General features: G+C 36.5%; 44 protein-coding genes (1 of these 44 only partly in view). 23 read left to right on the top strand and 21 right to left on the bottom strand.

The features are described from left to right. Together H0W64_10280 and H0W64_10275 are read right to left on the bottom strand one after the other, a co-directional pair. Positions 1–998 carry the start of a Fic family protein gene (locus H0W64_10280; protein MBA3662106.1) on the bottom strand. The gene continues 2,161 nt to the left of window position 1, outside the view, so only the first 998 of its 3,159 coding nucleotides appear in the window; its start codon is at positions 996–998; its stop codon lies off the left edge, out of view. Positions 999–1,497: 499 nt separating this feature from the next. Continuing rightward, positions 1,498–2,532, bottom strand: a complete 1,035-nt coding sequence (locus H0W64_10275) for a hypothetical protein (GenBank protein ID MBA3662105.1) — start codon at positions 2,530–2,532, stop codon at positions 1,498–1,500. Positions 2,533–2,859: 327 nt separating this feature from the next. Here H0W64_10275 and H0W64_10270 point away from each other — a divergent pair, with 327 nt between their 5' ends. From H0W64_10270 to H0W64_10260, 3 genes are all read left to right on the top strand, one after another. Beyond that, complete coding sequence (locus H0W64_10270) at positions 2,860–3,255, top strand: type II secretion system protein (protein ID MBA3662104.1); 396 nt, start codon at positions 2,860–2,862, stop codon at positions 3,253–3,255. A gap of 94 nt (positions 3,256–3,349) precedes the next feature. Then, positions 3,350–5,722, top strand: coding sequence for an ATP-dependent DNA helicase (locus H0W64_10265; protein MBA3662103.1), 2,373 nt, complete (start codon positions 3,350–3,352; stop codon positions 5,720–5,722). A gap of 340 nt (positions 5,723–6,062) precedes the next feature. Continuing rightward, positions 6,063–8,882: a hypothetical protein gene (locus tag H0W64_10260; GenBank protein ID MBA3662102.1), complete on the top strand. Its 2,820-nt coding sequence runs from the start codon at positions 6,063–6,065 to the stop codon at positions 8,880–8,882. Positions 8,883–8,900: 18 nt separating this feature from the next. Here H0W64_10260 and H0W64_10255 read toward each other — a convergent pair whose 3' ends face one another. After that, complete coding sequence (locus H0W64_10255) at positions 8,901–11,132, bottom strand: bifunctional SulP family inorganic anion transporter/carbonic anhydrase (protein ID MBA3662101.1); 2,232 nt, start codon at positions 11,130–11,132, stop codon at positions 8,901–8,903. Positions 11,133–11,681: 549 nt separating this feature from the next. Between H0W64_10255 and H0W64_10250 the strand changes: the two genes are divergently transcribed. Beyond that, entirely contained in the window at positions 11,682–12,707 is a 1,026-nt protein-coding gene (locus H0W64_10250; GenBank protein ID MBA3662100.1) for a succinylglutamate desuccinylase/aspartoacylase family protein, read from the top strand. 43 nt (positions 12,708–12,750) lie between these two features. Here the strand turns inward: H0W64_10250 and H0W64_10245 are convergent, their stop codons facing one another. Further along, positions 12,751–13,749 (bottom strand): hypothetical protein, encoded by a 999-nt coding sequence (locus H0W64_10245; GenBank protein ID MBA3662099.1) that lies wholly within the window; start codon positions 13,747–13,749, stop codon positions 12,751–12,753. A 285-nt stretch (positions 13,750–14,034) separates the two neighbouring features. Between H0W64_10245 and asnB the strand changes: the two genes are divergently transcribed. Beyond that, positions 14,035–15,978, top strand: a complete 1,944-nt coding sequence (asnB, locus tag H0W64_10240) for an asparagine synthase (glutamine-hydrolyzing) (protein MBA3662098.1) — start codon at positions 14,035–14,037, stop codon at positions 15,976–15,978. Between the two features lie 438 nt (positions 15,979–16,416). Next, positions 16,417–17,517: a PQQ-binding-like beta-propeller repeat protein gene (locus H0W64_10235; GenBank protein MBA3662097.1), complete on the top strand. Its 1,101-nt coding sequence runs from the start codon at positions 16,417–16,419 to the stop codon at positions 17,515–17,517. Positions 17,518–17,528: 11 nt separating this feature from the next. Here the strand turns inward: H0W64_10235 and H0W64_10230 are convergent, their stop codons facing one another. The 3 genes from H0W64_10230 to H0W64_10220 all read right to left on the bottom strand — a co-directional run bounded on the left by H0W64_10230 (position 17,529) and on the right by H0W64_10220 (position 20,251). Further along, positions 17,529–18,662 (bottom strand): hypothetical protein, encoded by a 1,134-nt coding sequence (locus tag H0W64_10230; protein MBA3662096.1) that lies wholly within the window; start codon positions 18,660–18,662, stop codon positions 17,529–17,531. A 59-nt stretch (positions 18,663–18,721) separates the two neighbouring features. After that, positions 18,722–19,039 (bottom strand): helix-turn-helix transcriptional regulator, encoded by a 318-nt coding sequence (locus H0W64_10225; protein MBA3662095.1) that lies wholly within the window; start codon positions 19,037–19,039, stop codon positions 18,722–18,724. Positions 19,040–19,126: 87 nt separating this feature from the next. Continuing rightward, entirely contained in the window at positions 19,127–20,251 is a 1,125-nt protein-coding gene (locus H0W64_10220) for a sulfotransferase domain-containing protein (GenBank protein ID MBA3662094.1), read from the bottom strand. Positions 20,252–20,514: 263 nt separating this feature from the next. On the opposite strand from H0W64_10220, the gene H0W64_10215 reads away from it, so the two are divergent. Continuing rightward, complete coding sequence (locus H0W64_10215) at positions 20,515–21,933, top strand: hypothetical protein (GenBank protein MBA3662093.1); 1,419 nt, start codon at positions 20,515–20,517, stop codon at positions 21,931–21,933. Between the two features lie 279 nt (positions 21,934–22,212). Continuing rightward, positions 22,213–23,136: a hypothetical protein gene (locus tag H0W64_10210; protein ID MBA3662092.1), complete on the top strand. Its 924-nt coding sequence runs from the start codon at positions 22,213–22,215 to the stop codon at positions 23,134–23,136. A gap of 10 nt (positions 23,137–23,146) precedes the next feature. Here the strand turns inward: H0W64_10210 and H0W64_10205 are convergent, their stop codons facing one another. Next, positions 23,147–24,433, bottom strand: a complete 1,287-nt coding sequence (locus H0W64_10205) for an erythromycin esterase family protein (protein MBA3662091.1) — start codon at positions 24,431–24,433, stop codon at positions 23,147–23,149. A gap of 169 nt (positions 24,434–24,602) precedes the next feature. Here H0W64_10205 and H0W64_10200 point away from each other — a divergent pair, with 169 nt between their 5' ends. The 5 genes from H0W64_10200 to hflC all read left to right on the top strand — a co-directional run bounded on the left by H0W64_10200 (position 24,603) and on the right by hflC (position 30,338). Further along, the gene (locus H0W64_10200) at positions 24,603–26,075 is read left to right on the top strand and encodes a hypothetical protein (GenBank protein ID MBA3662090.1); all 1,473 of its coding nucleotides are present in this window, start codon (positions 24,603–24,605) and stop codon (positions 26,073–26,075) included. Positions 26,076–26,492: 417 nt separating this feature from the next. After that, a complete protein-coding gene (locus H0W64_10195) occupies positions 26,493–27,287 on the top strand; it encodes a hypothetical protein (GenBank protein ID MBA3662089.1) in 795 nt (264 codons plus the stop codon). Positions 27,288–27,630: 343 nt separating this feature from the next. Continuing rightward, on the top strand, positions 27,631–28,038 hold the full coding sequence (locus tag H0W64_10190) for a hypothetical protein (GenBank protein MBA3662088.1): 408 nt from the start codon (positions 27,631–27,633) through the stop codon (positions 28,036–28,038). 169 nt (positions 28,039–28,207) lie between these two features. Next, positions 28,208–29,428 carry an FtsH protease activity modulator HflK gene (gene hflK / locus H0W64_10185; GenBank protein ID MBA3662087.1) on the top strand — a complete coding sequence of 407 codons (1,221 nt, stop codon included), beginning with the start codon at positions 28,208–28,210 and terminating at the stop codon, positions 29,426–29,428. Further along, complete coding sequence (gene hflC / locus H0W64_10180; GenBank protein MBA3662086.1) at positions 29,415–30,338, top strand: protease modulator HflC; 924 nt, start codon at positions 29,415–29,417, stop codon at positions 30,336–30,338. Before hflK ends, hflC begins: the two co-directional genes overlap by 14 nt. Positions 30,339–30,605: 267 nt before the next feature. Here hflC and H0W64_10175 read toward each other — a convergent pair whose 3' ends face one another. The 4 genes from H0W64_10175 to H0W64_10160 form a co-directional block, all read right to left on the bottom strand. Further along, entirely contained in the window at positions 30,606–31,661 is a 1,056-nt protein-coding gene (locus H0W64_10175; GenBank protein MBA3662085.1) for a protein kinase family protein, read from the bottom strand. A 115-nt stretch (positions 31,662–31,776) separates the two neighbouring features. Then, positions 31,777–32,229: a hypothetical protein gene (locus H0W64_10170; GenBank protein ID MBA3662084.1), complete on the bottom strand. Its 453-nt coding sequence runs from the start codon at positions 32,227–32,229 to the stop codon at positions 31,777–31,779. A gap of 314 nt (positions 32,230–32,543) precedes the next feature. Further along, entirely contained in the window at positions 32,544–33,602 is a 1,059-nt protein-coding gene (locus tag H0W64_10165; GenBank protein MBA3662083.1) for a hypothetical protein, read from the bottom strand. A gap of 514 nt (positions 33,603–34,116) precedes the next feature. Further along, entirely contained in the window at positions 34,117–35,784 is a 1,668-nt protein-coding gene (locus H0W64_10160) for a lytic polysaccharide monooxygenase (protein ID MBA3662082.1), read from the bottom strand. Positions 35,785–36,250: 466 nt separating this feature from the next. On the opposite strand from H0W64_10160, the gene H0W64_10155 reads away from it, so the two are divergent. The 4 genes from H0W64_10155 to H0W64_10140 all read left to right on the top strand — a co-directional run bounded on the left by H0W64_10155 (position 36,251) and on the right by H0W64_10140 (position 40,449). Further along, the gene (locus tag H0W64_10155) at positions 36,251–37,594 is read left to right on the top strand and encodes an FAD-dependent oxidoreductase (protein MBA3662081.1); all 1,344 of its coding nucleotides are present in this window, start codon (positions 36,251–36,253) and stop codon (positions 37,592–37,594) included. Positions 37,595–37,897: 303 nt separating this feature from the next. Continuing rightward, complete coding sequence (locus tag H0W64_10150; protein MBA3662080.1) at positions 37,898–38,326, top strand: DUF4949 domain-containing protein; 429 nt, start codon at positions 37,898–37,900, stop codon at positions 38,324–38,326. A gap of 195 nt (positions 38,327–38,521) precedes the next feature. Then, the gene (locus H0W64_10145; GenBank protein ID MBA3662079.1) at positions 38,522–38,803 is read left to right on the top strand and encodes a hypothetical protein; all 282 of its coding nucleotides are present in this window, start codon (positions 38,522–38,524) and stop codon (positions 38,801–38,803) included. Positions 38,804–39,369: 566 nt separating this feature from the next. Further along, entirely contained in the window at positions 39,370–40,449 is a 1,080-nt protein-coding gene (locus tag H0W64_10140) for a protein kinase (protein MBA3662078.1), read from the top strand. Positions 40,450–40,713: 264 nt separating this feature from the next. Here the strand turns inward: H0W64_10140 and H0W64_10135 are convergent, their stop codons facing one another. Next, on the bottom strand, positions 40,714–42,957 hold the full coding sequence (locus H0W64_10135; GenBank protein ID MBA3662077.1) for a response regulator: 2,244 nt from the start codon (positions 42,955–42,957) through the stop codon (positions 40,714–40,716). A gap of 280 nt (positions 42,958–43,237) precedes the next feature. Here H0W64_10135 and H0W64_10130 point away from each other — a divergent pair, with 280 nt between their 5' ends. Together H0W64_10130 and H0W64_10125 are read left to right on the top strand one after the other, a co-directional pair. After that, complete coding sequence (locus H0W64_10130) at positions 43,238–43,621, top strand: DUF423 domain-containing protein (protein ID MBA3662076.1); 384 nt, start codon at positions 43,238–43,240, stop codon at positions 43,619–43,621. A gap of 169 nt (positions 43,622–43,790) precedes the next feature. Continuing rightward, a complete protein-coding gene (locus H0W64_10125; GenBank protein MBA3662075.1) occupies positions 43,791–44,582 on the top strand; it encodes a porin family protein in 792 nt (263 codons plus the stop codon). Positions 44,583–44,712: 130 nt separating this feature from the next. Here the strand turns inward: H0W64_10125 and H0W64_10120 are convergent, their stop codons facing one another. From H0W64_10120 to H0W64_10110, 3 genes are all read right to left on the bottom strand, one after another. Next, positions 44,713–45,417, bottom strand: coding sequence for a hypothetical protein (locus H0W64_10120; GenBank protein MBA3662074.1), 705 nt, complete (start codon positions 45,415–45,417; stop codon positions 44,713–44,715). A gap of 112 nt (positions 45,418–45,529) precedes the next feature. Beyond that, on the bottom strand, positions 45,530–46,198 hold the full coding sequence (locus H0W64_10115; GenBank protein ID MBA3662073.1) for a hypothetical protein: 669 nt from the start codon (positions 46,196–46,198) through the stop codon (positions 45,530–45,532). A 316-nt stretch (positions 46,199–46,514) separates the two neighbouring features. Next, on the bottom strand, positions 46,515–46,895 hold the full coding sequence (locus H0W64_10110) for a hypothetical protein (protein ID MBA3662072.1): 381 nt from the start codon (positions 46,893–46,895) through the stop codon (positions 46,515–46,517). A gap of 348 nt (positions 46,896–47,243) precedes the next feature. On the opposite strand from H0W64_10110, the gene H0W64_10105 reads away from it, so the two are divergent. Next, the gene (locus H0W64_10105; GenBank protein MBA3662071.1) at positions 47,244–47,702 is read left to right on the top strand and encodes a hypothetical protein; all 459 of its coding nucleotides are present in this window, start codon (positions 47,244–47,246) and stop codon (positions 47,700–47,702) included. Positions 47,703–48,085: 383 nt separating this feature from the next. Here the strand turns inward: H0W64_10105 and H0W64_10100 are convergent, their stop codons facing one another. Together H0W64_10100 and H0W64_10095 are read right to left on the bottom strand one after the other, a co-directional pair. Then, positions 48,086–49,945 (bottom strand): hypothetical protein, encoded by a 1,860-nt coding sequence (locus tag H0W64_10100; protein MBA3662070.1) that lies wholly within the window; start codon positions 49,943–49,945, stop codon positions 48,086–48,088. Between the two features lie 76 nt (positions 49,946–50,021). Beyond that, positions 50,022–50,804, bottom strand: a complete 783-nt coding sequence (locus tag H0W64_10095) for a hypothetical protein (protein MBA3662069.1) — start codon at positions 50,802–50,804, stop codon at positions 50,022–50,024. Positions 50,805–51,479: 675 nt separating this feature from the next. Here H0W64_10095 and H0W64_10090 point away from each other — a divergent pair. The 3 genes from H0W64_10090 (at position 51,480) to H0W64_10080 (ending at position 54,509) form a co-directional block, all read left to right on the top strand. Next, on the top strand, positions 51,480–52,160 hold the full coding sequence (locus H0W64_10090; GenBank protein ID MBA3662068.1) for a ThuA domain-containing protein: 681 nt from the start codon (positions 51,480–51,482) through the stop codon (positions 52,158–52,160). A gap of 27 nt (positions 52,161–52,187) precedes the next feature. Continuing rightward, on the top strand, positions 52,188–53,348 hold the full coding sequence (locus H0W64_10085) for a Gfo/Idh/MocA family oxidoreductase (protein ID MBA3662067.1): 1,161 nt from the start codon (positions 52,188–52,190) through the stop codon (positions 53,346–53,348). Positions 53,349–53,450: 102 nt separating this feature from the next. After that, positions 53,451–54,509, top strand: coding sequence for a bifunctional transcriptional activator/DNA repair protein Ada (locus H0W64_10080; protein ID MBA3662066.1), 1,059 nt, complete (start codon positions 53,451–53,453; stop codon positions 54,507–54,509). 176 nt (positions 54,510–54,685) lie between these two features. On the opposite strand, the gene H0W64_10075 is transcribed toward H0W64_10080, so the two are convergent. From H0W64_10075 to H0W64_10065, 3 genes are all read right to left on the bottom strand, one after another. Further along, positions 54,686–55,252, bottom strand: a complete 567-nt coding sequence (locus H0W64_10075) for a manganese efflux pump (GenBank protein MBA3662065.1) — start codon at positions 55,250–55,252, stop codon at positions 54,686–54,688. Between the two features lie 238 nt (positions 55,253–55,490). Further along, positions 55,491–56,531, bottom strand: a complete 1,041-nt coding sequence (locus H0W64_10070) for an NAD(P)-dependent alcohol dehydrogenase (protein MBA3662064.1) — start codon at positions 56,529–56,531, stop codon at positions 55,491–55,493. A gap of 492 nt (positions 56,532–57,023) precedes the next feature. Next, the gene (locus H0W64_10065) at positions 57,024–57,494 is read right to left on the bottom strand and encodes a DUF962 domain-containing protein (GenBank protein ID MBA3662063.1); all 471 of its coding nucleotides are present in this window, start codon (positions 57,492–57,494) and stop codon (positions 57,024–57,026) included. Between the last annotated feature and the right edge of the window lie 177 nt (positions 57,495–57,671).

Genomic DNA, 57,671 nt, shown 5'->3' with positions numbered 1-57,671 from the left:
TCTAATAATCTTTTACCATCTCCTAAATAAAAATAGCCAAGTCTAATTTGCTTACTATCAAATAAATTAAACACATGATCCTCATTAGTTTCTCCAATCTTTTGTTGTAACCATGCTAGGAGTGGTTGGGCTTTCTGGTCTTTTTCACTGAGTAAACTTTTAAATAACTTCTGGCCTTCTAAAATTTCGTCAACAAGTTGAGCCACTGAGTGTGCAGAAAATTTTCCGGGTTTTTCAATGCATGTTGGTGATAAACCATTCGTAATCAGTAATTTATTTAAAATAAGAAATATAAAGGTACGACCATTCCCATCTCCAAAGGGGTGATACTGATGGATATTACGAATAAACTCAGCGATAATTTGTAACAGTGTACGTTCATCACCAGAGTTGGTGAAAGCTTGTTTTTGATGGTAAATGTCTATAAGGCGATTAATTTCTGCATTTACTTCAGCCAGGGTTGATTCACGTTTTAACTCCCAATGATGCCATTGAGTTTTTTTTAATTGATCATAAATTTCTAATGCAGATTCGTAAGCTGTTTTACTTGGATCAATTCGAAAGGGAAGATCTTCGAAAGTTATGTCATCGGGATCCTGACTATCAATGATTTTCTTTTGACCCACGATTTGAAAAGGTAAACGATTATCTTTTATGCGTTGGATAAGTTCTTCTAAACCTTCCACAGTCGTTGCCTCAAGACCAATACCAGAAGTTGCTTTATTATCGAGAGATAGCAGAATCAACTTATTATGGTAGGCGGATTTGTGCAATCCCACGATTAAATCTAATGTTAATGGCTCGTTGATGGTCAGTAAGTTGTAATACAGGGCTCTAGAGGCATTTTGCAAATAACCAGGCGAAAGCTGCTTATCAAAAAAGAGAGGATCATTGGCAGACCAATAACTGGCGTCCATGATTAACTTCCAATAAGAATCATTAGGTAAACTTGCAAGCACTTGATTTACATCATATTGATGGTGTTGATTCGATAACAAAGAGAATCCTTTTAATATAAAAACAGTTACATTTATTATAATCCATATAAATGAATTGGATGGCGTTTCCCTTTTAAATCTCCCTGACTTTTAACGTGGTTTAAGCTGCGCTTAAACCTTGTTACTCATCGTTAAATAATGACAAAATGATTTTATATATTTTATATAATGATACAGGCTTGAAATAATGAGTATTTACGCCATTCTGATAATCTTATTAATAAGCCCGGTGCTTGTTAAGCTTAGTTTAATTCAAAAATATAAAAACGAGAGAATATTAAAAAAGTCAAAGACTCGCATGAGGATTTAATCCTGCATACAGTAGAGAGGCAAATTGGGTCAAATATAAGATGAAGACTGAGAAAAATTTCACTTCAGCAAGATAAAGCAATGAATATTTACATTCGAAGAATAGTTAATCCATTTTATAGTTTTATTTACGGATAAATAATTTTGCTCTATCTTAGTTTATCTTAAACCATCTTCACTTTGCTTAAGTTTATGTACAAATACATCTATAAGGTTCAATAACCAGAAGTTTTAAAGTTGAATTTTTTTGCAAAGCTTTAATACCACGTGCATTAATTTGATTACAACTTAAAATTAAACGTTCAAGCGTCTTATTTTTTGCTAATGCTTCTGCACCGCCATCACTAATTTTATTGCAAGTAAGATGAAGTAACTTAATATTTTTATTTTTTGCTAACGCAATCGCACCTTGATCGCTGATATTATTGTGGCTAATTTCTAATTTCTGCAGCGATGAATGAGCGGCTAGTGCTTCGGCTGCTAAATTATCAATTTTGCACCCGCTAATAGTCAAATCTTTAAGCGTGTGATTTCTGTGCAAGGCATGCACGCCTATAAATGTAAAATTATTCTTGCCAACATCTAACATGGAAAGATTCTTACTTTCAGCAAATGAACTGATTCCACGATCAGTTAAACCAGAATTATATAAACGTAAGTGACGTAAATTTTCTTTTCCTGCTAGTGCAATCGCACCTTGATCATCAATCCAGTTGTGCGATAAATCGAGATGAGAAATATTTTTATTTTGAGCGAGTGCAAGGGCGCCATTGGTTTTTATTGCGTTACCTTCTAAGTTTAATTTGGTTAAATTTGTCATTTGACTCAAATAAGATGCTCCTTGATCAGTGATTTGATTATCGACCAAAGAAAGTTGAGTGATTGATTCATTCATTGCTAATGCTTTTGCACCAACATCACTTATGTGCTCAAAGTCGAGCTCAAGCGTTTTGAGATGGGATAATTGAGCGATAGATTGGGCTGATCGATCGGTAAGACCGCCAGACGCGATACTTAGTTTGATAATGTCGGTCTGTTGTTTTAAAAAATTAACAATTTCGTCAACATCGCTATCTTGAATTTGGCAAGTCGAGGGAAAAGATAGAGAATTTTCCTTCACATAATCAAGAATGTGTATTACACACTCATTTTGATATTTCAAACCTTCTTGAGCGAAAAGGTTTGAAGAAAAAATCGTCAATATCAAAATTAATATTTTATACATCTATTACCACTCATTTTAATTTTATAATTTGAACGATTTAACAATAAATGCTTCAAAAAGTGAAGCATCATTTATATTGAATTTAATCTCACAGAAACGTTATGGCCTAACAAGGCTCAACTTGTGAGGTGTGAGACGATTAAGCTTTAGTGACCACGAGGAAGACAAATCCGCAAATATCCTAATAAACAAAGTGTTATGGTATGGAAGCGGATCAGCTTAGACAGAAGCTGATACCGAATGAACGAAATTTGAAAGTATGATTTATGATCAGCTTATGGATATAATGGAAAATTATTAAGGACTAAATTAGGTTTGATGGACATGATGACCAATCTCTCTTACAGTTTTCCCCAACGGCTTAAGCATCACGGCTTCACATTGATTGAACTTGTCATTGTTATCGCCATTATTGGTATTCTAGCCGCCGTTGCTATCCCTAAGTTTATTAGCCTCAGCAGCAATGCACAAAGTGCAGCGACAATCGCCGTAGCAGGAGCCCTTTCTGCTGCAAATGGCAGCAATTATGCCGCAAGAAAAATTAGTAATACTATTGGAGTCCCGGTAACCAATTGTCAAAATGTAGCTAACGCGCTGCAAAGTGGCTTACCTAGCGGTTATACCATCGGTTCCTTGGGTGTTGCCGTTGATGCGAATGTAATTTGCACGCTAACCGGCCCGGGATCAACCACAGCGTCATTTACAGCAACAGGCATTGCTTAGAAATCGGGCAGGTTTTTGTTTGTTTAAGTTAAGCTAATTAGTGCAAAATCAACTATGATGCTTAACTTCTTCAAACTAACGCATTACGACCCCAATGAAAAAGAAAATTACGCTTGCGGTAGCCGATTTCGCGCTGCCTACGCCGCGTCAGGGCAGTATCGACGTTTATTCAGGCTTTGGTCCAGGCCAAGCATTTGGTTTGCAAACCCATCAGGAAATTCAACAGTTACGCGCAAAAGAGTATTCCACTTATGAAGCGGAAGTCTGGATACAACAGAAATTTACGAGTGGTCAATATATTTTTGACGTTAGTGGCCGGATAGACGGGATTTTTCAAGAAAAAAAAATAAAAATTGAAGAAATTAAAACTGCTTTTGATCTTAATAAATTATTAGATTATGTAACCAAAAATGAAGATCATCCTTATTGTTTACAACTCAAAACGTATGGCTATATTTTTTGGTTAAAAACTAAAATGATTCCTGCTTTAAATCTTCATTTAGTCTCGTCCCGAAATAAAAAAAGTATTGACCATATTGTCACACTCGACATTAAGCAATATGAACAATGGTTGTCACGCCGTCTAAAAGAATTAGTAAAAGAAATAAAAAGTGCTGAAAAAAATGTAAAGCGGCGAAAAGCATTATCAACATCGCTTTCATTTCCTTTTCATTCCCCTCGTCCTGGACAAAAAGAATTGATTGAACGCGTGAATGAAGGTATGAAAAAAAGTTTGCCCTTGTTAATTCAAGCGCCAACAGGATTAGGGAAAACCATGGGCATTCTCTTCCCGGCACTGAAAGAATCGTTACAGCGTGGACAAAAGGTCGTCTACCTTACTCCGAAGAATAGCCAACACCTTGTCGCTTTAGATGCGGTTAAAACGATTCAAGCAAGTGGTTCCGCGGTTAAATCGTTAGTCTTAACAGCCAAAAGAAAAATTTGCATGAAGCAAGAACCCTTATGCAATGCGCAATATTGTGAATTTGCAGAAAATCACTATACCAAAGTGGCTGAACATCATTTATTAGGTAAATTAAAGAAAGAAAAAAAATTAACTGCTTATTCATTTAAAAAGATGGCTGAACAGTATCAAGTGTGTCCGTATGAATTGCAAATGGATGCTATTTCGTTCGTTGAAACCGTCATTTGTGATTACAATTATGTTTTCTCTCCGAGTGCGACGGGTAACCGGGTATTAAAGTTAGGAATAGGGGAAACAGAAAAACCAAGTGTGATTATTGATGAACTGCATAATCTACCTACCCGCGCTATGGATTATTATTCGCCCTTTTTATCAGCGCTTTTTTTAGAAAAATTAGGAAGTGGGCTTGAAACAATCCCGGTTAATTTGCGTGACAATTTCCAAAGTCTTTTACAAAAAGGTATCTCTATCATTAAAGAATGTGGCCTAACAAACATTAAAATGCCACATATAATCATTCCTGCAATAACACTTTTTAAAGATCAAGAAGCTTTACTTCGAGAATTTCTGACACGCTATTTAGAATCAGATGTCGTGCTCGGTCCTAATGATCCTGTGTTAACACTTTTTAATGATTGGTCAGACTTTACTGCGGCTTTAGAATGGGTGACTGAAGGAAAAAAGGAATTTTTTATTGCTTACTATCCACACCTTCTTACGGTAAAGATAACTTGTTGTGATGCATCCGCAATGTTAAAAGGAAGTTATGAAAATTTTGCCCAAGTCGTGGGCTTTTCAGCTACCTTAAAACCATTTGATTTTTACAGTCAACTTACGGGTCTACAATCTAAGAAATTAATAACGGAAGAATTTTTTTCGCCCTTTCCTAAGGAAAAAAGAAAATTAATTATTATTCCTCAAATTTCCTCAAAATATGTGGATCGGATACGCAACTATCCGCGTATCGTCGAAGTGTTAATTAAAATAACGGCTTTAAAACAGGGAAATTATTTTGCTTTTTTCCCAAGCTTTCAGTTTTTAGAAAAAGTGTTAGAACAATTTCAGCCGCCCTTGGGTATGAAAGTAATAAGTCAAACTCGTGGAATGCGTCAAGATCAAGTTCAGCATGTTTTAAATCAGTTGAGTGAAAAAGATAGTGCTCATTTAATTTTTGCAGTGCAAGGTGGTGTATTTTCAGAAGGGATTGACTACCCCGGATCCCTTGCCATCGGCGCTTTTGTTATTGGCACGCCGCTTCCCCATTTTGATTGGGAGCGAGAAAAAATGAAGGAATATTATCAACGCCAATATTTGAAAGGTGAAGAATATGCCTATATTTATCCCGCTATGGCAAAGGCTATTCAAGCTGCAGGTCGAGTTATTCGCTCTGAGACTGATAAAGGTATTATCATCTTAATGGATGACCGATTCCTCCAATCTTCTTATTCTCAATGCATGCCGAAAGATTGGTTTAAAAACTCACCCCAGGAAATGATTTCGCAAGGCATCTTAAATGAAATAACACAGTTCTGGTGCAGCTAGGGTTCACCTTGGCTAGCACCTTCGATTCTCTACTATATTTCCAGATATTTAAAGTTACGTAGCCTACAAGCGTTTCAAAGCTTTTATAAACAATAATGAAGCTAGAAATATTTGAATTCGCATGGCAATCCTTTTTACTAAAAAAAACAATACTTTAAAGTAAGCAATTTATTTTGATTTACTAATACGATGAAAAAAAGAAAATTTTTTGTGTTAGGTGAAACCAAAATAACCATTCTCTTCGTTATCCAATTTACTGAAATTATAAACATAATTTTTCGTTATATATGGAAGTGTAAGCTAGAAGATATGGAATGGAAGCAGATATGGAGTTGCTTACGTGACTAAGTCGCGCGATAAATATAAATGTTTTTCCCGCTTTTTTCTGATGCTGTTTTTGATGTATTCAGGAAACTCAAGCGTTGCGCTTCCACTGATTAACAATCTTCCCTTACCCATGAGTCAGGTGGTTCAAGTAACCATACCCAATGCACCTCAAGCACAAGTTAATGGATCGGGTGTCACTATATCCAGTACGACTGTTACAGGAGTTATCAATACTATTTCCAATTTAGGTAATTCAAGCTCAATTATCCCCATGACACCTTACCAAGGCAGTGTAACTAATTTCCTTAGCGTACAAAATACAGTAGTTGGGGGGAACCTTCCCAACCCTTTGCCACCTCAGCCGATTTTTTCAGTGAAGGTAGAGAAAGTTAAAGTTATTGATGAAAAAGAAATTGTAACATTAAGCTTTGGTAATGATCCTTTAATTGCATTTGGGGTTTCTGAGGATATCATTGATAAAAATGCGCGAAATAATCTGCAGAATGGCGCTGTCCGAAGTCAACTCAAACCAACGCAAGCCTCTCGTGTATTAGATAAAGTGATTAATACAAATGGTATTCCAGAGCCGAAAAGTATTTTAATTAAAAATGGTGAATTGATTTTATCGGCAAGTACGCAAAGAGAAAAAATTGTTCGCATTAAACGTGTTGCTATGAAATCTCGTCAAGTTCTTGCTGTACAAGGTAATGGCGTGGGGGTTGGGGTCATCGGTAAAGGCACCGGCATTAATAATCCTCGCAATAATGCAACGTCCAATGGATTGATTACGATTGTAAGAAATGGTGTGGGCGCAGGCGTTATTGGAGAAGGGACAGGAATCAATAATCCTACAGTACACAATGATACAGTCAATGAACCCTATCAGCACTTAGCCACGGTGAATGAGAATGGCGTGGGTATGGGCATTCTAGGCAAAGGCACAGGGATCAACCATGTAGGAAATCAGGTTATTTCGAATCCATCTAGTCTTGAGCAAAATACCCAAAATTTGGGTACAGAAGTCAGATCTCTATTAATAACAGAAACAGCAGAAATCAAACGTAGCACAACTACACTTAGCGAAGCCTTATCCTCTCCCCAGTCAAGGCCCGATAGTTTCATCATCGTGCCCTCCGTTTTAGGGGGAGGCCGCATCGAAACAGCGGGAGTGGATGCAGGACTTAATCATTCACCCAATCAACCTACTGTATTTAAGCTTGTAAATCATGATATAGACCAAAAAATTAATAAGATCATTGCAAGTCATCAAAATGGTGTAGGTTTGGGGATTTTCGGAGATGCAAAAGGTATCAATAATCCTTCTCCATCGGTCTATGCTGACCAGTTTGTGATTCTGGGCATGAATGGTTTAGGGGTTGGTTTGGTGGGCGAGGGGACCGGTATCGACAATAGTGCAAATCCGCCTACATCTCCCAGTTCAAATTCCACGCTGAATCAAATGAATTTAATTTCTGTTCAAGGGAATGGCACAGGTCTTGGTATTTTAGGCACTGCAACCGGCATTAACAATGCTGCGCAACAAAGTGAGAGCGGCTTAATTTCCATAGAAAATAATGGTCTAGGTATCGGCGTCATTGGTTCGGCGATTGGGATTAATAATTCTCATGATGAATACAGGGATAACCCAGCATTTGTCGTCATGGCTAATAACGGTGTGGGAACCAGTGTATTGGGTGATGCGACTGGCATTAATAATAGAAACCTTCAGCAAGACAATGGGAATTCAAATACAACATCTCAAAGAAGTTTAATTTCCATTGCTAATAACGGTGTCGGCTTAGGTGTGTTAGGCACCGGAACGGGTATTAACAATACACGAGGCGATAGCGAAACTTATAATAATGATCGCGACAGTGTAATTGCCATTGAAAATAATGGCTTTGGGTTCGGTGCTGGTGGTAGTGGAACAGGTATCAACAATCAAAATACCATGGGTAATGATAATGCCCAGCGAAGTGGTGTTGTTGCGATTGAGAATAATGGTGTTGGTACGGGTATTTTAGGCGAGGGCACAGGTATTAATAATCAGCCTATGCAAGGTGTAAATAACACGAGTGATGAACCTAATCAAGGTGGCCCCCTTCTATCAGTGAGGAATAATGGTGTGGGGACCGGTGTGATTGGAACCGGTACTGGTATAAATAATATGAACACTGCAATGACAACCAGCGGAAATGCTTCGACTGAGCCGCTCCATTCAAATGGAAGGGAGTCTGTCACGTCGATTTCAAATAACGGCGTAGGGACAGGAGTTATAGGCGAGGGAACTGGGATTAATAATCCTGAATCGAGGAATGCTATACCCAGTGACGCTTCCTCAGATAGCTCGACACCGGGAATTATATCTGTTGCAGATAACGGCGTAGGCACAGGAGTTATAGGTGAGGGAGCTGGGATTAATAATCCTGAATCGAGGAATGCTATACCCAGTGACGCTTCCTCAGATAGCTCGACACCGGGAATTATATCTGTTGCAGATAACGGCGTAGGGACAGGAGTTATAGGCGAGGGAACTGGGATTAATAATGATGATCCAGATAATAGTGTTTCGAACTCACCCAACAATCCACTTGCACCGATAGTTAACAATCCCTCGGGTGATGACGATTTTGCCCAGACAAACCAAACGATAAATCAATTAACTAATGATTTATTGCTCCTCAGTTCACCGCAAATTATGCCGCTAGGTCAATGTTTCAATCAATCTTTCTGGGGTGATTGGCGGACTCATAAGCTAGACAAACTCTGCCGTTTATATCATGCAGAAGATATTGGCATGCAATGTATTTGCTCGAACTTAAAACCGACTTAATACATACAATACTGTAAGTTAGGTCATTTCAGGTATGAGAGATTTAAAATCCATTTTATTTTTAGTCCATTCATAAATAATACTTTCATCAAAGTCGTAGAACCAAACATGAATGGTTAAGGTTTGATGAAGAAGCTTTTCTTTTACAATCGGATATTGTTTTAAATTTTCAACCTGATTGATAGCATTACTTCTTATTATCTCTTTAAGCGTTTTATTTTCGTCAAAATTTAATTGTGATTTAATGAGCGCAATCCAGTTTTTTAATGATGCTGATCCTGTTACCTCTCCAGCCATGCAAGCGTTTATTGCACCGCAATTGCCGTGGCCACAAATAACGATATCATTAATATTGAAATGGGTAAGAGCAAAGTCTAAAGCTGCAGCTTCACTATATTGCGAAGCGGCGTGATAAGGAGGAATGAAATTACCAATGTTGCGAATAATAAATAGTTCACCTGGATCCGACGATGTAATCATGGATGGGATAACCCGGCTATCTGAACAAGTAATAAATAAAGTATGTGGATTTTGTTTTTGAGAAATAGAATCAAATAACCGTTTGTCGTTATGTTCTCTTTCCGCATAAAAACGATAAACCCCATAAACTAACCGACCGTGCGATGATTTGGGGGCACTGGCGGCATCCTTTTGGCGTAAGTCTTGTTCTGATGTTAAATAACAGTGGTCTAGCAATTCCGCGCCGCCTGCAATTCTAAAGATGGATTCAAACCGGCGCGGTAATCCTTTAATATAAAAGTTAGTTGCTTTGCTTCTGCAGTAATCAAATAAATCAATGACAGCGGATGCACCTGAACTATCTAAATTTCTTATCGTTGATAAATCCAATAAAATCATTTGCCCAGGCTGTATATTTTCTAATTTTTTTTGCAAATCATTCATTACACCGGTAGATAAAAAAGTTAATGCTCCTACGCATGAAATTCTAATAATGCCATCTTCGGAATTAGTGGTAATGTGGAGATGAGTTCTAGTTGCACGCAATAAAACAATTAAGCAAGCGGCCAAAATGCCGGCCTGAACGCCAGCTAATAAATCGACGAAAATAATTGTTAAAAAGGTAATAAGATAAATCGAAGCTTCGGATCGAGACGTTATCCATAGTTTATAAAATTCATGGTAATTAATCATCGATGCCGCGACGACAAAAAGGACGCCTGCTAAAGCTGCAATCGGAATGAGACCAATGAGGGGGGCTGCAAACATAACAGATAATAAAATAATCAAGGAGTGCACAATACTAGCCCGACGCGTTTTTGCACCTGCTCGAACATTGGTGGCTGACCGAGCAATCACGCCAGTAATTGGGATGCCGCCAAATAAGGATACAGCAATATTTCCTAATCCTTGTCCCATTAATTCTTGGTTGGCATTATGTTTTTTACCGTTTGAGAGTTTATCTACTGCACTTGAAGATAAGAGGGTTTCAAGTGAAGCTAATAAATAAATGACAAAAGCGTTCATTGCTAATTCTTTTAGACTGAGTGTTGCAGGTAAGTGAGGAAGTGTGGGTGCAGGCAAGCGTCGCGGAATATCACCGATTAAAGGTACTTCTGCCAAGTTAAACATCCACACAACCAAACTTGCAAGGGCAACAGCTGGAAGTATGGGAGGGACTTTAGGTAAAACTTTAGGTAAACCGCGAATACATCCGATGGTGATTGCGACTAAAAAAATACAGGTACCATTAATTTCGTGGAGGTAAGTTCCTAAATGGGTGAACACATCAAAAATGTGCGATTCTTCCGGTGGAGCTAAACCAAATGCTCTTGGCAATTGACCTATTAAAATAATGACACCAATACCTGCGGTGAAACCTGCGATAATGGGTAAAGGTACGTAACGTCCAAATTTTCCTAACCCGCATATCCCGCTTAATAATTGTAAAAGACCTGCTATTAAACAAATCATAATAAGCGATTGCACACCAAATCTTTCAACAATATCAGCGATAATAATGGACATAGCCGCAGCAGGACCACTAACGGCAAGAGGTGTGCCTCCAAAAAAAGCGCAGACGATTCCTGCAATGATTGCTGTAATTAAGCCAGTTCCCGGGGAAACGCCCGATGCAAGCGCAATGGCCAATGAAAGCGGGATAGCAATAAACGCAACCGTTGTTCCAGCCATAACATCTTGCAAAAGGTATTTGGTGGAAAATATTGCTTTCCATTCCGAGAAAAGTTGTGGAATACCTAAATTAAAATGGAAATTTTCTCTTGAAAACATTATTGGAGATTCCTTTAGCAGATATAACGTCCCTTGTTCCCTATACAGTATCAATTTTTAAATGAATTCTTCAAGCAGTAGTAAGATTTCTTCCGCAAGTTAAGTAAATGAAGTGGGGTCAGAGGACTTCTTGTTTTCTACTCACGAGGCGAAGTTTTGAATGATTTCCACATCCCTCCTTGCGCAGCTAAAACTGCGATAATCTGGACATCATCTATGTAGAAACCCTTGCTTTAATTCCGTTAATATATTTTTTTTAAAAAATTTAACTCATTTTTTTAATCCCACTTTTCTTTTAAGAAAGAATAAATCCAAATGAGATTAATAATTGCAAGTATTCTGATGTAAAGCATGACAGCAAGTTTGCGAAAATATTTCGCAAAAATCCTGTGCAAAAAAATTAAGAGTAGGTGTCACTTGTGCATTTTTAGCAGTTGCAGAAATTAAGTTAGTTTTCATCACATTGATTTAATGGGGTATTTTCCTACAATTGGTCTCTTGCCCAAACTCCAGTATAATAGCTGTCAATTTTCTAAAATCCGGTAGGCTATGAAAAATACAACATTAAAATTTTGTAATGAAACAATTCATCCTGGGGAAATGCTTTCTTTAGCTTTGCCTCTTCCTCAATTGTTTAGTTGTGCGCCTTTATACATGCCAATTAAATTATTACACGGCAAAGTAAGTGGGCCTTGTATTTTGATCATTGCAGCAATGTACGGCAATGAAATAAATGGAACAGAAATTATTCATCGTTTGTTGAGCTTACCTGCCATTGCGAAGTTAAAGGGCACCCTGATCGCGATTCCAGTTTTAAATGTTCATGGTTTAATTAATCGTTCACGTTTCTTACCCGGTGGTATTAATCTTAACAGTCATTTTCCGGGCAATGAACATGGTACGAATGTAGAACGGCTGGCAAATATTTTTGTCACAGAAATATTTAATAAAGCTGATGTCTGTATCAATTTACAAACGGGTCCGGTTAATTGCACAAACTTACCGATGGTCCAGTTTCACTCGAACGATGAAAAGACAATGGAATTAGCCCAAGCTTTTAACGCACCCGTGATGGTTAAATCGGAATTCGATTCAGGTTCATTAGAAGAATTATCAAATGAAAAAGCAAAACCTTTCTTAACCTATCTAGGTGGAGAAGCCATGCGTTTCGATCAACGAGCGATCAAGGTTGGTGTTGAAGGCATATTAAACATTATGCGTAAAACAGGTATGTTACCGGAAAAAATAACGAAGTCCGTTAAAGTAACGCAAAGCGTTTTAGCTGATAATTTAATGTGGGTTTCCGCTTCATCAAGTGGAACCAATCACACTAAACAAAAACTAGGTCAACCGGTCAAAAAAGGCGATCTTTTATGTACGATTAAAGATCCTTTTGGTACTGCTGATAATGTTACTTTATGTAGCCCAAAAGAAGGGATCATCGTCGGTCAAAGTAATACGCCTTTAGCGCATGAAGGTGATGGTTTGTTTCAAATTGCAGTGTTTCCTGAAGTCCATCAAGTTGCAGATCATTTAGAACAATGGCATCAAGAGCAAACGGTTGCGAATGGATAAGTAAAAGGCGGGGTTGGTAAAATAATGATGATCAATCCCCCCCCTAAGTTTTTGATTGCCGAAAACGATTTGCAGGCAAATGCATATTAACTTCTTTTGTAAATTTTTGGCCCTCAGTACGCCATATTCCAAAAATGGCAGCGAGACTTAAGCTTAAAACCGTCGCAATCGATTTTAAAAAACTTTGGGTTGCAGTATCTCGGTTTTGTTCAAGAAAGACTTTTTTCTTAAAATAAATATGAGAAAACTGAGTTAATTTTTCTTTATAGTGTTTTGCTTTTAATAAGGGATCTAATTTAGCATTATCAACTAAACTAACTTGCTGCGTTAATTGACACATCACTTCAAATTTTTTTAAAGTGATATCTAAAATAGAATCTTTCATTCGTAATGTCTGTAACTGTTCAAGGTGATCTTTAAAGTCTCCTAACATAGGATTTTTATGGGTGACTGCTAAGGTGTCGGATGCTTGACAAAGTGCATATAACTTTTGCCACACAGTTGCATCCAGGGGCTTTTTTAATAATATTTTCTTGATCGGTATTTCATTAGGTAATACTTTATAAATTTCTTTAAGTAAGTGATCTCGATAAGCAAGACATGCATGATTAATCTTAATAACCCGTGCTTCATTAACAATTAAGCCTAAATGATTAAGTAAAATATTTTTTAATTGCAGTAAATTATTTTTTTGAATGAGATCAAGACAAGTTGGTTGCCATTTCCAAAGTGCATCTTCATATTTTTCACATAAGACTAGATCATAAATGGGATGAGTTATCTGTATGTTTAAAAAATAATGTAAAGCTTGATTAGGTGTCGCTTTAGTCAGAAGCATCGTGATAGAGGCTAAATCAATTTCATTCATTACATTTTTTAATAGCTCGGTTTCACTTGGTGCAAGATCATGTTGATTCGCATAAGATGCAAAAAGTGCATCACGATGTTTGTTGTGGAGCATCGCTAATAATGTGTTTTCAAAGTTTTCATTTTTACCTTCCAAAACTAAACCTTTGAATGCTTCGCTTAATAAGGTTGCCATAGATTCCTTGGGTTTCTTCATTGATTTTATTTAATGGATACTAAATAGATTTGTCTTTTTTATCCACAAATGTCCGATATTGATTTTTATATAATCTTATTTAAGGCTTTTTTGCCTATTATTTAGGCAAATATGGAAATACATATGCCCAATGAACCCCTATTCGGCTGCCGAGCCAGCGTAGCAACTTTGTTAAATGTTATGATAGGGCAGTTAGTCACGATCTTTGCGACCTCTTTTTGAGGTGATTTGGATATAAAATCCACAAGTGCAAAGGAGAAGCTAATGTGTGGGATTGTGGGTGCATTAGATTTGACAGGGATGCGAGAATTTCCAACCCCGCAATTGTTAACTATGATACATGCGCTTGCTCATCGTGGTCCTGATGACGAACAAATTCATATCGAACCCGGTCTTGCTCTCGCCGCGCGGCGGCTTGCGATTATTGATTTACTTCATGGTTCACAACCCATTTCTAATGTAACCGGTAATCTGTGGGCAACGTTTAACGGTGAATTATTTGATTATCCGGAACAACGCAAAACGTTGATAGCGCGGGGTCATCAAATAAAAACGCATTGCGATACCGAACTCTGGACACATTTTTATGAAGAGTATGGCGAAACGCTGTTTGAGCATAGTAAGGGACAATTCGCAGTCGCTATTTGGGATCGTGATAACAGAAAATTATTGTTAGGACGAGACCGTGTAGGGATTTGCCCGCTCTATTACACCGAACAAGATGGTTGGCTTTTATGGGCATCGGAAATTAAAGCGCTCTTGGCTTCGGGACTTGTTAAAGCACAGCCTGATATTAAAGGTATAGATTATTTATTTCATTTTCTATGCTCACCAACTCGGCGCACCTTCTTTAAAGGTATTCATTTGTTACCGCCGGGGCATTTTATTCGGGTTACCAATCAACGCAAAACATTATGCAAATATTGGGATTTAGATTTTCCTGATGCGGGTGAAGAACGATCTTTAGCTAATCCGAAACCCTTGATCGAAGAGCTGGAACAAAAACTAAGTCGTGCAGTGCAACGTCGATTGCGTAGTGATGTTCCTGTAGTGAGTTATATTAGTGGGGGTCTTGATTCTTCAGTTATTTTAAGCCTCGCTTCCCGTGAGCGCAGCCAAGCTATCCCTTCTTTTACAATAGGAATGATGCATGGCGCGGGCCCCAATGAGCAAGCTCATTCAGCGCAAGTTGCAACCTTGTTGGGATCACCTTTGACCACGTTAACCATAGACGCGATGCAAATCGCGAATGTTTTTCCCGAATTAATTACCGCAGCTGAAGGTCCCGTGCTCGATACTTCGTGTGCTGCTTTGCTATTACTCGCGGCCGAAGTGCATAAACAAGGTTATAAAGTAGTTTTAACCGGAGAAGGTGCTGATGAAGCCTTAGCAGGTTATTTTTGGTTTAAAACTCAAAAAATAAGTTCTTGGATTAATCCGAAGTTGTCTCAATTATTGCCTTGGCTATTGCAACGTTCGATCAATAGAGGCACTACCAGAGGAAAATCAATATTTGAAGGCGCAGCTATGCAAGATAGTCGACCTGCGCAACGGTATATCTACGAAATGATGGGTAACGCAGCGCATATGATTTATAGCGATCAAATGAAATCGAACCTTACAGATCACAATCCCTTTACCGATCTCGATCTACACAATGAACGATTCCAACAGTGGCATCCGCTTAACCAATCCATTTATGTCGGATACAAAGTCATGTTACCGGGTTTACTCATGATGTCGAAAGGTGATCGCATCACCATGCATTCATCCGTTGAAACGCGCTATCCTTTTCTCGACGAAGATGTTATTGAGTTTTGCGCATCGATCGCGCCTGAGTACAAGTTACGGGGTTTAAAAGATAAATGGATCTTGCGCCAAGTGGCGGGGCAACTTTTGCCTCAACACGTTGCGAATCGCCCGAAAGCAATGTTTCGGGCAAATCTATCGCGAACTTTTTTAGGTTCAAACCACCCAGCCTGGATCGATCAACTCCTCAGTAAAGAATCTATGAACCAAACAGGTTATTTTGATCTTGAAGCATTTAACCGAGAGCGCTTCCTTCAGCGAGGCTTAATGCGTATGATGCCTCGCCAACACATTTTTGATGCGACATTAACTAACGTTATTACAACTCAACTATGGCACCATTTATTTTGCGGCGGTGGTTTGTGTGATTTACCCACTTGGACGGATGGAAAGAAATAGAAGTAGATGACGATCCCCACGCCTTAAATGGATTGAGCGGTGCCTAAAAGAGGCGATGTAAAAGGAAATCGCTATAAAGGTGCGAGCCAATTTAAAATGAAAGGCAGGATCATGCAGAGCAGGCCGATAATCAATAAGTAAGCCACTGAACCGGCAAAGTAGGGAAAGATCATTAAGATCAATCCTGATAATTTAAAATATAAATTATTTTTTTTACCGAAGGCAAAAAAGCCCATTCCGACAAGACTAAAAAAAATTGAATAAATAAAAAGATTAGAATCCAAGTTTGTTACTCTTTTATCGTTATGATCATGATAAGTTCTCTAAAAAATTAACACAGTTTATTATCGTCTACAACCAAAGCAGCCATTCCTTTTCTAGTATTAGGCATATTTAAACGGTATGATTTGACTTTTTATGAGGCATGGAACTGCATCGATGAACTTTTTTTTAAAAGGGTTAAGTTTTTTTCTTATAGTTTTAAATGTCTCTTTTGCAGATTCCAGTGAACCTAAAGAAGATTCACCCATTGACTGGCAAATTACTCATCCCCTTCATCAACTTCATTATGCTTCGCATTATCTCTATGGCTTATCCACTGCTCCGTTCGGGAACGCTTTGTATGCTATCGATGCAGAAAAAGGGAAGATAGAGTGGAAATTTCAAGCGGGCGATTTCGATGGGGAATTGGTTGTTGGATCTAATCATATTTTATATGCGATCGATCATCACTTCCTCTATTTAAATCTCATTAATCTACAAGGACAATTGCTAAAACGTATTTATTTAGGTGACATAATAAAATTAGCTACCCATTTAAATAGCATGATCATAGATCATTTTCATCAACTTCTTTTGGTCACAACTTCTAACGGAGATGTTTTAGCTTTTAATCTTTCTGGCGAGCTTAAATGGATTAAGCGCCATGAAGCCATTGACGCTGCAACGCATTTAATTGTTACCCATAATCAATTATGGTTTCAAACAAAACATACCATTTATTCTCTTCAACCTGAAAATGGCCAGGTCATCACCCGCCGTGCTTATGGAGAAGATTTACAAAATATGCTGGTCAGTAGAAAAAATTTGATATTAGTGAGTGGAACTGCAAAAAAAACCAAAATACACGCTTATGATGTGCAAGCGCCAACCAAAATAATGTGGATGGTTAATTATCCTTATCTCACGGATGTCGCCTTAGATCATACGCAAAATATTCTTTATGTGACGGTTCAAAAAACAGAGGATCCACTTTCCCAAAATAAGCTCTACGCACTTGATGCGACGAGTTCGAAAATTCTTTGGCAAACTTCATTGACGCATCAACCTCTAAAAATGACCCTTTCAAATAATCATATTTTAATCCATATCATAACAGAGCGAAATTTATCAGGATATTTACAAGTTGTTCAGAAAAATAATCACGATAAACAAATGCGCTGCTATAAAAACGGGAGTCTTGGATTTATAGCAGACGATAAAAATCAATTCTATTTTTATGGATCCACTTTAGGACGATTTAAACAAGGCAGTTGTTAAAGCGAGCCCAGTTATCGCGTTAATAATTTTGCTAACTCCGCTGGTGCACTATCTTTTAGTCCAAGTTCGTCTCGGGAATGAGGCGATTGTTGCTGCGCTTTAAAAAATGCAGAAATATTATTTGAAAACCAGCGTTCCGGCAAATAGGGTTTGGTAGAAGTTTCGTGAAAATAGCAAGGTTTTCCCATCAACGCTGCCTGGTTTAATAAAGCCCCGGGCACCGCTTGAGTTATCTTTGCAGCAGCTTGTGCGGCATTAGGCCCGGAAGTATTATTGCGTAAAATAAAATTCATGGCCGAAAGAGGAGTCGTTAATCTTGTTTCCATTTGGTCAGTTAAAATAATTTTAAATTGTTTATTTGTAAGTGGATATTTTTCACAAGTAGAGAGTAAATTTTTTAAGTAATCATCAGGATCTTTGATGCCAGGATGAAGACCCATGCGTAATTGTAAAGTCGGATGCTTGCCCGTTGCTAACTCTTTTAAAATTGCATCTAGAAATTGATTATCAATTTCGGTTGGTTGGGTTGTACCTGAAAGAAAAACTAATTCATCTTCTTCGTGAACCAATAAAGATTTTTTAATCGCATCAATGTTCGTCGTGTCATTGGGTAAATTATCAAGACTTAAATGTCCAATAAGATTAACTCTGGCAGCTGGATTAATCGTCATAATGTCATTTTGTGCGGGACGTAAAGGTGCAGCAAAATCGCAACGCTCTTTTGAGGCTAAGGAATCAACATAATTCCAAAATGCATGCTTTTCGGGTTTAAACATATATTCATAAGCAATCGTGCAGGGGATGTTTAACTCACTTGCAATTTGAAAAGGAATTTCATTATTAATAGATGGTACGCCAATACAGGCATGTTGAATTTTATTTTCATTAATAAAATCCATGATTTTTCTTAGGGCATTAGCTTCAATTTTATCTTGAGACAACGTCTCACTTTGTTGAGTTATTTCATCAATAGAAATACGAGTAACAGCGTTGTTTTCGATTAAATCTTCGGTTCTTTTTAAAGCAGTTTGGGTAAGTGGTACAATGAAAAGTGAATCTACAACTTTTTGCTTAATGAGTTGAGTAATAGTTGATTTAGCTAAATCAGTGTCACCCATACTACTTACAAAAAATACAATAGACATGCAGAATGTTCCTGTTATTATTTTCAGTAGATTAGCAAAGTGATAATAAGCCTACAATATTATTTTTTTATCATTATTTGCTCACCCCAATCGCGTAGTGCGATTAAAATGGGTTTTAAGCTTTGTCCGCGTTCGGAAAGATTATATTCAACTTTGGGCGGGATTTCGGCGTAAATAGTGCGGTTGATCACTGAGTCTGTTTCAAGTTCACGTAATTGTAAGGTTAATACTCTTTGCGTAATCCCTGGCATCAACCGGCGTAATTCATTAAATCTTTTAGTGCCGCTTAACAAATGATATAGAATGATTCCTTTCCATTTGTTACCAATAACATCTAGCGCTGCTTCAATGGGGCAACCGAACGAACAATGATTAATTCGTCTACTATGTTTCGTTTTCACAGGCGACTATGCCCCAAGTTATGCCTAGCTAAATTACTCATTCACCATCATACTCATTGATTATTATTTTGTTAATTTTCTCATAGCCCTCAAAGGCGCGGTAAACCGCCATGAATTAGAATCTAACATTTCGTTTAGTTCTTGCTTAAGTTCAATAATTTCATGTTGTAATTCTAAGTTATAGAGATGGGCAACCTGTTTGAAAAATTCTACCTGAAATACATATTTTTGCTTAGTGTCATCAATGTCTGGTAGTACGCTCATTTCAGTTGATGTCAATTGAAAGTCTTTTAACGAAATATCAAAAAGATTGAATGCCGCTTCAATTTTTAAAATTTCTTCATCGTTGAAGTAATCTTTCCATTTTCCTACCTTTCCATCACGGATATGTTTGTTTGAACTTAATTGATTACCTACTAAAGAACGATTCAAAGAGGCTTCAATCTTCATTAAAGATTCTTTAGAGCACAGAGCTAAAGCATCTTTAAATAACCGTTGTTTGATTTCAGTATCAACCGGGGTACCCATAAATGCGAGTATTTCACCAAATACAAGATCAGGTATTTGAGTGAGCCGTTCATAAGAAATAATTTTGACTTGTTCTGGACATTGATTCTGCATTTGCTTAAAGCTGTAATAGTGTTTGATAAAACCTGACAATGCGCCAAAATTAAAAACAAAATCTTGTACACTGGTCAGCGGAACAATCGTACCATCAGCTAATGTTTTATTCCGATGATTAATTTCTACACTTGTCATAGCATTATGAAAATAAGAAACAAAATGATCCAAAGGATTTCGACAAAGATAAACAATTTTGGCTTGTGGATTGGTTTTAGGATTTAAATTTTCCCATTGATTAAATCCTCTTATATACCCTTCTCCCCCATTGTAAGGTAGAGGAAAACGAAGTAAGTTCCAATCAGCAAACTTTTCATCTTTGATTTCATAAAATCCTGGACAGATGACGTGACAAATAAATAACTGTTCAATCCCTAATGTCTCAGGATGTGTTGAGACGCTTTGAATTTGACGATTCTTTAAAATGCCAATTAAATCTGGATGAAATTCACCTTTCAAATAAGCCGCTTGATTGCGAATAAGTTGGTCATAACACCAAAAAAAAATATGAGAATACCATGTGCCAGACTTTGGGAGCGTTGCAATTAATCCGAGGGTGTTTTTCATTTCTCTTTGTCCTTGATGATCTAACAAGCAAAATCCTACCTTTCTGTTTAACAAATCAAAACCATTTGCGTGTGCACTATACAAATAAAATTAAATTTTTGCATTATAAATATAGCTAGTTACATAGGACGTGACGAACTTTAGTTGCTCTGGCTAAACGACCTTTCTACAAAGAGTAACTAGTAGGCCGTGCCACCTTCTTTTTGCCCAAAATGTGCTAAAATTTTGTATATACACCTTTTTTGAGGTTTGTATGAACAAAGATGAAATTACTTAAGCTTAAACCAAAATCTTATAGTTTTTTAGAAGACCTCATTAATTCCAAAGTCATTGATTATACTAAGATAATCACACACAGTCCCTCCTCGGTCATTGTTTTAAACATGTCAGATACGGTTCAAACCGCGTTGATGAGCTTCAATGCAAAAGCCCAACTACGTTCAATGAAGTTTGAACAAATGTCTCAATTAGAAAATTTGAAAGATCGATCGATCGATTTGCTCATTGCTAACTTATCTGATAATCGAGCGCTACATTTCGATAAGTTGTTAGAGCATGTTGACCGTTTATTAAGTCAGCATGGAATTTTTATTTTTGCGACTTATAATTGGGCAAGTAAAATCTATTTAGAAATTTACGCTAAACAGTTGAAAACGCATAATCTTTATGACATTGAAATAGCAGCGCAATTGCATCGTAGTCATTTATTCAATTTTTTTTCTATTAAAGAACATGTCTTTCTCCTCAACCAAGCGAACCAATTCATCGATTGTAATATTTTTTTTGTTGCGCCTGAAAATACGATTAATGAAATTGCTTATTTAATGGAAGAAAAAATTGATTTGTCTCAATGTGAAATCATGAGTAAACAGGATTATCAAGCATTAATTGAAAATATTCAAATACCTTCAGAAGAAAACAATCATGAAGAAATCTTACTTGAATCAAATGAGGATCGCTTAACTGACGAGTCAAATAAAGGTTTGGAATTAATGGATGAAAAAGTTAGCCCTATGGACCCCGATTCATTTGAGACAAACCAAGATGAATTAGAAAAAACCAGTGCAAAGGATCACATTCATAATGAAGAAAAGTTTGAGGTAGATACAGAATATCAAAATGAAAATTCTGAAATTAAAACAGCACTTGAATCCATTCAGCATTTTGAATCAGAAAATTTAGTATCACCCGGCTGCGATGTTGAGATTAATGTTAATGAAAATAATGTTATCGATATCGCTGTAGAAGATGCCACAAAAACGAATGTAGATTTGTGGATGGCAACAAACGATCCAGAAGCATCAAATGATTCAGTGTTCGGAATAGATAAAGCCATTACAGAGAGCAACTTTGAAAAAAATGGAGATACATCTCTCGAGAATGAAGAAACTTCCACTGAACAATCTGAAATGGAAGTTAGCGAGCAAGACGAAACAAGTGAACTTGAAGAGCCAACATTAGCTAAAGCTGAAATAACGCCTGTTGATCAGATACCCATAGAAGCTCAGTCAGCAGATGAGTCTGTTACTCAATTTAACGTTGATACTTCTACTGCTATGGAGCAAGAAAAGGAAATCCCCGATGAAGAACAAGGAGGGGATGCAGAACAAGGTGGGGACATTGAAACTGGTCAGTCAGAAGAGCGGGATGAAGACTCGGAAGAGCGACGTTTCAAACCTTAACGGAGTAAGGCAGTACGTAAGAAAAAGTTTATGAATGATTTTTAAAAAATTAAAACTAATAAAAAATAGAAGCTGATTAAAGTTTGATCTCGGGGGCTTAGTAAAAAAATAACCATATCATTTTTTCTGAATTTTACTTCAAAATCAAAAAAAAATTTTTCGTTTTATATGTATTTGTATCTATTCTTAATCTAGGTAAAACGCGTGTCGAGTCTTGAAATAAGCCTTGAAAACCTATGTTAATCTTGAATTATCGCCAGACACCGCAAGGAAGTTTATATGTGGAAGGTATGGAGTAAGTTGGTATTAACCACATTTATTTATGTCCTCTTCACATTTTCAGTCCATGCTATAGATAAAGGTATTTACCTAACCCAATACGTGCTTGAAAATCCTACAAAATTAGATTATTTAATTCGCCAGTCAAAAGCGACCGGCATTAATACGTTTGTAATTGATCATGATTATTTCAGCTCTCGTTATGCGCCCGCTATCGCTAAAGTTAAGGCCGCCGGCATTAAACCAGTTGTTCGTATTGTCGTATTCTCCGATGGTGGTAATACTAAACAAATTCATTCGCAAGCGCATTGGGAAGCAAAATATAGATATATAGATGATGCGATTAAAGCAGGTGCTAGTGCAATTCAACTTGATTATATTCGTTATTCATCCAAAGAACCTGCAAACCCACAACATGCTAAAGATGTTTATCAAATCATTAAATGGTTTAAAACACGAATCGCTGCAAAGAATGTGCCAATGGAAATTGATATTTTTGGCGAAGTAAGTTACTACCCTTCTATGCACATTGGTCAAGATATAAAAATGTTTGCTGATAGCGTAGACGGGGTAAATCCTATGGTTTATCCTTCGCATTTTTGGCCTTATCAAAAATATTCTGCTGATCCATATAAAACGATTAATAATTCTTTAAATGCCCTCATCAAACAATTTAATGGAAACGCACCGTTTAAAGTACATGCTTTTATTGAAGCGGCAAATTACCATTATTTGAAAAAGACATCCGATAAACAAAAACAACACTATTTAAATGAAGAAATTCGTGCTGTTGAAGATGCTAAAGGCGTTTCAGGGTGGTATGTATGGAGTGCTAATAACGTCTATGAAAATTTATTTACAGTGTTAAAAAATAATAAAATAAAGTCAGTAGAACTTACACCAACCAAAACAGCGCAAAATTAAATCTACGGCGTTACAGTAGAGGTAATGCACTGGTTTTATCAATGTGAATCATGGCATCAAATTGTAAAGGAAGTTTAGTAAAAAAATAGTGACTCGTTTGTTCGGTTTCCGGTTTGTATACTACCCCTATAGCGCGTTGTAAGCGGCCTATTTTAAGATAATGTTCAAGTGTTTTATTCCCGCGTAACAATAAAAAAAATTCTTTTTGATTTAATGCATGAAACAAATCTTCATAACTACCAGGCAAGCCTGGATTAATTTGTTTGAATGCCGGCGGATCTCCCCAAGCCGCTGCTGCCGTAACAATTCCTTCATACGTAGAAAAACCAAGGGAAAAAGTATCACGTGGATATTGCTCTCTGATTAATTGTCCTAAATTAATTTCTCCTTCAGCACTCATTTCAGTTGCGCGCGCATCTCCTAAGTGGGAGTTATGTGCCCAGACAACTATTTTGGCCGGTTGTTTTAATTGATCTTCTAAATGATTGATTAATACATTGAAGGTTTCAGCCATATGTTGATCACGCACGTTCCATGATTTAGCGGCCCCTTCAAATAGACTGCGATAATAATGCTCTGCATTTTTTACGATGAGAGCGTTTTGGAGGGCATTAAAGTAAGCTTCCTCAAATTGAAATTCATCCTTTTTAATATATTCTAAGACATGTGATTGCAATTCCAACCATTGTTGGGTTACGGCTTTTACGCAAGATTTACTCTTCTCTAGCGTGGCTTGATAGCCATAGGACTGCGGATCTTGCTTAACATGATCGAAACAAGCATAACGTTGTTTCGCGTTTTCTGCGGCTGCCGGATCAACTCTTTCTAAGTACTCAATAACTACTTGAATGGAGGCGTATAAGCTATAAACATCTAATCCATAGAACCCAATTTTTTGTTGGGACACGTTCCGTTTATCATTATAATGACGTAACCATTCTAAAAATGGAATCATGGTTTCATTGCGCCACATCCACGTCGGAAATCGGGTGAAAGAATGGAGAGATTCTTTAGCATGTTGTCCTTTGCCATTTAAGTAACGATGGATTTCGTATACGTCAGGCCAATCACCTTCAATTGCGACCGCCATAAATCCTTTTTCAGCGATGAGCCGCTTAGTGATCTCAATACGTGCTTGGTAAAATTCATGAGTGCCATGGGTCGCTTCCCCTAATAACACAAATTGAGCGTCACCAATATTATTTACTAAGGATGTATATTTATCAGGGCCAGGGGATAATGTGTAAATAGATTCATTCAATAATCTAACTAATTTCTCCAAAGCTCGCGTATCCATAACCTTCTTTCCCTTATTCACTTCCTTGGTTTTACAAAAGATGTTTTTGTTGATAAAAATTATTGAAATATTACTATGACTAAATTATAACTTGTGCCCAATCCGGGGTCACGATTAAATTTATAAATTAAGAGTAAAACTTTAAATTAATGAATGGATAGTTGATTAAATGAAACCTGACCTAACCGCCACCACTGATACCCTCCTCACTATCAATCTTCAGCACGTGCAAGATCATTCAATTAATAAAAATTTATTAAAGGATCTTCTTACGTTATTAAGTTATTTGAATAGTCAGCGTATCACCGGGCAATTATTATGCCATGTACTGCCATATAATGAAGATGCACTTATTTTTCATTTAAATTTATTAAATAAATATCAATTTATAAATCCAATCAAAAAAAATACCTCACTTACCGCGCAAAATTTTGAAATACATGCGCTAACCTTGCAATTTTTAAAAACAAAATATTTACTTTTGGGGCAAGATACACAGGAAGACGCATGTCTAGCTAAATTACGTTATGCTCTTTTACAATATTTAGAAGAAATTATTCCACTTAAACTTATACCATTTGAAACTAGCATTGATCTGCAATATCTAAAAAGTTTTAAATCCATGTTATGGCAATTATTTCAACGTTCAAAAGAAATTGATCCGCGAAATTGTACCCAATTTTTATTGTACTTGATTTTAATAGCAAGCCGAGAAAAAGATACCTTTCAAGTTAAGCAATTATTTAACGAAGGGATACTATTAAAATCGAATTATAGTAGTTTGTTTGCTGTTGCGAAAGACCTTGCTGTTTATTATCTCTCATCTGCAAATTATAGTGTGGCTTTTGAATCACTTCATGAAATAACTCTTTTTGCAGTTGAAAAATTTTTTCCCAATTCCACAACTCCAAAAATTGAAATAGAAAATGCTGCTATTTTTTTACAGCAGCAAGCGTTTAATCATTTCCTGCATGTACCTACGCCCTCGATGGATGGTTATTTAACCTGTTTAATTCTTATGGCTAAAGCTAATTATTTATTAAGCAATGTTTGGGACAATGCCGATGCCGATGCCGTTCCTCAACATTATAAGGTTTATGCCGATTGGAAAAAATTAGCGAACGTTAAAAGCTTATTGGCTGACAGGGAATGCCATGCTTTTAATTATTATCTTATCGGACTATTACGTTCTTTCTATGCCCAATTAATGCCTTTTTCCAACGAATTGCGCATTCAAGAATTTAACACAGTTATTGAAATTTTAAATAAAGCAATAGAGGCTTTTGTTAAAGCAAATCCTAGCAATAGTCTCATGATAGCTTTATGCCATTATGAATTAGGTATGAGTTATTACCAAAAAGCTGAGTGTGAAATGGAGTCAGAACATTTTAAATCGCTTTTATCAGCAGACGAGCAACTTTCTCTCTTAAAAAAGGAATGTTTACATTTAGCTGGGTCAAAATTGTATGCGGATGAAGAAAAAAAATTAATTGTTGGTAATTTAAATTTACTCCAAGCTACTCGTGATCAGACAGCAAAAATGCATAAAAGTTTTTTACCGCAATTTTCTTTATTTTCTACACCCACGCCATTAAATGTTACGTGCATTGCTGTGCCTAAAGAACAGTTCCTACTAAAATAACGAAATTTTATAAGGGTATAGGAAACTTAGGATTATCCGTAATCCAAAAGTCCATTCCTTTCGCCAGCAGTAAAGTCAGGTCATTTAGTTAAGTTCATTTAATAAAATATAAATTCTAAAATAGTATAGTAATACACCAAAGGCATACCTTATCTCCTTAATTATTGCCAAAGCAATTAAGATTTTTCTAGTAAGAGTAACAATATTACCCGGTAGCCGGGTGTAAGCTTCTATAAATAAATAGTAAAAACGAGCTTCTAACCAAGGGAGCATCTAAATTTTCAAATTTTAGTAACTATGTAAGCTTCTATTAATTAAAGTAATTTCATTCTTCAATCACCGATAATTTAATTTTATCGTTTCTTGCTTTCCTGCTAAGGTAAAATAGAACTGTATACCTTTATAAAGGGAAATTTGATGAATACCCGAAAATATCCTTACATCCATTATAAAGATACGGCAGGTAATTTGCGAAAAATTGTAGTAATCGATCAAGAAGTCTTTTATGCCTCTACTGGCCAATCATCAAATACGCAGGGTACATGGTTTCCAATGCTGATGTTAAAAGGAAATATGAAACTTAATGATAAAGAGGTGGAGCAATTAGATTTAATTGGCGCAATCGGTAAAGACGATTTAAAAGATATATATAATGAAGATTCTAACCCTGAAGATTCATTTGCAGCAGGCTATTTGATAAAGTATCAGCCGTTTTCCATAGCAGAGTTCGATACCAGGACAGGTAATTTAAAAAAATGGAAAATAGCGGATGTAAACCTTATAGAAGATCATCTTGCCAAACGATTAGTGGATCACCTTGATGTTGATCGTTTCGCCCGATATAGTCATATGGTCACCTCTGCATCGTTAAGCGGTGGTTTAAGTGTGGCCTCTGAAGACTTAAAATCAGTGTTAACTTATCTGCATTGCGTTTCAGAGATCAAGGATGATCAATATCAATCAGCCTGTACTTCTTTAATAGATTTATTAGAAGATACTCACATGGAAATGACGGATCCAGATGAAGTTAATTGTTGGTTAGAGAATCAAGGTGCATTTTTTTTAAAAGCCCTTAATTATTCTCAGCTTTATAAAAATTTTTTAGAGCAACAAATTCCTCTGACAGATTCAATACAAAATAGCGCATCTGCAGTGGATGACGAACCTCAACAGGATAATGATAATAGCCCCAAGAATTTCCGTTTAAGATAAAACCTCATTCAGGAAATATATTCATAAGGTAGTAATTAGACAGCGCAGTAATCATCCAGATGCTAAAACATCAAAAATTCTTGGTTGCTATTTAATCGTAATAAATATGGGTGATTAAGGTTCTAAGCGTGATTTGAATAGAAATATAAATTACTTATTGACCTTCAGATTTCACTTAACCAGTCTATATACTTTCGTGGAAAAACTTCTTTGCTAGGCTTAAGGTCCATTTTTATAGATCACCCTGAGCCTTTATTGAAGTAAACAAGAAATTCGTTGACTAAAAATTCTTAATAAATGTATATTGCGGCCAATAATAATACTTAAAAAAGGGAAAAAACCTATGTCAAACCCCTATCGCGATATTGGCCATGCAGCTCAAAAATTATCCCACAACCCCGTAGGAATTATATTTTCACCGATATGGGTCCCTACTTTTGGAGTCGGAATAATTGGGTTGACAACGGGTTATGCTGTCTACGGAAGTGTAATGATTGCACAGCGTGCCTTCGCTGAAACAATGGATGCGGTTTTTAAAATTGGTTCTGAGATAAAAGAAAAAGTCTCTGACGTTAGCGCTCCGCTAGGAGAAAAAATATCCGATTTCAAAAGTGACCATCAGAGAAAGCATGGTCATCGTATTCATCAATTCTTTAGCAAACATTTGCATCATACGCAACTTAATAATGAAGTTTCTCAGGATGAACAAAATAATTCAAAACACAAACATTCTTATAATTTTAAACGATAAAATTTTTTGTACGTTGCTATTACAGTGAATGTCGTAAAACCATACATTCCCAATTTATTGGGTAATGTAATTCAACGATTCTTTTTTGCTTGAAGACGAACGACTTATTGCATATGTTCAGCCTACTCCATACAATCGGGATTAAATTTTACCAAGCGGGAGTAGGCGCATGTCATGGAATGGGTCGGGCGGGAATAAACAGGATGATCCTTGGAATAAAAATCAAGATCCACAATTCCCTGATATACATCAAGTTCTCATTAAATTAATTAATAAATGGCGTAGTATCCTTGGGTTTAAGAAGCATAAAAATACCCCCAGCGATCCACAATTACCCTCCAGTAGCCATTTTGGTCTCGTTTTCATTGTTGTTATCTTGATTATCCTCTGGGGATTGTCTGGTTTTTATATTGTTAATCCAGCTGAAAAAGCAGTGGTCCTACGTTTTGGTAAGTACGTCGAAGTTAGCTCACCGGGACTACATTGGATAGCACGCTTTATCGAAACTAAACACCTTGTCGATATTCAAAAAATTTATTCATTCTCTTTAGATGGTGATTTTTTAACTAAATCTTCTGATCAAAATGACTTGCCTGCGCAATCTGTTCAAATCGCTCCTGAAGCAAGTAGCAATATGAATGATTTATCTAAAAATCTCGTCAATGTCGAATTGAATGTTCAATATCGTGTAAGTGATCCGCGTGCTTATTTATTTAATGTAGTAAGTCCCAATGAAACCGTTCAACAAGTTGCAGCAGGATCGTTATCCGCTGCTATTGGACAAATGAAACTTGATGACGTCTTGACAACAGGAAGAGAATTTTTAAGTTCAAAAGTTTTTGAAGCGACCAAGCAAGTACTCTCGACTTATAATGCAGGGGTAGAAGTAGTCGCGGTCACTTTACGAAAAGCACAGGCACCCGATCAAGTTCGCGCCGCCTTTAATGATGTAAATAGAGCAGATCAAGATAAGGCAACTTATATTCAGCAAGCACAAGCCTATGCAAGTAAAATCATTCCGCTTGCTCAAGGAATGGCTGCACGAGCCCTTGCCGATGCCACCGGATATCAACAAAAAGTGGTGTTAACAGCGCAAGCCAATATTGCGAGTTATCAGGCATTATTAAATGTCTACGCAAGCTCACCCGATGTGACGCGAGACCGAATGTATCTAGAGACTATACAAACTGTTTTAAGTCGCACAACCAAAGTACTTGTTGATGTTAATGGGTGTAATAATTTGTTATATCTTCCACTGGATAAACTGTTGAGACAGCGTCAGCCACTGAATCAAGCTTCGATTGATAATGTACCGACACAGAATACAGAAGCAATGCAGGATGGCGGATTACATGGAACGAGTGGGGAAGTGACCAATGAAATTAATTAATATCGCTATTGCAACCATTGTCATTGTTATTGTGCTTGTGTTGCCCTTCATTTTTTTTACGGTTAATGAAGGTCAAAATGGTTTGTTACTTCGCTTGGGGAAAATAAGTACTGATTCTGAAACACAGGCACCCATCACATTGCGACCTGGTTTGCATATTAAAATTCCTTTTATTGATCGCATATGGATTTTTGATACGCGCATCCAAGAACTTGCTACACCCAGCTCACAACCTTTAACGGTTGTTACCAAAGAACAAACTTATCTTGTCGTTGAATATTTTGCTAAATGGCGGATCAATAATCTTGTTAAATTTTACACAAGTACGGGTGGTAGCGTCAGCTGGGCAGAAAACCTTCTTGAACAACGTTTAAATGATATTGTAAGAGCAGAATATGGCAAGCGCACGAGTTATCAAGCCATTTCATCTGATCGTGCAGCGATGATGTCCGCTATCAAAGAAGAAGCTAACCATGTTGGCAAAGAGCAAGGCATCGAGGTGGTTGATGTGCGCCTACAAACCATTACCTTACCAAAAGATGTAATGGGTTCTGTATTTAAGCGCATGGAAGCAGAGCGTAAACAATTTGCGGAAGCAAAACGTGCTGAAGGTATGCAGAAATCTGAAGAAGTTAAAGCTCTCGCAGATCAGAAAGTAACTGTGATTAAAGCAGAAGCATTGATGAAGGCAGCGACGATACGAGCGAAAGGTGATCAAGCGGCCGCAGAAATCTATGCCAAAACTTATAGTACTGATCCAAAATTTTATGCTTTTTACCGCAGTCTCCAAGCTTACGAACAAAGCTTTAATCATAAAAGGGACATTCTCATTTTAAAGCCGGAAGGACAGTTCTTTAACTATTTTCGTAACGCCCAAGGTAACGGTTCAGCAAAAAAAGAATCATCATGATTTAAACGCTTAATGATTAAAATGTAAAAAGCACAAGAAAAATGATTAGTGCAATCACTACTCATGGATAAATGAGTGAGGCGATTTTGTAGTGCATTGTCAAATGTTATTGATTACCCGTGCATATTTTTGAAACATAGTAATAATGACAATATGAAGATGCGAGGAGGATAAATTCTTGATAATTTATAAAAATAATAAAAGAATATATATCCAAATTTATTTATGAAACAATTTTAATGCCTACATAATAAATCAGCTTACCATTTAGATACTGAATGAATTTCGTGGATTTTCAATCTCTTTATTGTTACTAGTGGCTGTATTTGCGTTTTGTATACTTTCATCACATGCATTTAAAAAATTATTTTTATTTGTTGTCATCATTTCGTTTGAAGAGGAATCGAAACTTGCTGTCAGAAAGGTTTTGAAATCGTTTAAAAGATTTAATATTGGTTTTGCATGAATATTTTGGGACTGAGATAGAAGCGTATTTAATTGTTGAAAACGATTTTGCAAAATTAATTGATTATTAATTGAATTATTATCCTTTACATTTTCAGCATATCCCGTTTGGTTATACATATCACTGCCAAATATTTCCATATGGTTTATACCTCCTAGCGTCGCCATGACTTCAAGCATCGTGATTTTTAAACTGAAAAGGTCGCTGGTTCGTGAAGCATATCCCAGTCGTATAATATTTGTATCAGCCCATAAATAAGGAATAAATTTGGTCGTAACATCTACAAAGTTAATACCGCTTTCAATTTCAATACTGTTACCAAAGTCACATAGAATCGCTTTGTCATCACCATTAATTAAAAAATTTCGAAGTGCGATATCTAAATGTAGAATATTATTGGCATGCAGAAATTCCATGCTGTTATACAAATCTTTCATAATATTGATGCACATGTTGTGAGCATCGATGTTAGGATCTATGGATTTTTTGGTAAGATAAGTAACGCAGTTACCTTGGGATTCAATTCTGCTCAAAATTGCCGGCTCATTATCGTAGTTACATACCGATACTAAATTCACCGGACATTGCATTTGATTATTACTATTGATAAATGCATGACGCAACTTATCCCCAATACGGCCTTCCTCAACGAATGAAGCCCTGACTTTATTACTTAAAGCAATACACTGTTTCATAACGATCGTATCACTACCTTCTTCACAAAGTTTATTTTGAATAAGCAGAGGTAATAAACTAGGTTGAACTTTGCAGATGAAACAATGACCAAAACTACCCGATCCTATTAATTCTCCTGTTGTTAGTGAATTTTTATCAATCACTGTAAGATTAGCTACCAAAGATAAATCTACTGGTTCGGGATTCTGAACGCCCCCAATCACCATACGTGGGCTTAACTTGTTTTGGTTCTTCTTCAGGAAGTTGACCGTATGTGATGGGAGGATTTGGCATGTTCTAATCCTGTAAATGTAAATTATATTTCATAATTATAATTTGCCATTCATAGTTAACTTGATATTTCTTTTCTGGCTCTAGTGCATCAATGTTTTTAGCTATACAAGAAAGACAATAGCGCTTAGCTTGATAGAGAATTTTATAATCAAATGAATCTTGGCTTAAGTGCATTAATAACTCTTCATATCTTTTCCACTTGTTACCAAGTTTAGTCAATATATCCTGAAGTTGTTTCTTATCAGCTATATCTAGTTTGCAGACAAAATCGAATGTCGTCACTAATAGCTGGTCAACAGCTTTAAGAGAAGGAAAGTCGCTAACGAAACCACTAACATACTCATGTAATTTATTAATTTCATACGATGTATACGCCAATCTAGATATAAAGGGGAGCTTTCCAGATCTGTTTTCTTCCGGCTGAAATATCTCAGTATCAAATTCGCGTACATTCATGGCGATTTTATTCCTGGGAACATGATTTTATTTGATATTTTAATATAGAAGAAATATTTAATAAAAAAAACACATCAAATTATTGATTGTACTATAATATCTTCTAGCCTCATCTAATCAGATTTGTTTAACATCAGATCATCATTATATCAATATTGGTCAATTTTTTAAGCTTAACAAGGCCTTTAAGTATATTTTCTGAAATATAAAACTTTCCCTAGCACGCTTATTATTCATGCTAAATCAATCCATAACCCCCAATGAATTGATTAGCTAGTTAAATGATCTAATGGAATGTAGCAATTGTTATTAGATTAAGGTCGATATGTTTGTTGATATAACGACAGCCGTTCAGGAACTTCTTTAACATTGGTTGCTACCGAAGGTTTAAAAAAGGCAGATTTATTGTCGCTAACTGTTGAGTGAGTTAACTCAAACTGTTCTTGTCGGGTTTGCTCTACAATAAGAGGAAGTTTAGCGATTAACTTTTCCAGTGCAAAAGTTTGGACTTTTTGAAACGCTTGAATAAAATAATTGTCATCAATTTTGGCTTTCATTGAATCAACACAAACCAATAAGCCCATTTCAAGTAAAGTATTCTGTAAATGTTTTTGGAATAAATCGGGATTGATGTCCGGATCGAGGCTAAAACCCTGCAAACCTACATTTAAAATAGATTTAGCTTTAAGGTTGTCATCAAAAAAAATATCCACGTCGTTCGGATTCTTTAAATCGATAGAATGATATTTTGCTCCCTTATATGAGAATTGCATTGCTTTCCAATAGGCGTATTGATCCCGCCAGCCAATATGCTCTTCTTTAGGTAAAGCGAGAAGTTCTGTTATAATTTCTTCTCTGCTAAGCTTCGTTTCGGAAAAGTCATAGTATTTTTTAAATCGCAAAGAAGTTCTTTGTTCTAATTCTTTAATCGTATCTGGAGCATCTGGACCAAAAGTACGTAAAATAATGGAATAATTAACTTGGTTATTATTTAAGTAGTCAATCAAGGTTATAAAAGAAGTAAATACTTTATTATGTTCACTTAAGCTCACACTCAGTTGTTGAAAAAGAATATTAGCTTCATTGTACTTTTCTTCACTTAAGGCTTTACAGGCATTGATTACATTTCGATAACAAGCTAAACGCGCTGGTTTAATCTTATCGTCATTTGTGTCACCCGGAATGAGGCAGGTATCAACAAAATCTTTATAAGTCATTTCTTCTTTATCAACTTCCCACTGTGCTTTAATCGTTTCAGCAATCATTTCGTAATTAGCTGATTCTTCGTCTTTACCCCTTAATTGATCGGCTGAAATGATTGTACCGTTAATATCAACGAATAGGCGATAATGTACATGACTTGAATTTGGCATTGCTAATTTTCTTTCCTTTGTCCATAACAATTATTTAAAATATTTGCTAGCTTAAATGATTTAATTTACGAAGACAATTTGTCCTATTCACTTGATGTAGACGCAGCAATAATAATATTGTTATCTCATCTCCCTTTTTTAAAAGAAGAAATTTTAAGGACTCATATATTTTTTCGTGAACTTGTGGGTAGGTTGATAATTTTAATTTCACAATATTGCAGGGCTATTAATGAACGTACCACTTAATGCGAGCTTACGACTTGTTTAACTTTATGGGTTTATTATTTAGATTAATAGACGCTGAGCCTGTAATGGGTTGCATATTACTTTATCAAAAAATTTTTCAACATTCGCATTCAAATTTATAGGCTTATCGCGGTCTCGAGGTAGAGGCTTTTACCTACCATTAAAGGCAGTTGAATGTCTCTATTACGCAGAAAAAAAATAACATTCCCGCTGGATGCGGGAATGTTATGAGGCACACTAAATTATTCACGTGCTTATATGGATCGCTCTACACACTACCATTTTGGCAGATTGCATTGATAGGTGAATTAAAAGGATCGTAAGAGCCGTGATTTGGACCAAAGAATCCTAAATAGCCGGGATTTGTTTTGCTTACCCAACCAGGTTTTGTGCTGATAAGTAATTTATTCTTATCTAAGACTTTAACGTTACTGAATACACCGTTATCGATAATAATTTTAGTTAAGTCAATGCCGGTTGCACTAAAGTCTAATAAGATAGGGGCGCTAGCAGCGTACACATCATAACCTAGCCAATAACTGCCGGAACCCTGTTTGCGCTGAGAAAGACAAGTCTGCGCGGGATCTGCTGTTTTTTCTACTTGGATGTAACCATTAACCACCGTACTCGTCATGGGAACATAAATCATGTTCTCAGTGGCAGACTTAATGGGGTTAATGGTTTTGTTATCAGAGCTTAATACACCAATTTTAGCTAAAAATTGATTGCCCGGATTAACGACTTGAGCTAAAGCATAAGCCCATGCGTCTGCAGCCGCTGTCACATCAGTTAAAACCATGGGTGTGCTAGGGAAGAAATAATCCTTTCCAGTGTTATCAATAAGCCTGAGCTGGATTTTATCACCTGCCTTCAATGTTGAATCCAGTGTTGCGCGGCCTACTGTTTTCCAAGTTGCATTGACAGCAGCGGGTAAATGAACAAATTGAGTACTTACTCGATTTGATGTTTGACCTTCCTGAACTGTTAAATTAACCGTCACTTGCTGCTGTGCATTAATATTTGCAATCTGCAAACGCGCTTTTGCACCTTGACCATTGAGCAATTGATAAGGCGCTAAATTTTCTGCGTCGATGGTCCAGTTATAACTTAAATTAGTACCTACTGAAGTACTTGCATCTAATTGCAATTCAGTGGGTCCCGTTACTTGCGCAGGCAAGGGGCTAATAACCGCTTTAACATTAACGGGAGGATTAGTATCGGGTGAGAATAGGACATCGATACAGGAGTGAAAACGCTCATAAGTATTTTTATTACGTCCCCATTCCGCATAAATTACTGAACGATTCTTACGGGTAGGTACGGTGCAAGTTGTAATGAATCGATTGTTAGCTTTATCGGGAACAACATTAGGATTTGCATTTGGCGTTTGATCATTGTATTTAAGATTACAAAAAGGCGTTGCTTCAAAGTCGTTCCAAGTTAACTCTTTCTTAGGATCAAATTGAAAATTGGGTTTGGTAATCCAATAGACAAACTCTTCAGTATCGCCAAAATGGTTACCCCAAGAAATATTCCAAGTAAATTTTTGCTGGCCACCTGCGATAAGAGTCGTCGGCCAATCGTTGGCTCTATCCCACGGTGTTTTGCCACCGCTCCACATTTCAGAGGCAAATCCACAAACATATTTAGGTAATTGCTCGATTGTTTTCGTCGAATGGCCAATGGTATGGGTTAAGACTGCCATAAAATTGTAAACGCTATTATCCATCGTGCCATCTTCTTTGGTCATAATAGGTCGACATTTTTCATGCGTCATTTTATCTTTATAAATTTCATCTGGCTTACTTTCAACGCCGCAAAATTGCTCACGAGAAGCTGGGCTTTCAATGACTCCGTGGGCAAATGTTGTAACTGAGGTTAATAATAATGATAAACAAGAAAAGAAAATGAGAATAACTTGTCTGATTGAGTGCATATTTTTATATCCATATAAAAAATTATTTATAAACGAAATTGTGACGCTATTCAAATGCTATCTAATTAAACCATAAAATGATAAGGATAAGGCAAAAAAATAGTGTGAAATGAAGAAAATGTTTCATTTTAAGTTCATACATAAAGTATATTGGATGCATTCTTATAACGCGTAGCGTGTTGATCTTACCATCTGATTGAATGTCACAACATGACTTTATATATATGCCGAGAGTATCGGCGCTACTCCTCGATTAGTGCGGGTTATTGGGTACCGTTGTGCTTTAAGTACCTTGCCTTGCAATGACGATTACTCATTTATATTCGAAATCAAGGTTCTAAATTAAAAATAACACTATTAATCAATTATTTACTATACTTAACCCGCAATAAGCTTACTTTAACCATCACCGCTTCTCCATCATCTATAATTTAATTAATAATTTCAACTTGATGATGCTATTTCTATGGCAATGATTATTATCGGCTCCGGACCCGCGGCACTTGCATGTGCATTAGCGTTATTAAGGTTAAACCAACAAGTTATTTTAATAACAAAACAAAAGTTACAAGATAGAGGCGATTTCATTCGTCCTCAACGCACCACTATGCATCCAGAAACAATTGCTGTACTCAAAACTTATTTAGTTAAAGAAGTAAATGGTGCAAGACGTTATCTTGATGCAATTACGCAATCAAATACCTCTCAGATTAAAGATGTAGAAAGATATCTTTTTGATCAGATTCAACAGTATGCGGATAACATCATCATAAAAGATCATATTCATGAAATTCTCAAAATTGATTTAGAACAAAAATACCTTCTCATTGAAAATAATAATCGATATGACTTTCAATATTTAATTATCGCAGAAGGTTCAAGAAGGGAAGTCATCCAAACTCATTTATTAGGATATGGGTTCCGGGTCACAGATATGGGGCTAGATTACCGTCATCCTTATCACGCCACTATTTCACTCAAACAGTCTTTTACTTTTTCTAATCCTCATCGTTCTTTAAAATCATTAGAGCAAGATCACTATCAAGTTGGAGATTTAGCTTTATTACGTGCTCATGGTTGGGAAGAAGAATATCCACCGCTCACTTATTCAATGAAGGGGGAGAGAGATAATGAAGTGGTTGTAACAGGGGAGATTCCAAAATTAATTTATGACATTGAAGATAAAAATATAAAACGTAAACTACTTGTTGCATGGGCCAAGACAGTTCTTATGATTCAAATGAATATTGAAACGAGTGAATTAAATATTAAAGAAACGACAAAGCATGATTCGAAAAAATTGAATTTACGATGTATGGATTTTAAAACGAATGGTATGCAACAAGTCGAACCCGGCCATTTAGCGAGTCAAGATCATGGTCAAAAGATTAATGGTGGGGTTTTTCTTCTAGGCGACGCACTTATTGCTTCGTTTTATCCGCGCGGGTATGGTTTAAATTATGCCATTCAGTTAGCGGATTATTTAGGGCAATTGATCGGTGGTCAAATTACTTATGCTGACTATTGTCATAAAGAGGAAGAATATCGTAACAATGCAATAAACTTGAGTAGAAAAGATATTATAGACGGACAAAATAAACGAATTGAAGAATTACAGGGTTTAATAACTGATCTAGAAAAAGATGCGGCAAGCGCACCACCAGAATTTCAAGCTATCATTGGTGCTAAATTATATGAAAATAAATCTATATTATTTCCTAAACTCGAAACGCTGAAAATAGATCCTGATGATAATCATAGTCGTGAATTAATCGATAAATTAAAGAAAATATCGAATTTACCGGTGTAACATTTATTTTAAGTAAGTACGATTTTTATAAAAAAAGCCTGCCATTAATGCAGGCCAATTTCTTTTGCCTTAAGTTCGATGTATAGAAATATTTCATACGCACATCACCGTGGCCAAATCATTCAATTCAGTATTACTCAATGAGTAAGCACGTATTAACCTCAACTTAAAAAGACTTTTGGTCTTAACTATAAAAAAATTGTATAGGTAATATAATCAAATACTATTATACCGCCACTTCATGTTTATTTAATATGCATGCTGTTGTTTAGTACTATAAAATTTATGAATGAAGGAGATTTTATGCATTTTTACAAAGTAATTTTACTTATATTATTTGTTTCGATGAAAGCTTATGCGTTAACGCCCCCTAAATATTGTCCTAGTGTGCGTGCTATAGAAACAGTTGGCGTAAGCGTAGCAAAGCAACAAGACAATTCAAGCGCAAAATGGATTGTCTATAATCCCAGCTCACCCTACGACACGGATTCATTATGGACATTTGTCATGGCGACGGACAAAAATTTTGATAATGAGGCTGAAGCAATTAAATTTGCAAGAGAGGATATGTCATCATTACAGCCATTTGGCGGCGTTAATCCAGATAACAAAAATAGTAAATTCTATTGTATTTATTTGTCTAATAATTTTTGGGCAGTAGCAGTTAGTCCAGCGAAAGATCCACAGGCTGCATTGAGTAGTATTTTAAGTTTACACTTTAAACATAAGTAACACTGTTATGGGAAATCCAATAGGCCCTATTGGATTTCATCTGGTTAGCTATATGCTAATTCTTTTCAAAAAAATATATAAACCTTCAGTATCATCATGGTGGCTAAAGATTATCTCGGTAGGATTGATTTTCTTTTGAAACATGTTAATGTTCACCTATCATTCGATCGTACTTTTAAATACTCTAGGAAAACTATGATAAATTTTTACAAAGGTTTGCTAACGCTATTGACGATCGCTGGTGCCGCCCCTGCACTTGCAGATATTTGCCAATCTACTTACAATGAAAAAAAGTTTTCACAAGTGACAATTGATTATAAACAATTTGTACGATGTTCTTATAAAGATAGGCAATTTTATGAAATAGCTGGTGACTTTTCTCCCATCGACGGGCCTTGGGATTTTTATCCAGCGTTTAAAATGGATATATGTTCATCCGCAAATAGTAAAGACTGTGTTTATAAACGAAATAAATAATTTGCGCATAGGGTGGATCGTATCCACGAGCATTAAATAATTAAGATGCGAGGGAAAGGCATTTTGATGAGTGCAACATATATTTTATTTTTACAGATTTAACAAAGTAATCAGTTTAAAGTGAAGTGTAAAATGGGACTTTCTAACTCACGTTACTTACCTGCTTTACATTTCATCTCATTCGCTAACGGTAATGAAAGAAGTTTCTAAGGTAACCAAAGATTAAATTTCAAGCATTCGCTCTTAAAAATTAATAGCAAAATGGGCGCATGTAAGCCATGCAAGTTGACTACGCGCACTATGAGGATAGATCTAGCCTGATTATTTGCAATTATATTTTGTAGGGTCGGAAAGTGTGATGAGTGTGATCATTGCATCACTTAAAATTTACCTCTGTAAAAAAATAATCAAAATTCAAAACTTGAGCTAGTTTAACCAAAATTTATTGTTATTATTAGAGGCAAAATATGTTCCAAAGAAATTGTGTAACAATTCAGAATCAAGAACCGCCTCAGAAGGTTATAACTCAATTCTTGACCCCCGTTCCCCTGTTGACTGATTTCGTTTTGTCAATTTTACCCGCAGACCAAATTAATTTTGTTCACCTGCAAATGAGTCAGCATCATTATCATTTTAAACTTGCTAAACATGGATGCATTGCAGATCCCAGAATTGATTTAACAGCCTCTGTACTCATTGATCATGAAAATCATGCTTATGCTGTCTATCCTAATGCAGTGGCGGGGATGGGAAAAAGTAAAGTTAAATTTGTTCAAGATGTTGATTCGTTTGAATGGTATGTAGTAAAAAAATTCACGTATAAACCTACAAACGAAATCGAAATGTTAAAAATGAATAATAGATTCGTATCCTATTTAGAAATAGAACCAAAAGCAAATCAGAGTAATATGACCTCAACAATTTATAATATGCTTTATCATCTGGGTTTTATAAACGGTAAGTATTATGTAATACAAAAATTAATCGATGGAGAGTCTTTGTTAGAATTATCTTATAATATCATGTACTCAAATTTATCTGAGAAAGTTCAAAGCGCGCTTGGTATTGTTTCCAGTATTGAAAAAGTTCATAGAAAAAATATTATTCATAGAGATATCAAGGGTGGTAATCTAATGTATGACCAAAAAAAACAGAAGTGGAACCTCGTAGATTTCGGCGAATCTCTTGATCGAAAGAATCTGCCATTTAATGGAAAAATGACTGATTGTCCCGGAACGGAAGGGTTTGATGCACCTGAAACTTCACCTGAATTTTACAACCGACATGGCTATACATTGCCATCCTATAAGTCCGATATATATTCTTTGGGTATTGTTTTTAGAAAATATATCTTTTGTGATGAAGATGAGCTCGTTAATTCAAGTGAAGGTAAAATAATATTATCATTATTAACCAGTATGACGCATATAACGGCAGCCTTGCGACCTAGCCTTGAGGATATTAAAAATAAATTTCAATGCATTTTAGACAAAACAAATCATGTAAAGAATACATTGGCCCAAGCTTATTCTGTTGACCAAGCCTCATCTAAATTAAACTATTTCACTATTTTTAATCAATATCCAAAAACATTGCAAAAAACTCATGAAATAAGATGTTCTGATCCTCAATTTACTCATACCTAAAGATGTGGAAAGATTAAAGAAATTAGCAAAATGATAATGACTCATTGAACGCGCTCATTTACTTTGAATTCGATTTCTTTTGTTATTAACAACATCCAAACAGCCTAGGGCCTACTGGTTAAGTAACACCTTAGCTGGAAACTATTTTAAAACATGTTTTGTCGAAGGTAACAAAAATTTGAGTGGTAATGTTCGAAGAAAACGGTCTCTTTGAGAGCGGTAATATGGATATTAATTGAAACATGCTAGTTAAATTACCTTAACTTAATCTAATTTTTTATTTAATAGAGATGATTTTATAATTTCTAAAAGTTCGTAGAGACTTGTTTTCGATTTCAACAATGTTTTGTAAGTATAGTGTCCAAAATCTTCTGGTAGTTCAAATGCTGAAAAAACGATAATTGGAATATTCTTTTTGCTAAGCTCTGGTAAAAGCTGAATCCCAGAACCATCTGGTAATGATAAATCAAGGATAACTAGATCAAATCGCTGTTCATCTAAAGTAGCTTTAGCTGCCTTTAAAGTAGTCGTGCCGATAACATTTGCTTCTTCTTGAGCTAAATTTGCTATGACTTCTAGTAAATCTACTTCATCTTCAATTAGTAAAATATTAGGTGATTTTTCCTTGACGTAATTTTTGATTAGTTGAATATTATTAAGAACGCGTTCGAGATTAATTGGTTTATCCATCCAATCTACAATTGAGATAGCGCTACCGTTTAATGTATCAGAATTTTTTTCGTTAGTAAGTGAAGTTGCGATGATGGGTAATTGGGCAGCAGTATATTGAACTCTGAGTTTTTTAAGAAAGGAGATCCCATCGACATCAGGCAAAGCTAGATTTATCATTAAAGCATCAATATGATTTTTATTTAAAATTGTAAGAGCATCTTGGCCGGTGTGGGTAATAATGACTTTATATTCATTTTTTTCCAAAAATTCTTTTAATTCCTGTGCGATTTCCATTTCATGACAAATCAATAATACAGGAATTTTATCAAAAAATAATTTTTGCGTAGGCGAGTTTGTAACGAGTGGTAATTCGAAAAAGAAAGTTGTTTGTTTGTTTTTATTTAATCGGAATCCTATATATCCGTCAAGCCTTTCAATAATATCTTTGCTAATACTTAAACCGAGCCCTGTGCCTGTTTGTTTGCGGGCTGAATTGGTATTCGCCTGCGCAAATTTATTAAAGATACTTGCTTGAAATTCTTCGGGAATCGCCTCACCTGTATTGGTGACAGAAACAATGATTTTGTTATCATGTTCGTTAATATTTACCGCTACTATTCCTGCAGGTATAGAAAATTTGATTGCATTGGATAATAGGTTAGTAATGACTTGCACAAGTCGGTCATGATCAGCATTGACAGTCCCTCTTGCTTGCTCATGTAATTGAACGCTTATACCAAATTGTTCAGCGTAAGATTGGTTAGCTATAATTGCTTCGTTAACTAATCTGCCAATGTCGCAAGGTGTTATATTTAATTCCATCTTTCCTGATTCAATTTTAGCAACATCTAAAATATCGTTAATTAAACGAATTAATCTTTCACTATTTTGTTTGCCAATCTGTAATAACTTTTGTGCTTTTTCCGGTAAAATGCCACCGACGCCAGCGACTAATAAGGAGAGCGACCCTTGAATTGAAGTAAGTGGTGTTCTAAGCTCATGACTGACAACTGAAATAAATTCATTTTTCATATTTTGAATTTTTTTCCACTCAGTAATATCTCTGCTAATACTACATGCACCAATTACATTGCCTAATTTATCTTTCAAAGGTGATATCGTTACTGAAATAGGAATAACATGACCGTCCTTATGTTTCCTTTCTGTTTCTAAATACCGTACCCCTTTCCCTTGTCTAATTTGTTGTTCAGCTTCGCGAAATTCATTTAAACGATCCGGTAGAAAAATAAGCAAGATAGATTTACCGATGACTTCATTGGCATGATAGCCATATAAATGCTCGGCTCCTTCATTCCAGCTTGTAATGACACCTTCTAATGATTTACTAATGATTGCATCATCGGTAAATTCTACAATGGACGCCCACTTTGATTGAACATATTCGATTCTTTCCAATTCAGCATTGCTTTTTTTGAGCTCGCCATTCAGTTTTTCTAATTGCCAAGGAGAGGGAATTTTTAATAAGACCGGCAGAAGGGGCCAAAGTAAGATAGCTGTAATAAATGAAACAGCGCCAGTAAAAGCAAGTATCAAGGCTTCCAATCCATACAAGGGGTACCATAAGGTGACGATAGACATCACATGCGTGAAACCACACGCCAGAATAAATGCACCAAACAACACAAAAATCCATTTAAATCCCATGTCTTTTCTTTTCAAGATAAGATAGATTAATGCAACTGGAATCATAAAATACGAGAGTGCAATAACACCGTTACCTAAGACCATAGTCCACAAAATACCGGGGCGCCATAGTAGACACATGCCATGAGGCATAAAGCCCTGAATTTGAAAAAATCTATCAATAAAATCCACCTCTTTCTCCTTGGGCGTAATTTCCTATCAATCTTCTGCATTTCGCTTTTTGAAAAAATTTATAGGTTGATTCAAAAATTGAAAAAAGTTCGATTATTCTAGCTTACAAATAGTTCGTAGCTAAAGACCAAATTGAACGTCTAGACTAATCCATCATATTAGATGGTTAATTCTCTCTCATCTAGGATTTAGATTCAAATCAAGTTGAAAAGGCGGTTTGGAGAAGCTCATAATATCGACTTAAAAATTTTGGTCTTTTCGTTAACATTGGATGATATATATGAACTTCATTTTATTGATAGGTGCCATTTTGGGGTTGTTGTCAGTTATCATCGCAGCTTATGTTGATCACTATTTAGGATTGCATTTGACCGGTAAAAGCTTAAACGGCATGTTAACTGCGCTGCGCTACCATCAACTGTATGCCATTGTTATCTGTATAATAGGTTTATCATTACCAGGGCAAGTTAGTGATCGAATTAAGTTTTGGCTGACAACTTCTGCTTACACATTTTCACTTGGAATTTTATTATTTAGTTTTAGTATCTATCTTTCATCTATATTTCATATTCGAGGGATAGTCTACCTTACCCCCGTTGGCGGCGTATTGTTGATGACAGGATGGGCGCTTTTGATAAGATCAGCTTTGTGGAAAATGAAATAACCCTTTTTATTTACTAAAACTTTTGTTAATTAAAAGAGTTCAAAACACTTTCAATTATCACTATACTATCGAGTTCATTATGATTCGTATTGATTAATATCAGGCGACAGTGTAATTGCGTATATAAAAGTTATATTTTAAATGATGAAATTTTGCAAAGGATGATGCAATGAAAAGAATTTTTAAATTTGCTATCTTGTTTTTATTTAGCTCTACGTGCTCTGCTAATGTTTTTTCAATTCAAAAACCTACATGGTTTGCAAAGTTTGACGCAGGTTTTGCCTGGAGTAGTAATTCAGGAATTTCCAATCCAGACCCTTCTTTTTGGGATGCAGCTAATCAAGGTTACGATGCAAATTTAGGAAATCGTAGTTTTGCATCAATAGGCCTGGGTGCCACCTTAAATGAATATTTAAATTTAGACATAGACTATACCCGTTACGCGACTTTTAATTATCAACAATATCAAACAGGGTCTAGCGTAACACCAGGCTTTAGTGGAAATGCGCGCACACGCTTTTTTGATTTAAATGTACAAAGTGTTTTACTTAATTTAACCGCACATCCCAATCCTAATCAATTTGGACTCCATTTCTATAATTTGGTTATCTATCCCTTTGCAAGTTTGGGAGCGGGCGTAGGTATCAATCGCATGAGTAATTTTCATACGGTTGCATATAATACAGTAGCGACTTCGGGCGTGGTTTCTTCTCTTGGTAAAGATACCACCCAAAACACTTTTGCATGGCAAGGATCGTTGGGTCTCACCTTCGCGCCCGTCCAAAGTTATCTCGCAGCGGATATTGGTTATCGTTATTATGATGGCGGAGATTTTCAAAGTCCCAATCAAATAATGGCAAATTCACCCTTCGAAGCCGGCACCTTAATTTCAGCGCCGCGATGGCAAGGTAAATTAAAAACCAATCAAATATTTCTTGTTATCCGATTCTTAGCCACATAGCTTTAAGTTACATTTGCATTCCATGTAACCCAGGGTAATTTTAGATGGATATTTTCCTGGGTTACCTGAATTTTCTTGATCATTAAAACCTTCTTCATCCTACAAAAATAGTACTTAAATCTACTCCATATCATTGAGTAAACGTTTTGTATTCATTAGAAGCATTTGAATGGCTTTCATTATTTTCTTGAATAGAATTGGGCGTTTTACCCATATTACTTTGCTTATAAATTGAAAAAATAAAGTTTGAATGAGGGGGCTTATTTACTTTAAGCGCATAATAGGGATTAAAAGAAAATGGCTCTTCCATAAAAAAATGATAATAATTGAGATAATATTGCTGGGCTTTAGACAGAGTTGAAAAATTTTCTTGAAGCACTTTTAAATCAAGATTGGCTGCTAAACTTATACTTCCATTATCAAATTGGGTTTTAGGATCTGCGGGATTTAATTCTTTTTTTAATACATGTTGATAACCTGCTTTTTGTAATATTGCTGGAATACTGCTTGCAGCCTTATTACTTCCTCCACGATAAATTAAAAATCCATCTTCTGTTAAGAGACGATGAGCTAAATCAAAAGCTTTGAGTAAGCGTTCTTCACCTAACCATGGAAAGCATTCGAAGTAAATGAAACTAAATCTTTGTGGGGGCAAGGCACTACATTGATTTTCGTTGGTGATATCAATTACAGCATCGGGAGCAACTTGAGCATCGATATCAATCGTATAAAAATTATGGGGCGTTCGGATTGATGGAGTGGAATCAGAATCCTCAGACCATCCGCCGCCTACAATAAGAGCAGCACCTTTGAACTGGCTTATATCTCTGGGCATAAAATACCTATTTTTTTTATTATTATTTTTAAAATTCTGGCAAGGTGAAACGAAGTGTAATCCGAAAAAGCGTTTTATCGCAAACACTTTCCTCAAGGATATGTACTTCCTACTAAGGTCCCATAATCTTTTTTCGCGCAATATCAAAACGGGAAAGGGGGGAATTATATTCGTTCATGCGAGCTTTCGCATCATTGCGAATGGAGTTGATTTTTTCGGCCGATAAATCATAGATTGTTATATAATCTTCAATCGCCTCTTTTACATCATTTATCGACGGAACAGGTCCACGTTCTGGATGATCGTAATGCTTAAAGTTTGGAACTTTTTCATACTTTTTCATATCATGCGGATTCAACGACAGAGCTTCTTGTAAAATATATAAAGATAATAATAATTGCGGTACGCAATAGGTCGTCAGTAATTGCCTTAAATGTTTTTCATCTTTATTACCAGCAATCCAACTTGATTTTTCTAGTATTTCCACACAAAGATAACCTTTTATCATATGACCCAACAAAAAATCCTTTGCAATGGCAAGATCTGCATAGGCTAAAGCTTTTTGATAATACATGTTATACCACTGGAAGGGCTCCGTTTTGAGACATAACCGACCTAATTGATACAAAGCTAAGCAGGCTTGTGAATCATGAAATTGGGCTACATTTTCCAATAATTTTTTGTATTGCGCAGGATTGCTTTCACCTAATGATAAAGCCCATGCTAACTTTTGTTCGGTATTAGAATATAATTGCTGAAATAAATGAAACAGTTTAGACATCGGTCTTCCTTAACATTGTGCTTGAGATTTGCACTAGGTTAAAGGGATTAAAAAGTTTGTCAATGCTGTGAGAGTAAGTTAGCGCACCTGACCCATAATTATCTGAGTTTAATCGCCGTCACTACCCTAGACAAAAGGAGAATTTATGGCGATTTTTAAGATTATTCTACTTTACCTAAGTTAAGTGCGTTTGGTTTTTTTATGATAAGGAGCACAAATTTTAACGCAAAGTATGCCGCTTAGAAAAGTAATCCGGTGTGATTCAAATATTAAGCGTCATTTGGATTTCGTCCAAAATTCTCGAACATTTCATCGATTATTGAATGTGAACATTATCAATGATTGCGCCAGCCTTATTACCAAAAATGCCTTCATAATAACAAACCCATCGGTGACGTTCAGCCTCATAAACAGGACTAATTTGCGCGGGAAGCAAATTCGACTGGGTAAGATAAAAATAAGCTTTATCATGCGCATCACGGGCGTCTTTTGCATCAAAAGGAGATAAATAAAAAAACCATTTATTTTGCGTATCAAAATAATTGTAGTCTTGCGCAAACCATTTATCGCCACCTCTGGAAATGTTTAAATGCGCAGCATGCAATGCCAAATGCCCAGGACATTTTTTAGGAGTAAATGCATGCCCTGCATGAACAAAGATCATGGTAAAAATAATTAAAAATACTTTTGCTTTCATGTTTATTTCCTATTCTCATCAAGTTTTTTAGGGAAGCTCTGATTGCCATAAACATTACACTCATTTTTTGAAAACCGTAAGAAAGCACTAATTTTATATTAAGTAACTAAAATGATACTAAGTAACCAAGAGAGTGATTAAGCAGGACGATCTATCTCTTAAGTCATAACGAAAGGTTCACAATTTTTAAAGCAAAAGAAGGCGTGTGTTATGAAGTTGTTAAATGTGTTATCAAGTAAAAAACTTTTTTAATAACATAGAAGTACTTTACAATCATCTTTGTAAATATCTTATAATTAAACCACAAAGCAATCTAACAAGATGAACGTACGCTAATTAAGGAAAAAAATGAATAATAGGTATGAAGAAGAGGTAACTTACGAACAACTGCGTGAAAAAGCACTTAAAGGATGTCAAATGATTGACGGGGTGTATCTATCTTCAGCCATAGCGGTAAGGGCTACGGGTTTACATTCAATATCAGCTCCCTTTAGGAAAAATTATTCGGCTTTTGAAAAATGCAATCCTCATGATATTACAAAAGTAATCATAGAAATTGCAACCAAATTAACTCATTTAGACGAATATTGTAACAATGGTTATAAATTTGCATTACAACTGTTAGATATGGCCGAACGAAGCCCATTGGTAACAGACTCTAAAACCAAAAAACATCATCATTTCTTTTTTAAATCGTGCTCACAAAAACTTCAAGAGTGTCACAACAACATTGTTAATTGGGACGTAAAAAAGCAGATAAAAAATGAAGAGCTAAGAGTCATGCAAAAGAAAATTTATGGAAGATAATATTGAACAGTTATAGATTCAAACATGTAGTTTGAAATGAGTGTTGAGTAAAAGCGAGTCTCAGTATTTCCCCTTAAAGCCGTACAAGACTCGCTATTATTTTATACTACACGATAATCACAATTCATCATCTCAATTTAATAATAGGATAAACCCAGTTAAAGCGTATCCGGTAAATCTTCCCTCTCTTAAAATTTAATAAAAAGTTCTGCATAGTTTGACTTTTATTTGAGAAGAGACTGGGCTATGCAAAATGATCCGGATAATTTTAAAAGTGAGTGATTAGACCCTGATAAATGGACCACGTCATTGAATGTCGTTAGAATGCTCCCGTTGTGCGGACGCCAGTAAATCTACTCCAAGATAAAAAAAATAGATAAGAGTTAAAACGTTAAAGCCCGAGAACAACGGACACCAAGGGCTTCATGCTGAAGGTCAGTGTTTTGAGAGCCGCCGGCCGCTACGAAAGTTTGGGACCACGCGACGTCATTGGAACCAGAGAATTGGGTGGAACTCCAGTACTTGCCAGAGAGCCCACCAAAACCGAAGCGAACCAAATTCGTACTTATATTTGCAAGTCCCGCACTGCAATTCCCGGCTTGACCTGCTCCTCCCATTTGGCAAATAGCCGGTAGGTACCAATCGCCAGCTGCAGCTCCACCGTTGGTACTGTTGTAGCAATTTACAGCGGCACTAGCACCAATCCCGCCAGTATTTTTAATAATACTCGTATTGGCGAGACCGTCTGTCTTACTTGTAGCGCTCGTTATAACACCATTACCCCATTGAAAAGAGGGTAAATTATTTGTATCAATAACTTGGACCGTTGAGCCAGAGACCGCCCAGACCAAATAACTGTTCACGGTAAACGCTAGTGCCGTTGTCGGTGGTGAGGTAATATTATCACCTGTCACAGTAATGCTCCCTTGTGCAACGTAAGGGGCAGTTGAAGTAAATGTTAACGTGCACGTGCCACCATTGGGTGATATGGCGGTACAACCCGTTGCATCTTGTGTCACACCGGTCCAGCCCCCCGGGAGCATTGCCGCAACATTATAGGCCGTATAGATCGTCCCGGTATTGGTCACCATAAGACTTCCAGAAGCACCATTCACTGGAATTGTTCCCGTTAAGGACACAGTAAGGGTAGTATTATTGGTCACACAACTCACGCTCACATTCGTAATATTCGAACTACCAATAGTGCCGCTACCATTGGTTACGGTACAAGTCTGCGCTAAAGGCTGAGTCAGCACTGTCACATTATAGGTGCTGCCTTGAGCAACAGGCGTAGAAAACGTAAAGCTACCGTTACTACTGATTGGGGTCGAATTAATACCGTTATTTTGGAGTGTCACGGTGCCGCTAAGTCCCGAAACACTACCTCCTACGGTACTCGTATTAGTGGAACACGTGACTGCGACATTGGACACATTGGCGCTCCCCATGGTACCTGAGCCATTTGCGACACTGCACGTTTGAGTTGCGGGTTGAGTAAGCACTGTCACGCTGTAGGTGCTGCCTTGAGCAACAGGCGTGGAGAACGTAAAGCTACCATTACTGCTTATAGGGGTCGAATTAATACCATTATTTTGGAGTGTCACGGTGCCGCTAAGTCCCGAAACACTACCTCCTACGGTGAAAGTATTTGTGGAACACGTGACGGTGACATTAGATACATTGGCGCTTCCCATGGTACCTGAGCCATTTGCGACAGAGCACGTTTGATTTTCGGGTTGAGTGAGCACTGTCACGTTATAGGTGCTACCTTTAGTTACAGGCGTCGAAAATGTAAAATTACCGTCGGTGCTGATCGAAGTCGAATTTGTGCCGTTATTTTGCAAGATGACCGTGCCACTCAAACCTGACAGCGTTCCTCCCACAGAAAATTCAGTCGTACTACTTGCTGCGATGCTCGTAGACGTTGTGCTGCTTGCGGAAAATAAACAGTATCCATTTGGTGTTGGGGTACAACCGGCTAAGGCATAGTTTGGCGTATTCACCTTTATCCCTACTGATGGGTAAACATGATTGGGAATCGTCGTACTGATACTTAAATTTAATGCCGAAACAGTGTAATTTTGACAGGAAAAGGGTCCGGCTCCGTTAAGGCATAACGTTAAGCTTAGATTAGCAGGTGCACCTGTTGCCGTGACATTAAAGAATTGACCGGAGCCTGCGACCGTTATTGGGCTCATACCCATCGCGAATAATGCACAAAACAAGAGAGAAATTCGTTTCATTAGATATCTTTATCCTATTGCAAAGCAGCAAAGGCGCATAACACACACATTGTTTAATGATTGTAATCTGACTTTTCTACATTCCGACAGAAAGAACGATTGCATTCGCATATACGTTCCCCGTCTTTAAGTTATTTAACACTTGGCTACTACTTGCTTTAAAATGACCTTGTCCTAGATAAAAAAAGCGATAGCCAATCTCAATAGGAATTTGACCAAAAGCATGATTGATTTTGAGGCCGATCCCAATTGTCGCGCTGAAAGTGGTTGTTGTATTACTAGAGAAAGGCTGTTCGGGTATTGTAACTCCCCCATCAAGAGAGTTTTCTGTAAAGCTATTGACGCGCATAAAATTCGGACCGACACCGCCATCAATACTGAGGGCATAGTTAGGAGAATTTAAGTTAAGAGCTGATTTGATCATTGCGTAAATGGGATAATGATAAAGCTGATAGCTATAAGATAAATTAGTGAATAAATTTTCTTGAATGACGTTACCTGAAACAGACGTCGCAGCCAAATAAAATGCGTTAATACCGTAGCTAATAGTAAACAGATTACTTATTTGTCCATCTATAAAATAACCTAGCCCTACTAATCCACTATTGTTATGGGAATCAGACACAGTGAATGTATCACCGATCAGGTCTTGGATATTAATGTGCTGGGTATTTCCTTGTGTTCCTCGATAGGCACCCAGCTCAAAAACGGGATGTCCGTGCATTAAAGCTGATATAAATGCATTATTCAATTGTGTGCTGTTGATAGAAGGAGATTGAATGTCAGCAAAAACGGATCGGGTATTTAGTAAAATCAATAACAATAAAAAACTTCGATTTCTGTATTTACTAGACAGCATGCTCCAATCCATGAGGTATCATCAATTAGTGTAGCTTTTAATCCAATCATGACGTTATTAGAATAAACTTTGAAAGTCAATGACAAGAGAGGCATTGTCGCGATAAATCCATAGGACCCCATCCAGATAAAATTAACGGGATGTATAAATCGGAATTATTTTATAAAAAATTAGCAGATAAGATTACCCAAAATGATACCTCGCTACTTCCCCTAATTAATTGCAACTCGCCAATGTATGCTGTATTTAAAGCATAGCTTTGCTATGTATTGGTTACTCTAAACAATCTATGCCTATCCATAATATCTTTCTATACTCTTAGATAGGGCCAGCACCCTTTTTACTATTCTTAATTTCTTTAACAAAGTACGATCTCAGTAGCAAAATTCAAATACCGAGAACAATGTTCATATTAAATTTAATCGAATTATAAAAATACATACAAAATATGTTATTGGAATTAGAGCAATAATTTATAAACAAAGCGCAAATAATTATATTTTGTTAAACATTGCAGAACATAAGCCTGTCCGTATACTTTATACTTTAATTTTGAATTTATTTTATAATTATTTCACAATGAAATTACGGTAACAGTACGGTATTTACTTTAAAAAATTAAGAAGGTCAAATATCAGTAAATATATTACTTTTTTTATTATAGGTTTACTCGTCATGATTTCTTCACCTAAGACATTTAGTCAACCCCTACGCGTCATTGTATGGTCAGAGGGTACAGAACCTAAAACGGTTTATCCTAAAGGTATCAATGGTGCAATTGGTGATTTTCTAGCACAAGAAAAAGATTTAGAAGTGACAACTGCAACTCTCACCGATGATGACTACGGCGTCAGTCAATCTAGGTTAAATCGCACGGATGTGCTCATTTGGTTTGGACATAAAAAGCATGATGAAATTCCGGATGAAGTTGCGGATCGCATTAAGCTACAAGTGGAAAATAAAGGGATGAAATTGATTGCATTGCATTCATCACATTTTTCCAAAGCTTTTAAAAGTATTTTAAATCATAGCGGCGCATGGGCAGATTATAGAGATACGGGGGAGTCTGAAACAATTAAAATTGTTGATGCAAAACATCCCATCGCGGAAGGGGTCAGTGATTTTATCATTCCTCATACTGAAATTTATGACGAGCCTTTTCAAGTTCCAGAACCGCAGAGCGTCATCGCGAAAGGAACTTGGGTGAGTGGATCGACGAGTCGTGAAATTATGACTTGGACGGTAGGCAAAGGGTCGGTAGTCTATATCCGAGCAGGCCACGAAGATTACCCCATTTTTTTTATGCCCCCAATGCAGCGACTTATTACCAATGCAGTTTATTGGAAAGCTCAATAATTTATTAATCATGACGAGTAGAAACAAATGAAATATAAACGTCTACGTTTAGGATTAATTGGTGGTGGTATCGACTCAATGATTGGCCCTATTCATCGTTACGCTGCGAGATTAGATAATTGCTATGAATTAGTGGGCGGAGCCTTTAGTCGTGATAAAAATAAATCACTCCATTTAGGAGAAGAATTAGGTCTTGATGAAACGCGTATTTACAAAGATTACCGTGACTTAATCCAGCAAGAAGCTACTCTTTCTCCCCAAGCACGGTTTGAAGTCATAGGAATTTTAACACCTAATGCTGACCACTTTCCAATTGCAAAAGCGTTAATGGAGGCAGATTATCATCTCATTTTAGAAAAACCGATCACCACGCGTTTAACAGATGCCATAGAACTTCAGTGCTTAGCTGAATCTTATAAACGCTTATGCTGTGTAACCTATACTTATGCTGGTTATCCAATGATTAAAGAAGCTAAACACCTTATACAAATAGGTAAAATTGGCAAGGTCAAACGCATCAATATTAATTTTTCTCAAGACTGGTTATTGGATTATGTAGATAAGACTAATAAGCAAGCAAAATGGCGTCAAGATCCAGCGCTTGGCGGAATAGCTGGGACAATGGGTGATATTGGAGTCCATGCATTTCATTTAGCAGAATATATAAGTGGTTTAGAAGTAACAGAAATTGCCGCTGAACTTAATACTTTTGTACCGCAAAGAAATTTAGATGATGATGGTGTTGTTTTATTACACTTTAATAATGGCGCAAAAGGTACATTAAATGCATCGCAAGTTCTGTGCGGAGATAAAGCTAATTTAATGGTTACCGTGTGCGGAGAAAAAGGAACAATATTGTGGGAACATGCGCACGCTAATAAACTTAATCTTTACAGAAAAAATCATCATCATGAAATTTTACATGCTGGAAAAGATAATGCTGATTTAAGTGCAATAACATTACATAATTGTCGATTGCCAGCAGGCCATCCGGAAGGATTAATTGAAGCTTTTGCAAATCATTATCGCAATTTTGCCTTGAGCATACAGTCACTCAAAGAAGGTAGCAAAAGCAAAATGGAGTATGATGATTATCCAAAATTAGCAGAAGGAGTGCGCAGTCTTGCGTTTATCGAAGCAGCCGTCCTTTCCAGTCAAAATAAGGGGAAATGGACGAACCTATTTTAGTTGGCATGGTTGCATAAAAATCAATGCCTGAATTTCGGCGGCACGAATTTATAAATCCACTATAATCATTCGACGGTTTTCGTATTATCAGTGAGATTGAATATGCTAACTTCTAAAAAAATAAAGGAATATTATCAAGCTTTACTTAGTAAAAATTCTGAGTATGAAGGTGTATTTTATGTTGGGGTTAAAACCACGGGTGTATTTTGCCGACCCTCTTGTCCAGCCCGAAAACCCAAATTTGAGAATTGTGAATTCTTTGTAACAGCCAAAGAAGCATTACTGGCTTCTTTTAGACCTTGTCAACGCTGTCAGCCCTTATCACATCCCAACCAAGTTTCACCGATTGTCCAAATGTTAGTAAAAGCGATTGAAGATCATCCCGAAAAAAGGTGGAAAGAACAAGATTTTCGCGCTTTGTCTATCGATGTATCAACTGCCCGCAGACAATTTAAGCAACGTTTTGGCATGACATTGATAGAATATGCAAGAACAAGACGCATGGGATTGGCCCTAAAAAATATTAAAGAGGGTAAAACAATTATTGATGCTCAATGTTCTGCCGGCTATGAATCCGGCAGTGGGTTTCGCGATGCTTTTTCAAGAATTATGGGAGCACCGCCAACACGGGCTAACAATCTTATTTTAAAAGCAGCGTGGTTGGATACTCAACTGGGCCCTATGGTTGCCCTTGCTGATGATACAGGTTTATATTTACTAGAGTTCATTGATCGACGCGGTTTAGAAAATGAAATTAAACGTTTGCGAAAGAAACTCAATGCAGCCATCATTCCTGGCGAAACCCCAACCATTAAAAGTATTGAGACTGAACTCATTGATTATTTTAATGGAAAGAGTTTTTACTTCAAAACGCCTGTGCATTTAATCGGCTCAGCTTTTCAAAAAAGTGTATGGCAAACATTGATAAAAATTCCCCCCGGTGAAACACGCTCATATTTGCAAATTGCAGTCTCATTAAAAAAACCTACAGCTTTTCGCGCAGTAGCACTTGCTAACGGGGCAAATCAGTTAGCTATTATTGTTCCTTGTCACCGCGTCATCAATACTAATGGAGAGCTTGGGGGGTATGGTGGAGGATTGCCTCGCAAACAATGGTTGTTGGAACACGAGAAAAAAATTTCGGAAAATCAAAATAAATAATATACAAGAATATTTATTATTTTTGGAAGTCTAAATTAAAATAAAGCAAGCCATTCAAGATTCAGTCGAGATACTCAAAGCTTCCCATAAGTCTTAATTGTTTTCCAAATAAGGTGAACGTTTTGGATTATTAATCTATATTGTCTTTAATAGGGGCGAGGCTACTTTACACTAGCTTATACGCCAGTTAAGTGAGTATAAAGTATCGTACTGCCCATCCCGACAAGAATAATACCCCCCATTATTTCTGCACCTTTCCCAAATGCTACGCCCAGCAAACGACCCACCATAACGCCCACCGTTACCATTAAGGTTGTGGTTAAACCAATGGCCAATGCCGTCCATAAAATGTGGGCGTTAATCAATGCAAGGCTCACGCCCACAACCATTGCATCAATACTGGTAGAAAACCCGGTAAGTAAGAGCATCCCTAAAGTATTCTTATTCAATTTTTGTTTTTTTGATTTTGAAGTTTTAAAAGCAAAAAATATTAAACGTAAACCAAGTAGGGTGAGCAGTGTAAATGCAATCCAATGATCCCATTCAGAAATATAAGTATACGCAGCTTTACCTGCCAACCAACCTACGATAGGTGTGGTGCCTTCAATCAATCCAAATATCGTACCGGTCCTGATCGCTTCGCGAAAGGAAGGCTTATGAAGAGCTGCACCGCTTCCTACTGCTGCAGCAAAAGCATCTGCAGACATTGCAAACGCAAGTAATAGGGTTGATGCAACATTCATAATCGATTGTTCCAACTACTAACTGAATATTTAAAAAATTATTACAATATTTAGCAAACATCATTGCAATAAATCATGATCATGTGCAAGGTAAACCCATCGCTCATAGGTCATCATCTCTACCTTCCAGTAGCCTGATCGAAATGAAATAGAAACTGAATTGACAAAGCGTATGCTTTGCGTTATCACTTTTTACCTATCAGGCTACTTGCATCATTATTATGCGCGACAAACAACCTTAAATCTGCGCCATATCAATTACGAAACGGTAACGTACATCGCTTTTTATGACACGATCATAAGCTTCATTCACTTGACTGGGCGCAATAAGCTCGATTTCTGATGTGATATTATGTTGGGCGCAGAAGTCGAGCATTTCTTGGGTTTCGTTGATGGAGCCAATTAAAGACCCCGCATAACTACGTCGCATTAAAACAAGTGGGAAAGGATGAATGGAAAGTGATTTTTCTGGTAGCCCGACAACAACTAAAACCCCATCCAGCTTTAAAAGTCCGAAATAATTTGCCATATCAATATCGGCTGAAACCGTATTAATAATTAAATCAAAAGAATTGGCGTACTGTTGGAATATTTCTTTGTTCTCTGTAGAAATGAATTGGTGTGCGCCCATTTTTAAAGCATCATCGCGTTTTTTATTAGATTGACTGAAAACAGTCACTTCTGCACCTAAAGCATTGGCAATTTTAACGCCAACGTGCCCCAGCCCACCAAAACCTATTATGCCAATTTTTTTATGAGGTCCAGCGTTCCAATGTTTTAAAGGAGAATACATGGTGATACCAGCACAAAGGAGAGGAGAAGCTTTATCTAGAGGAAGGGAAGGGGGAATGCTAAGCACGTAATTTTCATCGACCACGATATGGTTTGAATAACCACCTTGTGTCGGGGTTTTTCCATCAGACTCCAAACTATTGTAAGTAAAATTAGCGCCATTCAGACAATATTGCTCAAGGTGTTGCTCGCAGTTCGTGCAGTGTCGACACGAATCGACAAAACACCCTACGCCCACTGGATCTCCCACTTTATATTTAGTCACTTTAGGACCGACACCACTCACAATACCTGTAATTTCGTGCCCAGGAACGACGGGGTATTTCACGCCTTCCCATTCATTGCGTACGATGTGGATATCTGAGTGGCATATCCCACAATAATGGATATCGATGAGAACATCATGCTCTTTAAGTTCTCTACGTTCGAACGAATAGGGAGCGAGGGGTTCGTTAGCAGAGAATGCTGCTATGCCTTTTGTGTTAATCATACTTCTTCCTTTATCTGTGTGAAAATTTTTGTTGGGAATTTCAAATATATGCTATTCAAGGCTTAATCAAAATGGCTAGTTCCTTCTCAACCAAAATATTTTATCCGTAGAAATGATAAAAACCAAAATAAAATAGAAAACAATTACATGCTAAAAAAGGGCACCGCTACGAAAGCGTTATTATTTTATAGTGCAAATGCAGTTACCAATTCAATTATTGCATTGAGCCCTGATGGAACTGGGCTATTCCATCAAGTATTTCTGTGTAATGTAAAGCTTGAGGGCGGTGAATTGACGCGTTGCAGGCTCTCTCAAGGCACAGGATTCTTGGCCCAGCAGGCATTGTATTGCACTAAACGATTGTACGTCTGCATACTTCACTCTTCTGTCGTCAATATCAGAGGAGTGAGTAGAATTATGCTACTTTTCTTTCAATAATTGAGCGCATTACTTTGATCGGCATCGCATCATTTAACTTGTATATCGTAATTATGATTTTTTAAGGTTTTTAAGACTCTCCTTCAATCTGCTAGGAATTTCCACCATAAGAAACAAAGGAGCGATGAAGACGTACGCTAAATTATCTAATAAAGCAGGTTTATTACCTTCACATTGATGGCCATAAACTTGCAATAGAACGCCCGCAAGGAAAAAAGTAAAACATAGGAAACAGGGCGATGGGAAATTAACACTAAGATATGTTGCGACATAAGTTAATAAACTAAGATAAATGAGCGTGACACTCCCAAACAAAATAGAATAAGAAAAATAAACTGGTATAAGAAAACATAACCCTAGCCAATGAAGTGGAAAGAAAAATAAACTTCGATAAAAACCTAAACTAATCATGATTTGCAAAGCGATAAATAGCAGCGGAATGCCAAAAAAATGGGTCACAAAAGTTATAAATTGCGTATGGTAAGCTTGATATTGTTTTAAGTTATTTTTTGGATAGTTCATAGCAACAATTCCTACTCGCTATGTTGTTATAAAAGGTGAGGCGACAAAAATAAAAATTGAGTTGATATATTTTATTCTTTAAAGACTATCTATTTTAATGAATTTGAAATGATTTAGTAATACTTATATTTTTTTTCACTTATGAGATTAGAAAAATAAGTCTTGCAGCAGGTCGAC

The organism is Gammaproteobacteria bacterium (genome assembly GCA_013816845.1).
In the GTDB taxonomy this organism is placed as follows: domain Bacteria; phylum Pseudomonadota; class Gammaproteobacteria; order DSM-16500; family DSM-16500; genus Aquicella.
This window is presented reverse-complemented; position numbering and strand designations above follow the sequence as displayed.

Bases quoted from the DNA above. Each gene is read 5' to 3' on its own strand.
- H0W64_10095 (MBA3662069.1), bottom strand. From the start codon at position 50,804: ATGCTGTCTAGTAAATACAGAAATCGAAGTTTTTTATTGTTATTGATT.
- H0W64_10080 (MBA3662066.1), top strand. From the start codon at position 53,451: ATGCTAACTTCTAAAAAAATAAAGGAATATTATCAAGCTTTACTTAGT.
- H0W64_10195 (MBA3662089.1), top strand. From the start codon at position 26,493: ATGAATACCCGAAAATATCCTTACATCCATTATAAAGATACGGCAGGT.
- H0W64_10075 (MBA3662065.1), bottom strand. From the start codon at position 55,252: ATGAATGTTGCATCAACCCTATTACTTGCGTTTGCAATGTCTGCAGAT.
- H0W64_10230 (MBA3662096.1), bottom strand. From the start codon at position 18,662: ATGTCTATTGTATTTTTTGTAAGTAGTATGGGTGACACTGATTTAGCT.
- H0W64_10210 (MBA3662092.1), top strand. From the start codon at position 22,213: ATGTGGAAGGTATGGAGTAAGTTGGTATTAACCACATTTATTTATGTC.
- H0W64_10190 (MBA3662088.1), top strand. From the start codon at position 27,631: ATGTCAAACCCCTATCGCGATATTGGCCATGCAGCTCAAAAATTATCC.
- H0W64_10165 (MBA3662083.1), bottom strand. From the start codon at position 33,602: ATGCCAAATTCAAGTCATGTACATTATCGCCTATTCGTTGATATTAAC.
- H0W64_10235 (MBA3662097.1), top strand. From the start codon at position 16,417: ATGAACTTTTTTTTAAAAGGGTTAAGTTTTTTTCTTATAGTTTTAAAT.
- H0W64_10125 (MBA3662075.1), top strand. From the start codon at position 43,791: ATGAAAAGAATTTTTAAATTTGCTATCTTGTTTTTATTTAGCTCTACG.
- H0W64_10220 (MBA3662094.1), bottom strand. From the start codon at position 20,251: ATGAAAAACACCCTCGGATTAATTGCAACGCTCCCAAAGTCTGGCACA.
- H0W64_10245 (MBA3662099.1), bottom strand. From the start codon at position 13,749: ATGGCAACCTTATTAAGCGAAGCATTCAAAGGTTTAGTTTTGGAAGGT.
- H0W64_10100 (MBA3662070.1), bottom strand. From the start codon at position 49,945: ATGAAACGAATTTCTCTCTTGTTTTGTGCATTATTCGCGATGGGTATG.
- H0W64_10275 (MBA3662105.1), bottom strand. From the start codon at position 2,532: ATGTATAAAATATTAATTTTGATATTGACGATTTTTTCTTCAAACCTT.
- hflC (MBA3662086.1), top strand. From the start codon at position 29,415: ATGAAATTAATTAATATCGCTATTGCAACCATTGTCATTGTTATTGTG.
- H0W64_10200 (MBA3662090.1), top strand. From the start codon at position 24,603: ATGAAACCTGACCTAACCGCCACCACTGATACCCTCCTCACTATCAAT.
- asnB (MBA3662098.1), top strand. From the start codon at position 14,035: ATGTGTGGGATTGTGGGTGCATTAGATTTGACAGGGATGCGAGAATTT.
- H0W64_10215 (MBA3662093.1), top strand. From the start codon at position 20,515: ATGAAATTACTTAAGCTTAAACCAAAATCTTATAGTTTTTTAGAAGAC.
- H0W64_10150 (MBA3662080.1), top strand. From the start codon at position 37,898: ATGCATTTTTACAAAGTAATTTTACTTATATTATTTGTTTCGATGAAA.
- H0W64_10205 (MBA3662091.1), bottom strand. From the start codon at position 24,433: ATGGATACGCGAGCTTTGGAGAAATTAGTTAGATTATTGAATGAATCT.
- H0W64_10130 (MBA3662076.1), top strand. From the start codon at position 43,238: ATGAACTTCATTTTATTGATAGGTGCCATTTTGGGGTTGTTGTCAGTT.
- H0W64_10085 (MBA3662067.1), top strand. From the start codon at position 52,188: ATGAAATATAAACGTCTACGTTTAGGATTAATTGGTGGTGGTATCGAC.
- H0W64_10255 (MBA3662101.1), bottom strand. From the start codon at position 11,132: ATGTTTTCAAGAGAAAATTTCCATTTTAATTTAGGTATTCCACAACTT.
- hflK (MBA3662087.1), top strand. From the start codon at position 28,208: ATGTCATGGAATGGGTCGGGCGGGAATAAACAGGATGATCCTTGGAAT.
- H0W64_10065 (MBA3662063.1), bottom strand. From the start codon at position 57,494: ATGAACTATCCAAAAAATAACTTAAAACAATATCAAGCTTACCATACG.
- H0W64_10265 (MBA3662103.1), top strand. From the start codon at position 3,350: ATGAAAAAGAAAATTACGCTTGCGGTAGCCGATTTCGCGCTGCCTACG.
- H0W64_10090 (MBA3662068.1), top strand. From the start codon at position 51,480: ATGATTTCTTCACCTAAGACATTTAGTCAACCCCTACGCGTCATTGTA.
- H0W64_10145 (MBA3662079.1), top strand. From the start codon at position 38,522: ATGATAAATTTTTACAAAGGTTTGCTAACGCTATTGACGATCGCTGGT.
- H0W64_10105 (MBA3662071.1), top strand. From the start codon at position 47,244: ATGAATAATAGGTATGAAGAAGAGGTAACTTACGAACAACTGCGTGAA.
- H0W64_10270 (MBA3662104.1), top strand. From the start codon at position 2,860: ATGACCAATCTCTCTTACAGTTTTCCCCAACGGCTTAAGCATCACGGC.
- H0W64_10170 (MBA3662084.1), bottom strand. From the start codon at position 32,229: ATGAATGTACGCGAATTTGATACTGAGATATTTCAGCCGGAAGAAAAC.
- H0W64_10110 (MBA3662072.1), bottom strand. From the start codon at position 46,895: ATGAAAGCAAAAGTATTTTTAATTATTTTTACCATGATCTTTGTTCAT.
- H0W64_10160 (MBA3662082.1), bottom strand. From the start codon at position 35,784: ATGCACTCAATCAGACAAGTTATTCTCATTTTCTTTTCTTGTTTATCA.
- H0W64_10115 (MBA3662073.1), bottom strand. From the start codon at position 46,198: ATGTCTAAACTGTTTCATTTATTTCAGCAATTATATTCTAATACCGAA.
- H0W64_10120 (MBA3662074.1), bottom strand. From the start codon at position 45,417: ATGCCCAGAGATATAAGCCAGTTCAAAGGTGCTGCTCTTATTGTAGGC.
- H0W64_10155 (MBA3662081.1), top strand. From the start codon at position 36,251: ATGGCAATGATTATTATCGGCTCCGGACCCGCGGCACTTGCATGTGCA.
- H0W64_10250 (MBA3662100.1), top strand. From the start codon at position 11,682: ATGAAAAATACAACATTAAAATTTTGTAATGAAACAATTCATCCTGGG.